General features: G+C 42.7%; 47 protein-coding genes, 1 tRNA gene, 2 pseudogenes and 1 riboswitch (1 of these 51 running past the window's edge). Of the genes and pseudogenes, 37 read left to right on the top strand and 13 right to left on the bottom strand.

Annotation, left to right across the window (positions count from 1 at the left end; all coding sequences use genetic code 11):
- Positions 1-438, top strand: the 3' portion of a protein-coding gene (gene phnE / locus EDD57_RS04770) for a phosphonate ABC transporter, permease protein PhnE (protein WP_131848342.1). The gene continues 369 nt to the left of window position 1, outside the view; 438 of the gene's 807 nt are visible here — the last part of the coding sequence; the start codon falls outside the window, past its left edge; it ends in the stop codon at positions 436-438.
- Between the two features lie 78 nt (positions 439-516).
- Here the strand turns inward: phnE and EDD57_RS04765 are convergent, their stop codons facing one another.
- Complete coding sequence (locus EDD57_RS04765) at positions 517-2,442, bottom strand: ABC transporter permease (protein ID WP_131848341.1); 1,926 nt, start codon at positions 2,440-2,442, stop codon at positions 517-519.
- The gene (locus tag EDD57_RS04760) at positions 2,417-3,181 is read right to left on the bottom strand and encodes an ABC transporter ATP-binding protein (RefSeq protein WP_131848340.1); all 765 of its coding nucleotides are present in this window, start codon (positions 3,179-3,181) and stop codon (positions 2,417-2,419) included. The genes EDD57_RS04765 and EDD57_RS04760 overlap by 26 nt, the downstream gene beginning before the upstream one ends.
- A gap of 227 nt (positions 3,182-3,408) precedes the next feature.
- Between EDD57_RS04760 and EDD57_RS04755 the strand changes: the two genes are divergently transcribed.
- Positions 3,409-3,948 (top strand): hypothetical protein, encoded by a 540-nt coding sequence (locus tag EDD57_RS04755; RefSeq protein WP_131848339.1) that lies wholly within the window; start codon positions 3,409-3,411, stop codon positions 3,946-3,948.
- A 47-nt stretch (positions 3,949-3,995) separates the two neighbouring features.
- On the opposite strand, the gene EDD57_RS04750 is transcribed toward EDD57_RS04755, so the two are convergent.
- Together EDD57_RS04750 and EDD57_RS04745 are read right to left on the bottom strand one after the other, a co-directional pair.
- On the bottom strand, positions 3,996-4,985 hold the full coding sequence (locus EDD57_RS04750; RefSeq protein WP_131848338.1) for a sensor histidine kinase: 990 nt from the start codon (positions 4,983-4,985) through the stop codon (positions 3,996-3,998).
- Complete coding sequence (locus EDD57_RS04745; RefSeq protein ID WP_131848337.1) at positions 4,982-5,683, bottom strand: response regulator transcription factor; 702 nt, start codon at positions 5,681-5,683, stop codon at positions 4,982-4,984. The genes EDD57_RS04750 and EDD57_RS04745 overlap by 4 nt, the downstream gene beginning before the upstream one ends.
- A 150-nt stretch (positions 5,684-5,833) precedes the next feature.
- Here EDD57_RS04745 and EDD57_RS04740 point away from each other — a divergent pair, with 150 nt between their 5' ends.
- The gene (locus EDD57_RS04740; RefSeq protein WP_243649437.1) at positions 5,834-6,649 is read left to right on the top strand and encodes a squalene/phytoene synthase family protein; all 816 of its coding nucleotides are present in this window, start codon (positions 5,834-5,836) and stop codon (positions 6,647-6,649) included.
- A 231-nt stretch (positions 6,650-6,880) separates the two neighbouring features.
- A complete protein-coding gene (locus EDD57_RS04735; RefSeq protein WP_131848336.1) occupies positions 6,881-9,700 on the top strand; it encodes a DUF7948 domain-containing protein in 2,820 nt (939 codons plus the stop codon).
- A 59-nt stretch (positions 9,701-9,759) separates the two neighbouring features.
- Here the strand turns inward: EDD57_RS04735 and EDD57_RS04730 are convergent, their stop codons facing one another.
- Both EDD57_RS04730 and metH read right to left on the bottom strand, forming a co-directional pair.
- Positions 9,760-11,616 (bottom strand): bifunctional homocysteine S-methyltransferase/methylenetetrahydrofolate reductase, encoded by a 1,857-nt coding sequence (locus EDD57_RS04730; RefSeq protein ID WP_131848335.1) that lies wholly within the window; start codon positions 11,614-11,616, stop codon positions 9,760-9,762.
- Between the two features lie 15 nt (positions 11,617-11,631).
- The gene (gene metH / locus EDD57_RS04725) at positions 11,632-15,087 is read right to left on the bottom strand and encodes a methionine synthase (protein ID WP_279388934.1); all 3,456 of its coding nucleotides are present in this window, start codon (positions 15,085-15,087) and stop codon (positions 11,632-11,634) included.
- An 89-nt stretch (positions 15,088-15,176) separates the two neighbouring features.
- A riboswitch (SAM riboswitch) is annotated at positions 15,177-15,344 on the bottom strand.
- 168 nt (positions 15,345-15,512) lie between these two features.
- On the opposite strand from metH, the gene EDD57_RS04720 reads away from it, so the two are divergent.
- The 15 genes from EDD57_RS04720 (at position 15,513) to cshA (ending at position 35,278) form a co-directional block, all read left to right on the top strand.
- Positions 15,513-17,303 (top strand): M3 family oligoendopeptidase, encoded by a 1,791-nt coding sequence (locus EDD57_RS04720; RefSeq protein WP_131848333.1) that lies wholly within the window; start codon positions 15,513-15,515, stop codon positions 17,301-17,303.
- Between the two features lie 640 nt (positions 17,304-17,943).
- Positions 17,944-18,780, top strand: a complete 837-nt coding sequence (thyA, locus tag EDD57_RS04715; RefSeq protein ID WP_131848332.1) for a thymidylate synthase — start codon at positions 17,944-17,946, stop codon at positions 18,778-18,780.
- Positions 18,780-19,262 (top strand): dihydrofolate reductase, encoded by a 483-nt coding sequence (locus EDD57_RS04710; RefSeq protein ID WP_131848331.1) that lies wholly within the window; start codon positions 18,780-18,782, stop codon positions 19,260-19,262. The genes thyA and EDD57_RS04710 overlap by 1 nt, the downstream gene beginning before the upstream one ends.
- A gap of 185 nt (positions 19,263-19,447) precedes the next feature.
- Positions 19,448-20,221 carry an ABC transporter ATP-binding protein gene (locus tag EDD57_RS04705; protein ID WP_131848330.1) on the top strand — a complete coding sequence of 258 codons (774 nt, stop codon included), beginning with the start codon at positions 19,448-19,450 and terminating at the stop codon, positions 20,219-20,221.
- Positions 20,193-22,130: an ABC transporter permease gene (locus EDD57_RS04700; protein ID WP_131848329.1), complete on the top strand. Its 1,938-nt coding sequence runs from the start codon at positions 20,193-20,195 to the stop codon at positions 22,128-22,130. The genes EDD57_RS04705 and EDD57_RS04700 overlap by 29 nt, the downstream gene beginning before the upstream one ends.
- A gap of 30 nt (positions 22,131-22,160) precedes the next feature.
- On the top strand, positions 22,161-22,766 hold the full coding sequence (locus EDD57_RS04695) for a lipoprotein BA_5634 family protein (RefSeq protein WP_131848328.1): 606 nt from the start codon (positions 22,161-22,163) through the stop codon (positions 22,764-22,766).
- Positions 22,767-22,992: 226 nt separating this feature from the next.
- Complete coding sequence (locus tag EDD57_RS04690) at positions 22,993-23,646, top strand: DUF4309 domain-containing protein (RefSeq protein ID WP_131848327.1); 654 nt, start codon at positions 22,993-22,995, stop codon at positions 23,644-23,646.
- A gap of 213 nt (positions 23,647-23,859) precedes the next feature.
- Positions 23,860-24,552, top strand: a complete 693-nt coding sequence (locus EDD57_RS04685) for a response regulator transcription factor (protein WP_131848326.1) — start codon at positions 23,860-23,862, stop codon at positions 24,550-24,552.
- Positions 24,549-26,039, top strand: a complete 1,491-nt coding sequence (locus EDD57_RS04680; protein WP_131848325.1) for a sensor histidine kinase — start codon at positions 24,549-24,551, stop codon at positions 26,037-26,039. Before EDD57_RS04685 ends, EDD57_RS04680 begins: the two co-directional genes overlap by 4 nt.
- Entirely contained in the window at positions 26,029-27,021 is a 993-nt protein-coding gene (locus tag EDD57_RS04675) for a DUF4309 domain-containing protein (protein WP_165873670.1), read from the top strand. Before EDD57_RS04680 ends, EDD57_RS04675 begins: the two co-directional genes overlap by 11 nt.
- Before the next feature lie 195 nt (positions 27,022-27,216).
- A complete protein-coding gene (gene helD / locus EDD57_RS04670; RefSeq protein WP_131848323.1) occupies positions 27,217-29,553 on the top strand; it encodes an RNA polymerase recycling motor HelD in 2,337 nt (778 codons plus the stop codon).
- Between the two features lie 201 nt (positions 29,554-29,754).
- A complete protein-coding gene (locus tag EDD57_RS04665; RefSeq protein ID WP_131848322.1) occupies positions 29,755-31,509 on the top strand; it encodes a hypothetical protein in 1,755 nt (584 codons plus the stop codon).
- Positions 31,502-32,071, top strand: coding sequence for a hypothetical protein (locus EDD57_RS04660; RefSeq protein WP_131848321.1), 570 nt, complete (start codon positions 31,502-31,504; stop codon positions 32,069-32,071). The genes EDD57_RS04665 and EDD57_RS04660 overlap by 8 nt, the downstream gene beginning before the upstream one ends.
- Positions 32,038-33,438 (top strand): peptidoglycan DD-metalloendopeptidase family protein, encoded by a 1,401-nt coding sequence (locus EDD57_RS15110; RefSeq protein ID WP_131848320.1) that lies wholly within the window; start codon positions 32,038-32,040, stop codon positions 33,436-33,438. Before EDD57_RS04660 ends, EDD57_RS15110 begins: the two co-directional genes overlap by 34 nt.
- A gap of 196 nt (positions 33,439-33,634) precedes the next feature.
- Positions 33,635-35,278 (top strand): degradosome RNA helicase CshA, encoded by a 1,644-nt coding sequence (cshA, locus tag EDD57_RS04650; protein WP_131848319.1) that lies wholly within the window; start codon positions 33,635-33,637, stop codon positions 35,276-35,278.
- Between the two features lie 123 nt (positions 35,279-35,401).
- Here the strand turns inward: cshA and EDD57_RS04645 are convergent, their stop codons facing one another.
- From EDD57_RS04645 to EDD57_RS04630, 4 genes are all read right to left on the bottom strand, one after another.
- The gene (locus tag EDD57_RS04645) at positions 35,402-37,036 is read right to left on the bottom strand and encodes an MDR family MFS transporter (RefSeq protein WP_131848318.1); all 1,635 of its coding nucleotides are present in this window, start codon (positions 37,034-37,036) and stop codon (positions 35,402-35,404) included.
- Between the two features lie 30 nt (positions 37,037-37,066).
- Positions 37,067-37,498 carry a MarR family winged helix-turn-helix transcriptional regulator gene (locus tag EDD57_RS04640; protein WP_165873669.1) on the bottom strand — a complete coding sequence of 144 codons (432 nt, stop codon included), beginning with the start codon at positions 37,496-37,498 and terminating at the stop codon, positions 37,067-37,069.
- Positions 37,499-37,680: 182 nt separating this feature from the next.
- Entirely contained in the window at positions 37,681-38,394 is a 714-nt protein-coding gene (locus EDD57_RS04635) for a hypothetical protein (RefSeq protein WP_131848316.1), read from the bottom strand.
- Complete coding sequence (locus EDD57_RS04630) at positions 38,391-39,044, bottom strand: DUF4004 family protein (protein ID WP_165873668.1); 654 nt, start codon at positions 39,042-39,044, stop codon at positions 38,391-38,393. The genes EDD57_RS04635 and EDD57_RS04630 overlap by 4 nt, the downstream gene beginning before the upstream one ends.
- A 261-nt stretch (positions 39,045-39,305) precedes the next feature.
- Here EDD57_RS04630 and EDD57_RS04625 point away from each other — a divergent pair, with 261 nt between their 5' ends.
- The 4 genes from EDD57_RS04625 (at position 39,306) to pstB (ending at position 42,898) form a co-directional block, all read left to right on the top strand.
- Positions 39,306-40,241, top strand: a complete 936-nt coding sequence (locus EDD57_RS04625) for a PstS family phosphate ABC transporter substrate-binding protein (protein ID WP_131848314.1) — start codon at positions 39,306-39,308, stop codon at positions 40,239-40,241.
- 163 nt (positions 40,242-40,404) lie between these two features.
- The gene (gene pstC, locus EDD57_RS04620) at positions 40,405-41,277 is read left to right on the top strand and encodes a phosphate ABC transporter permease subunit PstC (protein WP_243649439.1); all 873 of its coding nucleotides are present in this window, start codon (positions 40,405-40,407) and stop codon (positions 41,275-41,277) included.
- Positions 41,277-42,134, top strand: coding sequence for a phosphate ABC transporter permease PstA (gene pstA / locus EDD57_RS04615; RefSeq protein WP_131848312.1), 858 nt, complete (start codon positions 41,277-41,279; stop codon positions 42,132-42,134). The genes pstC and pstA overlap by 1 nt, the downstream gene beginning before the upstream one ends.
- An 11-nt stretch (positions 42,135-42,145) precedes the next feature.
- Positions 42,146-42,898, top strand: a complete 753-nt coding sequence (gene pstB, locus EDD57_RS04610; RefSeq protein WP_131848311.1) for a phosphate ABC transporter ATP-binding protein PstB — start codon at positions 42,146-42,148, stop codon at positions 42,896-42,898.
- Between the two features lie 260 nt (positions 42,899-43,158).
- Here pstB and EDD57_RS04605 read toward each other — a convergent pair whose 3' ends face one another.
- Positions 43,159-44,475 (bottom strand): helix-turn-helix domain-containing protein, encoded by a 1,317-nt coding sequence (locus tag EDD57_RS04605; protein ID WP_131848310.1) that lies wholly within the window; start codon positions 44,473-44,475, stop codon positions 43,159-43,161.
- Between the two features lie 238 nt (positions 44,476-44,713).
- Here EDD57_RS04605 and EDD57_RS04600 point away from each other — a divergent pair, with 238 nt between their 5' ends.
- On the top strand, positions 44,714-45,016 hold the full coding sequence (locus tag EDD57_RS04600) for a hypothetical protein (protein ID WP_131848309.1): 303 nt from the start codon (positions 44,714-44,716) through the stop codon (positions 45,014-45,016).
- 205 nt (positions 45,017-45,221) lie between these two features.
- Here EDD57_RS04600 and pabB read toward each other — a convergent pair whose 3' ends face one another.
- Entirely contained in the window at positions 45,222-46,982 is a 1,761-nt protein-coding gene (gene pabB, locus EDD57_RS04595) for an aminodeoxychorismate synthase component I (protein WP_131848308.1), read from the bottom strand.
- A gap of 232 nt (positions 46,983-47,214) precedes the next feature.
- On the opposite strand from pabB, the gene EDD57_RS04590 reads away from it, so the two are divergent.
- The 13 genes and pseudogenes from EDD57_RS04590 to EDD57_RS14715 form a co-directional block, all read left to right on the top strand.
- A complete protein-coding gene (locus EDD57_RS04590) occupies positions 47,215-48,288 on the top strand; it encodes an undecaprenyldiphospho-muramoylpentapeptide beta-N-acetylglucosaminyltransferase (protein ID WP_131848307.1) in 1,074 nt (357 codons plus the stop codon).
- 40 nt (positions 48,289-48,328) lie between these two features.
- Entirely contained in the window at positions 48,329-49,072 is a 744-nt protein-coding gene (locus tag EDD57_RS04585) for a DUF3153 domain-containing protein (protein WP_131848306.1), read from the top strand.
- Positions 49,069-50,073, top strand: a complete 1,005-nt coding sequence (locus tag EDD57_RS04580) for an agmatinase family protein (RefSeq protein WP_131848305.1) — start codon at positions 49,069-49,071, stop codon at positions 50,071-50,073. Before EDD57_RS04585 ends, EDD57_RS04580 begins: the two co-directional genes overlap by 4 nt.
- Positions 50,074-50,177: 104 nt before the next feature.
- Positions 50,178-50,474 carry a DUF2642 domain-containing protein gene (locus tag EDD57_RS04575; protein ID WP_131848304.1) on the top strand — a complete coding sequence of 99 codons (297 nt, stop codon included), beginning with the start codon at positions 50,178-50,180 and terminating at the stop codon, positions 50,472-50,474.
- A gap of 179 nt (positions 50,475-50,653) precedes the next feature.
- Entirely contained in the window at positions 50,654-51,097 is a 444-nt protein-coding gene (locus EDD57_RS04570) for a MarR family winged helix-turn-helix transcriptional regulator (RefSeq protein WP_131848303.1), read from the top strand.
- 103 nt (positions 51,098-51,200) lie between these two features.
- Positions 51,201-52,034 carry a glutamate racemase gene (racE, locus tag EDD57_RS04565; RefSeq protein WP_131848302.1) on the top strand — a complete coding sequence of 278 codons (834 nt, stop codon included), beginning with the start codon at positions 51,201-51,203 and terminating at the stop codon, positions 52,032-52,034.
- A 114-nt stretch (positions 52,035-52,148) separates the two neighbouring features.
- Positions 52,149-53,219 (top strand): GerMN domain-containing protein, encoded by a 1,071-nt coding sequence (locus EDD57_RS04560; RefSeq protein ID WP_131848301.1) that lies wholly within the window; start codon positions 52,149-52,151, stop codon positions 53,217-53,219.
- Between the two features lie 128 nt (positions 53,220-53,347).
- Positions 53,348-54,091 (top strand): ribonuclease PH, encoded by a 744-nt coding sequence (gene rph, locus EDD57_RS04555; protein ID WP_131848300.1) that lies wholly within the window; start codon positions 53,348-53,350, stop codon positions 54,089-54,091.
- A gap of 1 nt (position 54,092) precedes the next feature.
- On the top strand, positions 54,093-54,728 hold the full coding sequence (locus tag EDD57_RS04550) for an XTP/dITP diphosphatase (protein WP_131848299.1): 636 nt from the start codon (positions 54,093-54,095) through the stop codon (positions 54,726-54,728).
- A gap of 142 nt (positions 54,729-54,870) precedes the next feature.
- Positions 54,871-55,380, top strand: coding sequence for a metallophosphoesterase family protein (locus tag EDD57_RS04545; RefSeq protein ID WP_131848298.1), 510 nt, complete (start codon positions 54,871-54,873; stop codon positions 55,378-55,380).
- 90 nt (positions 55,381-55,470) lie between these two features.
- Positions 55,471-55,547, top strand: a tRNA-Arg gene (locus tag EDD57_RS04540).
- A gap of 128 nt (positions 55,548-55,675) precedes the next feature.
- Positions 55,676-56,080 (top strand): annotated as a pseudogene (locus EDD57_RS15040) (tyrosine-type recombinase/integrase); the annotation flags it as partial.
- A gap of 190 nt (positions 56,081-56,270) precedes the next feature.
- A pseudogene (locus tag EDD57_RS14715) lies at positions 56,271-56,504 on the top strand (tyrosine-type recombinase/integrase); the annotation flags it as partial.
- Between the two features lie 246 nt (positions 56,505-56,750).
- Here the strand turns inward: EDD57_RS14715 and EDD57_RS14920 are convergent.
- Positions 56,751-57,671: collagen-like domain-containing protein (locus tag EDD57_RS14920; RefSeq protein WP_481170252.1), on the bottom strand; the 921-nt coding region annotated here is incomplete at its 5' end.

The raw sequence follows: 57,671 nt of genomic DNA, 5'->3' as shown, positions 1-57,671 counted from the left end.
CGTACCATCCCAGAGTTAGTAATGGCGCTCTTATTTGTAAAAGTGGTTGGACCGGGTGCATTTTGTGGAGTACTCGCACTAGGACTACACTCTATTGGGATGTTAGGGAAACTAAACTCGGAAGAGATTGAGAAGATTGACATGGGACCTGTAGAAGCGATGTCGGCGGCGGGTTCTAATCGGATGAAATCATTCTGGTTTGCTGTGGTTCCGCAAGTTGTTCCGCAATTCCTTTCTCTCGCTCTCTACCGCTTTGAGATTAATGTTCGTTCGGCTACGATTCTCGGTATAGCAGGTGCTGGTGGAATCGGTGCTCCGATGATCTTTGCGATGCATGGCCGTGATTGGGATCGAGTGGGGATTATCTTACTTGGCATCATTATCATGGTAACGTTGATCGATTTTATTTCCGGACGTATTCGTAGAAAATTAGTGTAGTGAGTTAGAATGAATAAGAAAAGAAGCATTGTTCCCTTCTCCATGTAGGGAAACAGTGCTTCTTTTTGTGAATGTAATTTATAACATCGCACGCTTTAATTGCAAGATGTAGCGATAACGCACGATGAGGAAGAAGATTACTTGTGCGATGAAAAAGGCGGTGACTCCGAATAAAGAGGGGACAAACATATGCTTATATAGAAAGTGTTTGTTTAAGACAATGAGGCCGATTACCGTTTCTAATGCGGCCACGAACATAGGTAGGAAGAACAAGATCGCAATTTGAATCGTTGCTGATTTGTTCATCTCTTTAGCACTAACCCCGATCTTCGATAGACTGTTGTAGATACGCTGGTCCTGTTTTAATTCAGTATACAGCTTAAAGTAGATGAAGCTAGCAGAAGAGACTGCGAAGATGGCTGCGATGAAGACTAAGATAAATAAGGATACATTTGAGTCTGTCCTATCTCGTAGGTATGCGAGCCCACGGGCATCTAGGTAGCCCTCTTTGATATCCGTATTTCGTAGCTGTTTGGCTACTTGAATTTCAGATGAATTTTTTAATAGAAGATCAATGGGTTGGGAATTGTTTTTCTTGTAGTCCCATTCAGGGATATAGTATTGAACGAATGTAATTTGAGATTGATTATATGTTTTTAGTAATCGTTGGTAGGTTGCATCAGAGACGATCATATCAGCATGATCCGTTATGCCTACGATATTTAACTTAATATCATCTTTCTCTAGACTGAGCGTCTTTACGTTTTTGCGTTCTTCTAGATAATGTTTATTTATCATTACTTCATTAGACTTTAAGGATTTTATTTCCTCCCACTTCTCCCGCTTTGCCCATTGATTATATTCGGATAGGCTCATAATGGAACTTTCATTTAAATCCATTAGTTCACGAAATGGAATCTGATTTTGTGAGGTAATCACTTTATCAAACTTTAGATGTGCCTTCGTAAGCTCGTGATCGATTTTTTCGATGTCACTGTACCAACTACGCTCTTGATAAGGACGAGAGTCCCCCAGTGTTTTTTCTGGGCTATATTGGAGATAGCTAGGCATTTTGACAAACCGTTCGACTGATTCTTGACTACGAGCCACAAAAAAGCCTATGGATGAGCTAGCCATCGCCATCATAATGGTAATCATGAAAAACATGCGTGCATTATCTTTTACTTTATAGGCCATTTCAGAAATCCAGAGGAGATGGGTGTTACGCCAAAAAAAGGAACGATTTTTTTTCAGCTGGCGAATCGCTAATCCAGTAAATTGTGTATAGAAAAAATAGGTTCCGATGATTCCTAAAGCCAGAAACGATAACATCATGGATTCCGAAAAGTCCTTAGGTAGATAGATAACAAGCAGACCTCCGACCATGCAGACCAAGGAAAGGAGAGCCAGTAGCGTGGATATCTGTGGCTCTGTCTTCGGTTTGCTTGATCCGATTAATAATTCCTGAGCACGATTTGAACGAATCAACCATAAGGCAATGAGTGAAACGATGAAAAAGAGTGCTAAAAAGGCGATGATCGTGAGTCCAAATGCCTTTGCAGGGAAGTAGAGAGATAGTTCTTTTATATCTATGACTTTTGACCCTAATAAGATGAAAAGCTTCGCAAGCAGGATTCCGCTTGCAATTCCAGCTAAAATGGAGACGGAGCCGATGATCATATTTTCGAAGAAGATCAGATAATTTAACTGTTTCTTCTGCGCTCCTAAGATGGTTAAGATCCCAAATTCTTTGTTTCTCACTTTCAAAAAGGAGCTAATCGAATAGAGCACAAATAAGAAAGCGAAGATAAATACCACAAATTCTGCGGCTTGCAGTAGGATTTTCGCGTTTCTACCTAGACCATGTTTAGCTAAGTCAGGATGAAATAGAAACATCGCATAAGTAAAGAAAATCATAACCGCAAACGAACTACTTAAGAAGTAAGCCGAATAGGCTCTAGCATTTCGCTTTACGTTGTTAAATGCGAACTGACGAAAGTTCATTACTAGTTCCTCCTAAAAACGAAAGCATATCGATGATCTCTTGGAAGAATTGTTGTCTATTATCCCCACGATGGATTTCGTTATAAAGCTCACCATCTTTGATGAATACGACACGATGGCAGAAGCTTGCGGCTAAAGGATCATGCGTAACGAGCATCGTAGTGGTGCATTCTGTTTCGTTGATCATCTCTAGCATCTCCATAACGGTACGAGATGATTTAGAGTCAAGGGATCCTGTTGGTTCATCGGCTAGTAGGAGGGAAGGAGAATGAATCATCGCCCGGGCGATTGCGGCACGTTGTTTCTGACCACCAGAAATTTCGTAGGTACGTTTCTTTAAAATGTCTTCGATACCGAGTTTCTTGGCTACTGTTTTTAATTTTTGATCCATTTCCCGTAGGCCTTTTTTATCGAGTGTAAGGGGTAGTACGATATTTTCTGCGATGGTGAGGGTATCTAGTAAATTGAAATCTTGGAACACGAAACCGAGATGTCTTCGTCTAAAACGAGCCAGATCATTTGCTTTTAGCACATGAGGGCTTTTGCCGTTGATGTAGATCTCGCCAGAACTAGGAGTGTCAATCGTCGAAACCATGTTTAGTAATGTCGTTTTCCCACTTCCAGATGGACCCATAATTCCGACAAATTCACCTTGCTCGATAGTAAGATCGATGTCGACGAGCGCTTTCGTTGCTACTTTTCCGCTATAGATTTTGTTTAGTTGTTTTACTTGTAACATGTACATCTCTCCGTTTGTTTGTGATGGGATGATTCATACTTTATCGGAGAATGGGATTTGTTTCTAATGAATTAGCTTACTGAACCTTACTATTTTGTAAGATTTGCTTTATTTTAGTTCTAACAACATAAAGAAATGCAAAAAGATGTATATGTTTTTTATATACAGCATGTTAGAGTTACATTTGAACTTAGCCAACCTACTAAATCTTAGGAGATGATGTACAAATGAAATTCAAAGGCGTTTTAACAGGTGCTTTAGCATGCGGTATGTTATTGACCACAGGGCTTACAACAACCCCTACATATGCGGCAACAGGTGAGCCAAACAACTGCCCAAGAGTAACTTGCATATCTAAAGATAATACCGTTGTTTCTCATGTCGTGACTGAAAATTACACACTTACACCTGAGATTGGATTTGGAGCTTATGCTGAATTTGTAGCTACAGGGGATGCAGTCCGTATTCAAGCTACATCCAACTTTATTAAAGGTAAACCTGAATCTTTTCACCCTATTGCATGGAAGCTAATAGAGCGTATCGAAAATGGGGACAACACATATTGGGTAGATGTAGTTGCTAACATAAACATAGCAAACGGAGGCACCTATGATTACACATGGGCGGTAGTACCGGGTAAAACCTATAAATTAGCTGCTGTGAATACCACAGTTGTTGGAGATGAAGGTCATGTTGTGACAGGAACCATCAACATTGATCATGTGAAAAGTCAAGATCCAGAGCCAAGCAATCCTAAAAACAACTGACTACTACTTACATAAGGAGGGTAATGGCCCTCCTTTACCTTATTTTCTTACACACCCTCCACGACTTGCAAATATAACCGCACCGTTGTCCCCTTATCTACTTGAGACTCCAACTCTACTTGATGATCCAACCGCTTACAGATTTCCTTTACCAGATAAAGTCCCATACCTGTCGACTCGCGGTACTCCCTCCCGTGTTGCCCTGTGAAGAAAGGTTCAAACACACGACGGATGTCTTTCTTGGGAATTCCGATCCCGTGATCCGTTATCTCGAGTAAAACTCGATTTTCTTTCATATAAGCGGATACGACAACTTCTTCCCCAGAACCAGCCGAATAGCGAACAGCATTCGTAAGCAACTGGATCAAGATAAACTCCAGCCATTTTTCATCAGAGTACACTCGTATCTCTGGGGCAATTTGGACGACGGGGTACACTTGGTTGCGGATAAACAAGCGTTTGTGACTAGAGATCACTTCCCTCACAAGCGGTTGCAGTGAAATGGATTCAACATGGAGATCATGCTCAAATTCATCTAGACGAGAAGCATACAAAACCATCTCAAGTCCTTCTCGCAAGCGGTCTAATTCCTCGTGGATGCTGGAAAAGATAGGGGCGTCTTCCTCTTGAATGGTAAGCTCGATCACGGAGATGGGCGTTTTCATCTGGTGAACCCATTGGTTGATAAAGGTGATATGGTCACTTAATTTTTGTTTGTAATGGATATAGCCATCTTGGTAATGATGAAATTGGATGTTTAATAATTGATCTAGTTTCTCTGCCATCGGGGCATAGCCGACTGTTTGTACCGATTCATTTAACGTCTCGATTGGATTGGACAGGCGCTGATAGAAGGAGCGTAGACTGATAAAACGATAGATTAGGTATGTAAGTAGAATAGAGCTGTTCAAGATAATGGGATAGAGCAAGAGAGATAGCTTCCCCACATCTTCGAGCCAAAAGATAAAAAAGGTGAGCGATATTTGAATGATGGTCAGAATCCCGAGGGGGAGATGATCCCGTAGAAAGAGTCTCATCCCGCCTTCCCCCAGGTTACCTTTAACATATAGCCTGCTCCCCTTACAGTCTCGATCGCATCTGCAATACCGAGTTCTTGAAGTTTTTTACGAGTACGTGTCATGTATACATTTAGGGTATTGGCGTCGATAAATGTTTCTCCGTCCCACAGTTTCTCAAGCAGACGGTCCCTGCTTACGATCCGGGTGGGACGTTCCATTAACGTTTGAAGTAAAATCGTTTCTTTATGGCTTAATTCTATTTTTGTATCATGGAAGCTTAGTTCCAGTCTTTCTGGTTGGAGTACGAGCCCAGAGAGTTCGACGACTCGCTCTCCTTGTTTATGAGCATAGGTGCCATAGTTTCGTCTGAGATGGCTGCCGATTTTCGCCATCACTACCTCGAAGTGAAAGGGCTTGGTGATATAATCGTCGGCTCCATTTTCTAGTGCCATCACTTGCTCCATCTTCCCAGAGCGGGCTGATATAAAGAGAATCGGACATGTGGAGAGCGCTCGAATCTGACGACACCAGTAGTATCCATCGTATTTAGGTAAATTGACATCTAGCAGAACTAGATCGGGGTTCATTTCTTTAAACTGGGTTAGGACATGATCAAAGTCAGTGGTGATAACAGCTTCATAACCATACTTCTCGACATAGGACTGTAGCAATTCCGTGATCTTAATGTCGTCTTCTACGATCATAATTTTATACATCTATATCCCCCGTTTACTGGTACAGAATTGGATTGTCGCGAATCGTTCTAACTTCGTTTTGTAGTGAATCTAATATTTTATTATACTAAATACGCAAGAAATCGATCGTTTTGGTAAAATATAAATATGATTAATCGGAGGTGTCAAGGTATGGGCCAGGAAATGGACAAGGCATTAGAGGTATTACAGTTAACGAGTCGGACGTTTTTTATTCCAATTACTAGATTACCAGATGGTTTGAAGGAAGCAGTTACATCTGCTTATCTCGCTATGCGTGCGATTGATGAGATCGAAGACCATCCGGATTTAAACAAAGAGATTAAGATTCAATTACTGCGTGGTGTTAGTCTGATTCTACGTGAACCTTTTCATGCGGATGATATTAGACGCTTATTTGAGCCATGGAGTACTATTTTACCCGAAGTAACGCTTCTCCTGCCTGAGTGGCTTGAGCTATGCCCAGAGGCGTTACATATAGAAGTGTACCGTGCCACTGCTGTGATGGCAGATGGAATGGCGAAGTGGTGTGATCGTCACTGGGATATTCGTGATGTAGCCGATTTGAATGAGTATACTTTTTATGTAGCCGGATTAGTGGGTCTTCTCTTAAACGAGATATGGAAGTGGCATGATGGTACGCAGTGTGATACGAATCTGGCTGTTGCCTTTGGCCGCGGACTGCAAACGGTTAATATTATTCGTAACCGCGATGAGGATTTAGCGCGGGAAGTGGATTATTTGCCTGAGGGCTGGAAGATGGATGATTTATATGACTATGCGAGGAAGCAGTTAGAATTAGCTGACTACTATATCCAAAGCATCCAAACTCGCGAGATTTGGGAGTTTTGCCGGATTCCGTATGTGCTGGCTCTAGGTACGCTGCGGGCTATGGAGCTCGGAAATCAGAAGCTAACGAGAGAAGCAGTAGTGGAGTTAGTGGAAAGTGCGATTGTTTCTTCGAAGTAAGTCCTGTTTATTGGTTAAGCTTCCACATTAATAAAATGAATCTCCTTGATCTGGTTGAAACGAGATCAAGGAGATTTTTTTATATTGAAAGTGAAAGCCCATTTTTCGGGATAAGGGCTTTTTATATGGGCGAATGACGATAGACGAACTCACGAAACCGATGTCCCAAACATAATCTTCTACAAGCGAGAGTTTGTTTATCGATACGGCTTATAAAGGAGGAAGACGAAATTGGTTGTAGCGAATCCAAGAAGGGTCGAAACGTATGGGAAACTGCCACTCTATTTTATCCCAAATCAAGGTCAAGTGGACTCGCATGCGTTGTTTTATGGGGCCCATAAGGGCTTTCGTTATTCGTTTACTCCAGAAGGAGTATGCTTATCTTGGATAGAGACTGGAAAACGTGACTCGATCGAAGAAGAGCGACGTGGTTATGCACTTGCTCTTCGCTTTTTAGATGCTAATCACGAGGCTAAGTTATACGCCAGAGGATTAGAAGAAGGGAAAGTAAACTATTTTATTGGCAATGATCCAAGAGAGTGGATCACAGATTTACCTACGTACCGGGAAGTCGTGTACGAAAAGGTATGGGGCCAAATTGATGCTGTATTCCATGGGGATTCAGACCAATTTAAGTATGACTTCCTCGTTCATCCGGGCGGTGATGTATCGCAGGTTCAGTGGATATATGAAGGAGCAGATGATCTCACGACGGATGAGGAAGGGAATCTGCATATTCATACCTGCTATGGAACGATTATGGAGAAAAAGCCTTATAGTTATCAGGAGATAGAGGGCAAGAGAAGGGAAGTAGAGAGCCGTTTTATTCTTTCTACTAATGATGCAGGGCAGAAAGTCATAGGCCTTCACATAGAAAAATATAATCCGCGTGTTCGGCTCGTCATAGATCCTACGTTGGCGTATTCTACGTATCTAGGTGGAAGTGGAAACGATCAGGGACAGGGGATAGCCGTTGATGATGTAGGAAATGCATATGTAGTAGGTTTTACCGATTCTACGAATTACCCTATTACTCCGGGTGTTTTGCAATCTGCCAATGCAGGGGGGCAAGATCTCTTTATCACGAAACTAAATTCAAGTGGAAGTAGCCTGATCTACTCTACCTATTTGGGTGGAAGTGGAAATGATACGTTGGATAACAATTCGCATCCGATTGCCATCGATGCTGCGGGTAATGTATATGTGACAGGTACTACTGCATCCACAGACTTTCCCGTTACGGCAGGGGCTTTTCAACCGGCTTATGGAGGTGGGGCGAGTGATGCCTTTGTCGCCAAAATAAATGCACTGGGAAGCGGTCTTATTTACTCTACGTATCTAGGTGGAAGTGGTGCTGATGTCGGTACTTCGATTGATGTGGATTCTGGCAATGCGTATGTGACGGGTTATACAACATCGACGGACTTCCCCACAGCTGGAGCTTTTCAACCTGCAAATGCAGGAGGACAGGATGCATTTGTGACAAAATTAAATGCGAGTGGAAGTGGACTTGTTTACTCCACGTACCTAGGTGGAAGTGCGAGTGATATAGCAAATGAGATTGTGGTGGATGGAGCAGGAAATGCGTATATAACAGGTGGCACGAATTCACCTAATTTTCCTACTACAGCGGGGGTCTTCCAACCTACTCTTGGAGGAGACCAAGATGTGTTTGTGACCAAGCTGAATCCAAGTGGAAATAATCTGGTATTCTCTACGTACCTAGGGGTCGCGAATCATAATGAGATAGGAAATGGAATTGCGATTGATGGGGATCGAAATGTATATGTGACTGGATTGACTCGATCGCCCGATTTTCCAGTTACCCTAGGAGGCTTTCAGACAACGGTTCCCCCTGGTACGGTTTTATCTGCCTTTGTCTCCAAGTTCAATTCAAGTGGAAGTACTTTGATTTACTCTACCTTTCTAGGTACTTCTCCTACCATAGGGTATAGCGTAAAGGTGAATAGAGCAGGAAATGCGATTATATGTGGAAATACGGGTCAAAGTGACTTCCCGGTTACGCCTGATGCTTTTCAATCGACTCTCGCAGGAGGGAGAGATGGATTTGTCACAGCGTTTACTCCGAATGGAAGTAACCTCGTTTACTCCACGTATCTAGGTGGAAGCGGTGGTGATAATCTAAGTGATCTTGCTTTGGATGTAGCTGGAAATATCTATGTAGCAGGGAAAACGGCATCGACTAATTTCCCTGTCACGTCAGGAGTTGTTCAGCCCAATTATGCGGGTGGGGTGAATGACGCGGTTGTTGCCAAGTTTACAGTCGTATCCATTTTATCTATTACAAAAAGCGAAGAAGCACACCAGGTGGTCACGGGAGGTAGAATTACCTATACCATTACGGTAAAGAATAATGGTCCAGATCATAATTTAGCTGCTGTGCTAAGGGATTCGATTCCTGAACACACCACATTTATTCGCTTTAAACAAGATGATGGTCCCCCTGCGAAAATCTCCACACCGAGAGAAGGGAAAAGAGGGGTTGTAACCGCTATTTGGAATAATTTCCCTGTCGGGGAAACGGCTCGGTTTACGCTCGATGTTCGGATTGATGCCCGCACTCCTCATAATACGGTTGTTACCAATACAGCCACGATTTCCACACAGGGCTTAGAAGAGGGTGCCTCCGCCTCCACTACGGTGCATGCTACACCCGCTAATATCTCCATTCAGGAAAGCGTAACGAAACCGTTTCCGAGGCGGGCTAGGGTGGGGCAAATCATCTCAGGCACCTTTACGGTTACGAATGAGGGGCCTCTCGATGCACCGCATGTGAAGTTCCACATTCAGGTCCCGCCACATGTGCGAATACTCTCCACTCATGTGACCAAAGGGGCCTCGATCGAAACGGCTGATGTAAAAAGAGTGAATCTTGGAAACATCCCTGTCGGAGAATCTCGCTCTGTTCGGGTACGGCTGATTCCTCAGAGAGTAGGTCCGATGCGGGTTAAAACAGATGTCACGTCCCCACTCGATCCCTTTGTAGAGAAAGTATCTGTGTTGATTCGAGTATTTCCGTCCCTGAAATAATCAGGAAGAAGGCTGATCTCCTTTGAGAGGGATCAGCCTTTTTTCTGTTCTATAACCAATCATGCAGAATCTTGAGCGGCACGTGTATCTTTTTCACGAATATATCGGGTTAGCTCGACTGTCATAGGCCAATAGGAGAATGGAGTAATGAGATAGATTCCGGGGAAGTATGTCATGGCAGTATCAAGCAGGTCTTTCGCTATTTCTACCCCAACTTGCCTAGCTACAGTAGGATCTTTGATCGATTCAAAACGGCGGATCACATCATCTGCGATTTTAATGCCCGGGACTTCGTTGTGTAGGAAGAGGGCATTTCGATATCCAGTGAGCGGCATGATGCCCACGAAGATCGGAATCTCTAGATGACGAGTCGCTTCATACAGTTTGATGATGCCTTGTTTATCATAGATGGGCTGAGTCATGGCATAGTCGGCGCCTGCTTGAATTTTCTTTTCTAGACGGGTGACAGCCGATTCAATTTGCCGCACGTGAGGATTAAAGGCGCTTCCGACAATGAACTGGGCTTGTTGTTTGAGTGGACGACCTGTGAAGGCAAGGCCTTGATTCATCTGTTTAATCATGCTGATGAGTTCGAAAGAGGTAACATCGTAGACGGAGCTAGCTCCCGGGAGATCCCCGATTCGAGTAGGGTCTCCTGTGATGACGAGTATTTGATCGATTCCTAAGGCATGTAAGCCCATCAGATGGGATTGTTGACCGAGTAGGTTTCGATCTCGGCAGGATACATGGATGAGTGGTTCAATTCCTAGTTGAGATTTGAGGAGTGCGCCTAAGGCTAGATTGCTCATGCGTGCGGAGGCAAGGGAGTTATCAGCGAGTGTGACGGCATCGACACCGGATTTATAAAGCTCTTGGGAACCAAGTAAGAAACTTTGGACGTCTAAGTCTTTGGGAGGGTCAAATTCACAGATGATGGTTCTTTCTCGGGCAACCTTTTCTAAAACCGTTGACTCGGTCCGCTTGGGCGGCTGCGAAAGGACTTCACAAGCTTCCGGTACTACGGGTGGATTGATTCGAGTGACCGGGGTTTGATTTTGTGCGATTTGAGCAATTTCACGAATGTGTTCAGGTGTCGTTCCACAGCAACCACCAATCATGGAAACCCCTTGATTAATCAGGAGTTGAGCGGTTTCACCGAAATAGGATGGAGCCGATTTATAACGAAGTTCACCGTCACTTTCACCAAGTCGCCCGGCATTAGGGAAGGCGCTGATGAGGAGATCTGGCGGGATGATGGTTTTTTCTAGAGCACGGATGATTTCAAGTGGACCCATCCGACAATTTAATCCAACACCCGAAACGCCATGCTTTTGTAATTGGGCAAAAGCATCCGTAAGGGAATGCCCATCCCGAGTCCGAGAGACTTCCAGAAGCGAGAGCTGTGCGACGATAGGGGTATCTGTTAGCGGACGAATCGCGTTAATGGCGACCAGTAGCTCTTGTAGGTCCATAAACGTTTCCAGTAAGATGATATCCACCCCTGCATGGAGTAAGGCTGTCGCTTGTTCCTCGTATAGATCGTGATATTCATCCGAGTCATATTGGGTCACGCGTCCTGCGACGATGGAGCCAATGGATCCTGCGATATACGTATCGGACTGGATGGATTCGCGTGCGATTTTAATCGCCTCTCGATTGATTCGTGTCACTTTATGCCCGTATCCGTAGCGCTCAAGGCGTTCGCGATTTGCGCCGTACGTGTTGGTTGTGATGAGCTTAGAACCAGCTTGTTCATAGGCTTGGTGGACATCGGCGATCATTTTAGGGTGTGTGAGGTTGTAGAGCTCATAGCAGGTTCCAACAGGTGCTCCTTCTTGGTAGAGGTACGTAGCCATAGCTCCGTCCCCTACTACAAGATGGTTTTTCAGATATTCGATGATTCCCATTCTGTTCATCTCATTTCCTCCTGTCTAGATTGCATTAAAGTAACGAGCTTGTGGATGGGAGAAGACGATGGCTGTGACGGATGCTTCTGGTTCCATCATGAATCCATCCGTTAACTGTAGGCCAAGTTCCTCCGGTTTCAGTAACGTAAATAATTTTTGTTGATCTTCTAAATCAGGACACGCAGGATAGCCAAACGAAACACGAATTCCGCGATAACGTGCTCCAAAACGTTGTTTCATCGTAAAATCAACTGGATCTGGGAAACCCCATCTGGCGCGAATCATCTCATGGATTCGTTCGGCACATGCTTCCGCGATTTCCAAAGCGGTCGCTTGCAAAAGATGAGAGCGCAGGTATTCGCCTTGCTCTTTCCATTCCTGAGCGAGCTGTCTTACACCTAAGCCGGCCGTAACGGCAAAAGCGGCCATAGAGTCCATTTCCCCAGTCGAGACATCGCGGACGAAATCGGATAGGCAGAGATATGGATCTTTGGTTTGTCTAGGGAAGAGGAAACGCTCTCGAACCGGAGAATCGAGTTGGTTGTTTTCATAGAGGAAAACTTGGTTCTCGGTGCTTTGGACAGGGAAAAATTGATACACCCCTTTTGGCTGAAGCCAGTTGTTCTTCACGATGTCCGTCCATAACTCTTCCCAGATGGTTTTCAATTCCACCGCTTTTTCGTTGCCTTCTGCGAGTAGCTTCTCTACATTTCCTTTTAGACCTAGATGATGTCCAAATAGCATTTGTTCATTTAGATAGAGTCGTAATTCGGAAAGCGGAAGCTCGCGATAGATATGGCGATCCCAATCAGGAGGGGAAAACAATTCCGGACGTGGCTCTACTGTACTTCTTATAGGTGTAGACACAATGGGAGCAGCAGTAGGCTTTTGCTCTGTCTTTTGTTCGCTTCCTTGCTTCAGTCTCTGTTGCTCTAGCTGATCTCGCCCAGTGGGATTCACGAGCTGGTTACAGAGATCCAATCCGTTCATCGCATCTTTCGAATAAAGAACCAATCCTTGATACTGAGGAGCAATCCGCGTTTCGGTAAATTTGCGAGTGAGAGCCGCTCCGCCTACCAGAATCGGGATATCGATCCCTGCATCTTGGAGATCCTGCGCCGTTGTCACCATCTGTTGAGCTGATTTTACAAGTAGGCCAGACAGTCCAATCGCATCTGGTTTTTCACGACGGGCCGCTTCGATGATTTGATCGGGTGGGACTTTGATTCCTAAGTTAATGATTTCAAAGCCATTATTGGCTAGGATGATCTCCACGAGGTTTTTTCCGATATCATGAACATCCCCTTTGACCGTAGCGAGGATGATTTTACCTTTCCTCACAGAATCCGTTCGATCCATAAAAGGCTCTAGAAAAGCGACCGATGCCTTCATTACTTCTGCGCTTTGCAACACTTCTGCAACGATTAATTGATTGTCATTAAACAATCTCCCCACTTCATCCATTCCAGCCATGAGGGGACCGTTAATAATTTCTAAAGGCTCCCACTGAGCTAAAGCGAGCTCCAGATCGGGTAGAAGTCCGTCTTTGCTGCCTTCGATGACGTATCGAGCTAGCCGTTCTTCTAAAGGCAACTGTTCCATATCCGGTTTTTTGTCTGTCACCACTTTCACCCGATAAAAGGCGGTAAACTCGGCCAATACGGCTTCGTAATTATCATGATTCGTGCGGAGGAGAAGCTCTTCTGCTAGTTTTTTCTCGTTATCAGGGATCGAGGCATATCGCTCTAACTTTTCCGTGTTGACAATGGCGTAGTCTAAGCCAGCTTTGGTACATTCGTATAAAAAGACAGCATTTAGCACTTCACGTCCTGCAGGAGGAAGACCAAAGGAAACGTTGGAGACTCCTAAGATCGTGGAGCATTCAGGGAGCTCCTTCTTAATCAAACGAATGCCTTCGATCGTCTCAAGTGCAGAGCCGATATACTGTTCATCTCCCGTTCCCACAGGGAAGACAAGCGGATCAAAAATAATGTCCTGACCTGATATTCCTTCTTGGTCTACTAAAATTTGATAGGAACGCTTTGCTACTTCCAATTTCCGTTCTCTCGTAACACCCATTCCCTGTTCATCAATCGTTCCGACGACCACAGCCGCTCCAAAGTTTTTGATCAACGGGATTGTTTCCCGGAAACGGGTTTCGCCGTCTTCTAAGTTGATCGAATTTAAAATGGACTTTCCTTGGATAAACGTAAGTGCCCGGCTCATGACTTCTAGACTGGTCGAGTCAACCATGAGTGGCGTTTTCACTTTCTTGGTTACAAAGGGTAAAAATTGTTCCATATCGGATACTTCGTCGCGATCGGGGTCAGCCAGGCAGATATCGATGACGTGGGCACCTGCTTTTACTTGCCGGCGTGCAATGTCCGATGCCTCATCAAATTTCTCTTCAGTAATTAACCGCTTAAACTTTCGAGAGCCGATTGAGTTGGTTCTTTCGCCGACTAGTAAAGGGCGGTTATCCGCTTCGATAAACACAGGATCGATGCCAGAGATAGCAGGACCGTGCGGGGGAGAGAGGACTCTCGGCTTCTTGCCTTTCATCTTCTCAGCGATCTCTCTGATGTGATCAGGTGTCGTTCCACAGCACCCCCCGACAATATTCAACCAACCCGCATCCGCGAAATCTTCTAACTTCTGGGCGAGGGAGAGAGGTGTTTCGAGATATCGTCCTTCTTCGTCCGGAAGTCCTGCATTCGGATAACAGCTTACGGAACTGGTCGTTAAAGCAGATAATGTGCGCAGATGATCTTTCATAAACTCCGGTCCCGTCGCACAGTTTAATCCAATTGAAAGAGGCTTCAGATGCTCGAGCGAAAGGGTAAACGCTTCGATGTTTTGCCCTGCCAGTGTCGTACCCATTGGTTCAATGGTGCCTGAAATCATGATCGGGATCTCTTTTCCTAACTCCGCAAAGGCACGGCGCACTCCGATTCCGGCCGCTTTAACATTACAAGTATCTTGTGAGGTCTCGATCAAAAGGGTGTCGACTCCTGCTTCGATCAACACTTTTGCTTGTTCATAATAGGAGTCAGCCAGCTCTTCAAAGGTAATGCCTCCTGTAACCGACAATGTTTTCGTAGTCGGACCAATCGCCCCCGCTACATAGCGCGGCCAATCTGGAGTTGACCATTTATCTCGTGCCTCTACAGCGACTCGCACCGCTTCCCGATTGATCTCGACTGTCTTATCTTGTAAATCATATTCAGCTAAAACGACTGAGGTAGCCCCAAATGTATTAGTCTCTACGATGTCTGCGCCCGCTTCAAAATAGGAATCATGTACCCAATGAATCAGGTCGGGTCGAGTCAGATTTAACATTTCATTACACCCGTCATAACTCTCTCCCCCAAAATCAGCTGCGGTCAAATTAGCCTGTTGCAGTACCGTGCCCATGGCACCATCTAAAATCAAGATTTTATGCTGTAACTGTTCGGATAAAGTAGGTCGTTCATTTTTCACCATCGTTAGCTCCTCTCTAGAATCGATCGCATTATAAAACGCCTCTCATCTCTGATCGATGAAAGGCGTTGAGTTGGCAACATCCTCGGATCTCATCTCTCAGAGAATTTCTCTGCAGGAATTAGCACCTCATCAAAGCTTACTTCTCTGATCGAGTTGTCGATAATCGGATTTGTCGACAAGTTAGATCAAAGAATAAGCATTCAATTGGTTGCCGGGCATCATCGGGCCAGTCCCTCCGCCGCTCTGGATAAGAAATATTCGGTTTTTAATTTTAAGAAAACTTCGCCTTTTTAGTATATGTAGTTTTGAAATAGATGTCAACATATTAGGCATAGATAGTAGTGCACTTTCTTAATGAAAGGTTTACAATGGATTTAAGATGTTTCTATATCAAAAATATTCGAGTGGGGGTTGTTTTATTCATGACACAAAAATATGAAATGAATTGGGATTTGGATGTGTTCTTTGAAGGTGGCAGTTCTTCGTCTGCATTTGCGGAACTATTGGAACAATTAAAAAGTGAAATTCCAGCGCTAAAAAAAGAGTTGGAATTGATGAAAGAAGATGCAGGTGTAGAGATCTGGCACGATCTGTTAGTCCGTTATCAAAAGCTGATGAGCTTAACCCTTCAATCCTATTCGTTTGTCGATTGTTTAACCTCTGCTAATGTAAAAGATGATAAAGCGAAAAACTTGGGAGGTCACGTTCAAGCGATTCACGCTGATCTATTGGCTGCTTCCACTGTTTTAGAAGCAGGCCTAGCCAAGCTATCTGATGAAAGCTTTAACGCTTTGATCAGTGATGCGAAAATAGAGAGGATCGCCTTTAACTTAGCAGAAAAGCGCAAAGCTTCTCTAGATAAATTAGCTCCCGCGGCGGAAGAATTAGTGGGCGACTTAAGCGTAAGTGGCTATCATGCATGGAGCGATGTTTATAGCTCAGTAGTAGGTCGTATGGAGATTCCATTTGAAGAAGATGGAGAGGAGAAGAAGCTATCTGTCGGACAGATGTTTACACGCTTCCAGAGTCCAGATCGTGAAGTTCGTAAAGACGTTTTCGCGAGATGGCAAGCAGCATGGGAAAATGAAGCAGAATTGATCGCTCTCGCTTTAAATAACCTAGCTGGATATCGTCTTGCGTTATACAAACACCGTAAATGGGATAGTGTTCTAAAAGAACCTCTCGAGATGAACCGTATGTCAGAAGAAACCCTTACTACCATGTGGGAAACCATTAGCCAAAACAAGCATCGTTTGACCCCGTTTTTTGAGCGGAAGGCAAAGATGATTGGTGTAGAAAAGTTAAGTTGGTACGATGTAGACGCACCTCTACCAGCTGGAAGTAGCAAAGTAAGCTTTGATGAAGCGGCTACTTTTATTACTGAGCAGTTCGAGCAGTTTAACCCTCAGATGGCTGAGTTTGCCAAGATGAACTTTGAAGATCGCTGGATCGAGGCAGAAGATCGTCCAGGCAAACGTCCAGGTGGCTTCATGACCGATTTCCCAGTAAATAATAAAGGTGAATCTCGTATTTTTATGACATTTGCCGGGACACCTGGATGTGTGTCCACATTAGCCCATGAATTAGGCCATGGATATCATACATATGTAATAAGAGACTTACCAATGCTAGCCCAACGATACGCGATGAATGTAGCGGAGACGGCTTCTACCTTTGCTGAAATGATCGTCATCGATGCAGCGATCACAAAAGCGACTGATAAAGAGGAAAAAGTAGCTCTCTTAGCTGAGAAAATTCAATCAGCTATCGCTTTCTGTATGAATATCCATGCACGCTTCTTGTTTGAAACGAAGTTCTACGCAGCTCGTAAAAATGGCCCAGTAAGCAAAGATTCCCTAAACGAGCTAATGGAGCAGGCACAGAAAGATGCTTTTATCAATCTATTAGATGAGTACCTCCCAACTTTCTGGGCTTCTAAGCTACATTTCTACGGAACCGATGTACCTTTCTACAACTTCCCATATACATTTGGGTACCTATTCTCTACCGGAATCTATGCCCGTGCATTAGCAGAAGGCCCGTCATTTGCTGATAAATACGATGCCCTCTTGAAAGATACCGCTAGCATGAGCGTAGAAGAACTAGCCTCGCGCCATCTCGGGGTTGACCTCACGAAGCCTGACTTCTGGCAAGATGCGCTTGATTTAGTAGCCGCGGATGTGGAAGAGTTCTTAGCATTGACGAATGAGTAAGAGGAAATAGTTAACAGATAAGCTCGCTCTTTTTTCTAGTACTGTCAGAGAGTATGATAGTGATAGAAAAGGGGCGAGTTTGTTGATTAAGCGCTTATTGGGTATTGGGAGCCGGAGAGTCTGTTCGGTTACTGCTCAATACCGATCCTGCGAAGAAGTAGGGGTGTCCGCTTCGCCATCCTCGTTAGGGTAGGTGCAAAACTCGCAAAGAACGCTCAAACATGTTGCACCAAAAGCGCCCTACACTACGGATTGCTACGCTAAGTAGGATCGCTAACATCGCCGTAATCGAACAGACTCTCCCTCCTCCATCCGAATAATCGCTTAATCAAGAGTTGGTAGTGAGAAGGCCTTTTGATTAAATAGTAAATGAGGGTGGAATAGGGGCATATGTGTCTACTCTCAGCGATGTTAGTGAAACCTACCTAGCGCAGTCATTTGGAGCTAGGGCGTTTTGTGGCAAATGTTTGAGCGTACTTTGCGAGTTTTTGCCACTTGCCCGAAGCGGAGAATGATGGAGCGGGCTTGCTTTTTCACATCTTCGCAGGTTCACTATTTGAGCTGTGAGTAGATACATTGCCCCGAGCCAGCTACAATAGCTACTAATCAACAAGCCCGACGAACGAAAGGAAGTCTACCATTGAGTCAAGCAGATCAAATCTACAATCAACTCGTTCTAGATATCCTCACTAACGGCCTATGGGATACGGATCAAGACGTGCGGACCAAGTGGGATGATGGAGAATCCGCCTACAGCAAAAGTGTGATGAACCGGAGTCTACTCTTTGGGAATCAGGAAGTCCCGATTCTCACGACGAAAAAAGTAGCATGGAAAACGGCTATCCGTGAACTACTCTGGATTTGGAAGGATAAAGACAATAACGTCGAAAATCTCGAAAAACAAAGGGTAGGGATCTGGTCGAAGTGGAAGCGGGAAGATGGAACGATTGGAAAAGCGTATGGCTATCAATTAGGGAAAAAATGTCGTGAGGTAAACGGTACCCTCGTTGACCAAGTAGATTACTTGTTACATACCCTGCGCCATAACCCAAGTTCTCGGCGGATTATGACCACGTTATGGGATGTCCAAGACCTAGATGATATGGCCCTGCAACCGTGCGTGTGGTCTACGCATTGGATGGTAAAAGGCGGTAAGTTGCATCTCTCTGTTAAGATTCGAAGCAATGATATTTTAGTAGGAGGACCATTTAACTATTTTCAATACTATGTCCTCCAACGGATGGTGGCTCAAGTGACCGGAATCGAGATCGGAAATACCCATTTCCACATCGATGATGCTCATTTGTACGACCGCCATATCGAATCAGCTAAGGAACAGCTTTCCCTTCCGGAGTACCCGGCCCCTACTTTATGGCTAAACCCAGAAATCAAGAATTTCTATGACTTTACCATCAATGATTTCCAATTAATCGATTACCAACATGGCCCAACCATGAAGTTGGAGGTAGCTGAATAATGTTTTATCTAATCGCTGCTAGAAGCTTAAATGGAGTCATTGGAAATAATGGAGAAATGCCTTGGGGACGAACGATGCCGATTGATCTTCGCAATGTCAAAGAATTAACCACAGGCCATCCCGTTCTCATGGGAAGAAAAACATACGACTCAATCGGACGAGCCCTGCCTAATCGGCGGAATATCATCCTATCAAGAGAGACAGACCTTGTTATCAAGGGCTGTGAAGTGATGACATTTGAAGAGGTTCTAAATACGTCGTTTGATAAGCCCGCATTTGTGTTCGGCGGGGAGCAAATCTATCGATTATTTGCTCCGTATATTTCAAGAGCTTATATTACGGTGATTGAGCATGAGTTTGAAGGGGATACCTACTTACCCGATTTGCCTGGGGAATGGAGAGAGATTGCTAGAAACCATCATGCGAAAGATGATAAAAATGCATACGATTGTACTTTCTATATCTATGAAAAGGGTAAATAGAAAGCCGAGAGAGTCTTATCCAGATGAGGATAGGGCTCTTTTGGTTCTCATAAACATTCCCCTATTTCATATTCGAAAAGAAACCTTACAAAATTGTAAGACAGTGTAAGCTAAAACATTAGATTCAATTTATCCCATTTGCTAAAGTAATCCATTATATAGTCACTAAGAGGGGTCGTTAGCAAATGGATATGTTAAAAGTAGATGGTCTAACCAAAGTTTATAATGGAAAAGTGACCTACGAAGCTTTGTCTAATATTAATCTTACCGTGGAAAAGGGCGAGTTTGTTGGGGTTATGGGGCCGTCGGGAAGTGGGAAGACGACTCTGCTTAATATGGTCTCCACGATCGATGCTCCGACATCAGGAGAGGTTTATATTAATGGAAAACAACCCTTTCGTTTAAATAAAAATGATCTAGCTGTGTTTCGTCGTCGGGAGTTAGGTTTTGTCTTCCAAGACTTTAATTTGCTCGATACGCTAACGATCGGTGAAAATATTGTTCTACCGCTTACCTTAGATACCAGAGGCATGCGGGAAATGAAGCGGAAATTAGAAGTGGTAGCGGAGAAGCTTGGCATTACGGATATCTTACAGAAGAGAACGTATGAGATATCTGGAGGGCAACGCCAACGCGCAGCTATCGCTCGTGCTATTATCCATTCACCTTCGTTATTACTTGCTGATGAACCAACCGGAAACTTAGACTCGAAGTCAGCACGTGCTGTGATGGAAATGATGGCGGAAATCAATCAAACGGATCAAACGACTACGATGCTCGTTACCCATGATGCACTAGCTGCGAGCTACTGTCACCGCGTCGTTTTTATTAAAGATGGGGAGCTAGTGAATCAGATTGTTCGGGGAAAGAATCGGCAAGCGTTTTTCCAAGAGATTATTGATATGTTGTCATCGCTAGGGGGAATTGCCCATGAACTTTCGTCAGTTCGCGTTTCGTAATGTCAAACGAAATGCACGTGCTTACTCTGCTTATTTCTTAAGCAGTACCTTCGCCGTAACGATTTTCTTTGTTTACGCTATGTTTATTTTTCATCCTGATATGACAAGCGGAGTAGGAAAAACAACAGCACTTGCCATGGAAGCAGCTGAATATATCATCTTCTTCCTTGCTTTTCTCTTTGTCCTTTATTCGATTAGTTCTTTTTTAAAAGCACGGAAAAAAGAGTTTGGCATCTTAACGATGCATGGTGCGAAAGCGAGTCAAATTAATAAGCTGATCATCTGGGAGAATATGATCATCGGCACGGCATCTCTTTTAGCGGGAATAGGGAGTGGCAGTCTACTTGCCAAAGGATTTTTTCTTCTATCTGCCAAAATGCTAGAGATGAAGAGACTTCCGCTCTATCTACCATGGAAGGCAATCGGTCTTACGAGTGTCGCTTTCCTCGGACTATTTATCGTCATTTCTTTTTTGTCTTTACTCATGGTGCGGAAAAAAAGAGTGCTAGAGTTATTACTCGGCACGAATCAACCTAAGTCTGAGCCAACTACCTCGATTTTCTTATCGCTTTTATCGGTTTTCTGCCTCGCAGGTGTGATCTATTTTATGAAACAAGAAATGGATCGATTAAAGTTAATCATCATTCTCCTTTTGGGAGTGATTGGGACCTATTTCTTATTTTCACAGCTAAGTGTACTAGTCATTCGCTTGCTTAAGAAAAATCGTCTTTTCTTCTGGCGAAAAACAAACCTCATTTGGTTATCTGAAATGGCTTATAAAATGAAAGATAATGCCCGCATGTTCTTTATGGTTACGATCTTAACCACATTTGCGTGTACTTTTGCTGGAGTCGTGCTTGCTTATGAACAACAAAATGCAGAGAGCTTTACGAACAATCCATTTGCATTTAAGTATTACGCAAATGGTGGTCCAGAGGATAAATGGAAGGCAGAGGTCGCCAAGATTGACAAAGAACTGAATCAAGTGGGTTTAAAGTTTGAAAAAATCATGATTAGCAATGTAAGTGTAGGGTTTAAAGATTCATATCACACCGTCTTGAAGGAATCTGACTACAATCAATTGATGCGTGTGGACAAATCAGAAAAAATAAGGAGTTTAAAAAACGACGAAGCCGTTATAGTCACTTCTCCTGAAAAAGATATGGAAGTGATGAGCAAAAAACTGAAACAACTGAAGCAACTTTCATTAAAAGAAGGAAATCTCCAGCTTTCTGTAGTGGAACAAAAGGAGAGTAGACTTGTCTTTCCGACAGGAGTACTTGTGGTTTCGGATGCTACTTATCAAACATTAAAAAAGGTCGCTCTAAAAGCAAATCCCGAAGATCATGAAGGGCTTGAAGTGAATTATTTCGTTCCAGATTGGCCTCGTGAACGTCTTCCAAATGCTAGTTCAGCTGAAGTGAAAATGGGCTTGAAATTCAAAGAAGAAATGGAAAGCAAGAGAGAGTCTGGGGAATGGACGGGAGCTTTACTTGCCAGAGCGCCAGAGTATTTCTTATCCAAGCAAGCTACGCAAATGTACATGTTTATCGGGATTTTTATTGCCGCTGTCTTCGCTGTTTCCATTGCAAGCTTTTTACACTTTAAGTTTTATACGGATTTAAATCAAGATCAGCGTATTTATCACGGATTATCAAAAATCGGGTTAAGCCCTAAAGAAATGATAAGAGCATCCACGATCCAGATTGCGAGTCTATTCTTTATCCCTATCGTGGTGGCTGGACTACAGTCCGTAGTTGGCTTGTCCACGTTAAATCATATATTACAGTTTACAACGCTATATACACCTGTGCTTACGGCTATCGGCTTTTTCTTTGCGCTACAATTTATCTTCTTTTTAATCGTTAGAATGCTTTATTTACGCCAGCTGAAACGAGTCATGGTGTAAATCTAAATTTATGAATCAAGGAGCCGGACCATGAAAAAAGTAACCATAATCGGTAGCATATCGTTTGTTGTCATCGTTTTATGTGGCTATTTCTTCTTTAAAGCACCCCTTCAACATGTGTTTGGGATTGAAAATGCCGCTGTTGTGATAGGGGATCAGACACAAGTAGAGGCAGATATAAAGCAGTTCAAGTCTGATTTAGTCTCAAGTGAAACGTTCAAAGTAAAAATAGCAACAGTGAATGAGAAGAAAGTATTGGTCATGGATAAGGCGAGTGCCGACAAATTACTCAAACGAGGTGCGTGGGAGAAGGTAGAAGCAGATAATGTTACGACAAACCCGATTGCTTCCCTGCCTGCCGTTTCCAGTGAAACAGGCAGCCTCTTTGCCAAAACAAAGGTAGATAATCTTCAGCTTAAAAGTAGCTCGAAAGGGAATGTCTCCTATCAAGGAAATGTGATTATCGGTGGGAGTCGGCAATTTGCCGATATGTTCGCTATCGTTGATCCGTCCGTGTGGGTAAGCGTCGAAGGAGACGAAAAAACCATGGGGATTTTTCACTTTAGTGAGCTGGAATGGCCGAAGAGAAGTGAAGTTGCGAACATTACATCCGCTTCTACTTTCTCTACAAAATAGAGATCCGGGATTAGCTAAAGTCCCTGATAACACACAAAAGAGTCCTACCCTTCATGGGGACAGGACTCTTTTGTGCTGAATCTCCATTCTTTCGATTGTTTACAACTCTGAAATAAGTCGTTTGTTACTTGGAAATAACCTCCCCCTATACTGATCCTTGTCACCAAGAGAAATCACACCATCCTATGAGTTTTGGTTGATTTACTATATTTAGGGGGAACAAAAAATGAAGAAGCCTGTCTTTATTTTAGCGAGTGCGGTCTTATCTATCGCATTACTAAGTGTGTGTAATCCACAAGTTGATGCAAAAAACCTTCCGAATCAGGGTCAGCAAGTAGCGATTCAAGAGACTACACAACCGGTTACCGACAAAGCAACGCCAGCAGTACTTTCTTCAAAAGAAGAATTAAAGCAAGGATCAAAGCCCTATACTCAAACAGGTTTAGCCACAAGCATACTCAAATCAGCTAAAAAGGGAACCCTCCCTTATTTACCAAAAGATCTAGGGATTGGAACAAGCAATGAATTAATCTTTCAATTATGGGGAAAAGACGATGATGGTTCTTCCGGTCCATATCTAATATATGGAAAATATCACACAGAAATTGAGTTAGATTCCACTGATAAAGTAGTGCAGATTACGTCTTACCGTCCTGATTACAAGAAGTTAAAAATCGATCAGGTGATGAAAGAAATTGGAAAACCGACTAAAATCCAAGACACTTCGAAAGATGCTCCAAATACAGCTGAAGCCACCTATACCATCAAAGATCAGTTTGGAGATGAAAATCATCTCATTTTCTTGCACAATACGAAAAGCAAACAAGTGATTTATGTAAGATTATACGTTGAATCCAAAGCAGATCAAATCAAGAAATAAAGAAGAAAAACGTAGTATGCCTGCCACCTATCCAATACAGGTGGCAGGTGATTTTATTTTGTCTGGTCAGATAGCCAAGCGATCGACGATTTGGCTTCGTGTGTAAAAAGTATGATCAAAACAAAAAATAGACTATGCTGTAGAAAGAATATATGAGAATATCGAGAGATTGTAACTTAATATGAGGTCTTATCAATAAAGAGGGATTAGAATATGCAGGCAAAAATATTGGTAGCAGATGATGAAAAGAACATTACAAAAGCAATTGCGTATGCTCTTGAACGAGAGGGATATACGGTGGAGACTGCCTTTGATGGAGAAGAGGCATTACAAAAAATCTCCTTGTTCCATCCTCAACTAGTTATTTTAGATGTGATGATGCCGAAAAAGAATGGCTTCGATGTTTGTAAAGAACTACAGGGTTATAACGATTTAGGAATTATTTTGTTAACCGCAAAGAATGATCTGGTTGATAAAATATTGGGGTTGGAGCTAGGAGCAGATGACTATGTCACTAAACCTTTTCATATCAAGGAGTTATTATCACGAGTTAGGGTCATCTTAAGAAGACTAGATAAAAGTAGATCACTTATGAAAGACGAGGAAGAAATACAGGTCCATGATCTAAGGATTCATACCAAGCAGAGAAAGGCTATTCTTTGTGGAAAGCCGTTAGATCTGACTTTAAAAGAGTTTGATTTGTTATTATTGCTATTTTCTAACTTAGAACGAGTATATACGAGAGAACAATTATTGAATGTAGTATGGGCGATGGATTATGCGGGAGGAACTCGAACGGTGGATATTCATATTCAACGATTGCGAAAAAAACTGGGTGACCCTTACCAAAAGCTTATCCACACAGTATACAAAGTCGGATATAAGGCTTCTGGAGATCTAACATGAGAGTAAGTATCAAGATTAAGCTTAGTCTATTTCTTGCTATGCTTTTACTACTAACGGTAAGTGTATTAAGTATATTGATTCTGCATGGGATGCGAACCGATCAACAAAAGCAGTATGAACAAGAATTACGTCGGCAGGGTAAAGCTGCTAATCTATATATACGACAAGCTACTTTTACAGATCCTCGAGAGTCTAAACAGTATCTTACTGAGAGAGGAAAGGAACTAGCAAGACAACTAGGATTAACAAGTGGAATGCATGTGATTTTATACGATCAAAATGGAAAAGAGATAGGTAATTCCCTACCCACTGCTAGTAAAATCAATCTAACAAACATTCTACCTTACGCGTTAAAGGGGCAAACGGTTTATCAAATAGATGGAGATACTCTTTCTTTTTTTACGCCTCTACATGATATAAAGGAACAAATCGGTGTCATTCAGTTTCATTATTCATTAAAAGAGAGTTTGGATTATTACAACAGAACCGAATCCCTTTTCTATCGTATAGGAGGCGGTGTTCTGATCTTTAGCTTTCTAGTAGGTTATGTTTATTTTAATCGTCTAGCTGTTGGGATCTTGAAGCTGGAAAAAACAACAGAACAAATTAAGATCGGTCAGTACATCTCGAAACCACCGCTTCAAAGGAAAGATGAATTAGGAACACTAAGTCAAGGGATTTATTATATGAGTAGCGAAATTGAAAAAAATATCTCTACCATGGAGGAAGAGCAAGAAAAACTGGAGTTAGCTGTAAACAAATTAAGAGGGTTGGATGAGCAACAAAAGCAGTTCATCGGTAATGTTACACATGAATTTAAAACACCTCTTACCGTGATCATGGCTTATTTAGAATTAATTGAAATGTATTCAGATGATCCGGAGTTATGGGAAGACGCTAAAGAGAACATTCAAAAAGAGACAAATCGTTTAGTTAAGATGGTAGAAAAAATCCTTCACCTAGCTACCATAGAAAAATATGATTTTGAATCACAAATGGAGCAGGTAGAGGTAAAAAAAATCCTCGAAGAGTTATGTGAACGAATTCGTATCAAAGCACAAAAGTATGGATTACGTTTGGACACAGACCTAGAGTCAGCCGTTATCTGGGCAGATCAAGAAAATCTCACTCATATTTTTATTAACTTATTAGATAATGCCATTAAATATAATGAGCCTCATGGGAAAATTGTTGTGAAAAGCTATGTAGATCATCAGAGGGTATGGATACAGGTAAGCGATACTGGAATCGGTATTCCCTTAGAGATGAAAGAAAAGGTGTTCGAGCCCTTTTATACAGTCAACAAGGATCGATCTAAGGAATTTGGGGGAACTGGGCTTGGATTGGCCTTAGTGAAAAAATTAGTAGAAAATCAAGCAGGAACGATTCACTTGATCGAAACGGAGGGAAAAGGAACGACGATTTGTGTTTCATTTCCTCTTTATACAGATGAGCACGTACAAGGGAGTATCCACGATGAATCTTAAAAAAAGATGGCCCTATCTGATCCTTTTAGTGAGCGCATTCGCCTTTGCTGGTTGTGATATAGGAACAGCACCATCTGAGAATCAAATCAAAGTGATCGATTCTCCAGTAGATGAAAGCTCAACATCTATAAAAACTGTAAAAGAGATCGTTCAGCTAGCACGAGTGGGAAAAGTAATCAATAGCGATTTTAGCATTCGTACAGAGAAAGCAACGATTATTCAGAAGTGGGGACAGCCCGTTGAAGATCCTAATTATCCAGATGTTCTATTTTACACAAAAAGAAAGATCGAGTTTTCAGTTAACGATCAAAAGAAGGTAAACCGGATCAGTTGCGATGATCCTCGCTTAGAACAGATTCCCTTGACAGATGTGATTCAAACGATGGGCAATCCTATGGATGAATATACAGAAGACGGAAAGCATGTCGTATATTATCAGGCAGGGAACTATCAGATTTATTTCGGCTTTGAAGTCCCGGACAAAAAGGATTCAAATAATCTTCGAATGACCTATTATTATATCGTTCCCATGTACGATATCAATACTCAAACAGATTTAGCGACAACGATACTCAGATCAGCTAAAAAGGGAACCCTCCCTTATTTACCTAAAGATCTAGGGATTGGAACAAGTAAAAAATTACTCTTTGAATTATGGGGAGAACCGAAGGATGATTCGTCTGGTCCAGTTCTAATGTATGAAAAATATCACACAGATATTTCGTTAGGTTCCGTTGATAAAGTAGTGGAGATTACTTCTTACCGTCCTGATTACAAGAAGTTAAAAATCGATCAGGTGATAAAAGAAATTGGGAAACCGACTGAAATCAATGACACTTCTAAAGATGCTCCAAATACAGCTGCAGCCACCTATACCATCAAAGATCAGTATGGACAAGAAAATCATCTCTTTTTCTTGCACAATACGAAAACCAAACAAGTGATTTATGTAAGGTTATATCGTGAATCAAAAGAAGATTAAATCATGAAGTCCTACCCTTCATAGGGCAGGACTCTTCGTGATAAATAAAATCTTGATTCGCAACTAAAACCATAGTAAAATGAGAAATGCCAATAAATTGGATTCATCATTTTACTATGGTTTTACTCTATTATATCTTATCAGTTAAAAATGGAGTTGTCAACTGTTTATCACAAACTTTTTTGGAGGGATGTTATGAATAGGAATCATCCTGAATGGAATCAAGAACAAGATAGAGTAGAGCAAGTGACGGAGGAAGTGAGAAAGAAGGAGCAATCTCTTGGAGAAGAGGCTGGTGGAGTACGCTCTGAGATTGTGGATATTCGAAACCGATTTTGGGAAGATGTTTCGGTTAACTTGGAAGATCCAGATGATGCGATTGAAACAGCGGCTAGTATGAAACAGCAAGCAGAGGTTTTGTCTGAGCGGGAGAGATCGCATCGTCTCATGCATAAGCAAGGAAAAATTCTTCGTCGTCTTCAGGATAATCCCTATTTTGGACGGATTGATTTTCGCGAAGAAGAGGGTGGTGCGGCGCAAGAGACAGAGGCAATCTATATCGGGATCGCTTCTTTTTATGATGATGAAACGGATGAATTTCTCATCTATGATTGGCGAGCCCCGATCTCTAGTATGTATTATGATTGCACGCCAGGATCAGCATGCTATCAGACCTTGGATGGACGGATTTCAGGGGAGATGGAGCTTAAGAGGCAATTTCTCATTCGCCGTGGACAAATTCAAAGTATGTTTGATACAGGAGTTACGATTGGAGACGAACTGCTTCAAGAAGTGCTAGGGCAAAATTCTGACTCACAAATGAAGAGCATCGTGGGGACGATTCAGCGAGAGCAAAACCAGATTATTCGAGATGAAAAAAGTAAGCTTCTCATCGTTCAAGGTGCGGCAGGCAGTGGGAAAACGTCTGCAGCCTTACAACGAGTTGCCTATTTACTGTATCGGCATCGAGACACCTTGAGTGCGGATCAAATTCTTCTATTCTCTCCAAATGCGATGTTTAATAGCTACATTGCGACGGTGTTACCTGATTTGGGAGAAGAAAACATGCAACAAACCACATTCCAAGAGTATTTAGAGCATCAAGTTGGAGCGGACTTGGAGGTGGAAGATCCGTTTAGCTTAATGGAGTACACTTTATCGCAAACGGATCAAGATGGCTATCACACCCGGATGGCGGGGATTCGCTGGAAAGCGGGTATGTCATTTTTAGAGCTGATTGAGCAATATATTGAGCAACTAGGTCAAGAAGATTTGCGGTTCCAAGACCTAGCGTTCCGAGATCGAATCATTGTATCCAAGCAGGAGATAGAAAAGCATTTTTATGACTATGATCGGAAGTTACCGATTCCGAATCGATTGAAATTGACTGCGGAGTGGATTCTAAAGCAGTTGCGCCAGTTTGAAGTAAGTGAGCGTAAAGCGGATTGGGTGGATGAAGAAATCGAACTACTCGATAACGAGGCGTACTATCGGGTCCATCAGCGCTTACAGAAGGAGAAAGGCTTTACGGACTCTACGTTTGATGACTTTGATCGGGAAAGAGCATTGCTTGCCCAGTTGTTGCTGAGAGATCTGACGAAACCGCTTCGCAAAGGGATTGAGAACTTCACTTTTGTGGATGTGCTTGGGACATATCGACAACTATTTACCCAGCAAGAGCTGATCTCGGGATTTCAGACTGTTGCGAAGCAAACAGTGGAACATTTAGATAGCAGAACACTACCTTATGAAGATGCAACTCCGTATGTCTATTTTAAAGCACTGCTACAAGGCTTCCAAATGAACACGAAGATTCGTCATGTCTTTATTGATGAATCGCAGGATTATTCCCCGTTCCAATACGCCTTTCTTCGCCGACTATTCCCCCGGAGCAAGATGACGGTTCTAGGTGACTTGAATCAATCTATCTACGCACATACAGTGGATGGAGTAGGTGTTGAGCTGATTTGTGCCTTATTTGAAGGGGAATACATCGAGAAATTCGTTTTAACCAAAAGCTATCGTTCGACGAAGCAGATTGGGGAGTTTACTCAGCAGTTATTAATAGGTGGGGAGAAGATAGAGCCATTTGATCGATCTGGTAAACTACCTGTTTTAGCACAAGTTTCAGATGAACAGGAGCATCATCAGCAAATTTACCAATGGATTTCGGAACTTCAGGAGCGGGGACATAAATCCATCGCGATTATTTGTAAGGATCATCAAGAATGTGAACATGTATATGAGAAGTTTCAAGATGAGATTCCGGTCTCATTCATTAAGAAAGCTACGCTATCCTTTGCACAAGGAATTATTATCATCCCAACGTATTTATCAAAGGGAATCGAGTTTGATGCCGTTATTTTATATGACGCTTCCGATCGGTGCTATCATCGAGACGAGGAAAGGAAGCTTTTTTACACAGCTTGTACAAGGGCAATGCATGAGCTGTATCTCTGTAGTAGAGGCGAAGTAAGTCGATTCTTGGCTGGTGTGGACGAAGGCTTATATAAAGAGACTCATATTAGTTAAATGGAATAAAATGGTACGAAATGATAAAAAAGCACTGTTTACAAGCAGTGTTTTTTTATTTTCCCATTTTCGACTCTTTTTTTTCCATTTCTTTAGTGATATTGTAAAAATATCTCCAATTCGTACAAGTGTTTATGGTTCCTATTTTAATCATAGTATTTACATGAATAAGATAGTTCGAAGTATCTGAGAGGTGATCCAGTGAAGCAAAAACGAAAGTTCGTAGGTTTGGGAATCCTCTTACTTCTCCCGATTTTGATGTTATTTGCAGTTTCTTTTTTGGATGTAGGGTATGGTTTTGCACAGACGGACAAGCCGGTGACTCCAACGAGTCCATCAACTCCAACGAGTCCATCAACTCCAGCGAGTTCGACGACCCCAGCAACTCCAACAAATCAACCACCAACAACAACCCAAACAACTCCAGGTGCATCAATATCAACACCAACCCCTTCGACGAATATTCCCAATGTTTGTAAGGAACCTACGGGTGAATTTGCAGAATGTCCGTCCACGTATTTCAAATTCGACTACATAGGAAAAAAAGTAAGTGCTAGTGATACAAGTAGCTTGTTTCAAGAAGGATTCCAACAGGGCTTCACTTTTTTTCTCAATTTAGTCTGGTACGGATATACGATCTTCATCTATGCCGTTATCTATATATTAACGTTTAGCTATCGATTAGAGCTTATGACGAATATGACGGGTTCGATGAAGGATGTATTGGGCAAATCTGATTCCTTCTTATGGGGAGGACTTTTTCCGTGGTTAGTAGGTCTCGTGGTCCTAGTAGCATTATGGAAGTTTCTTCGTCGTCGTAATCAAGAAGGAGTGTCGTTACTCTTTCGAAACCTACTCATTTTGACGTGTGCTTCTTACTTTTTCACTCAGATTCCAACGGTTGTATCTCAAGTAAGTAATATTACAGGTAAAGCGAGTGATTATACATTAGCTGGCTTCTTGTCCCTCACTCCAGAGAAAGACAAAAGTGCCTCAAAGCCGACAAAGGAACAAGTAGAAAAGACGAAGAGAGATGCGATTCAAAAAGTCTCCTCTGCCTTATGGGCTGAATTTTATTACAAACCGTATCTCGTCCTTCAGTTTGGGTCAGTAGAAGCGGGTCAGAAAAATATAGGACAGTTGTTTAGTTATGGCGGAGATGTTGATTCCAAACGAAAAGAATGGTTTACAGGCTATAACGAAGATACCAATCAACAGACGGGTACGAAATATGTAGATGTTGAAAAAGGGATTGCCCAGTCCGAGGAATTTAAAATGGTGACGAGCGCAGGGGTTATGAAGCGCTTCGGATACAGCTTTTTTATCTTGTTAGTAGGGATCAGCTTTGCCGTTTTATTATTCTTGTTTAGCTGGAAGCTTCTCCACTGGTTTTTCTTGGCCATTGGTAGGGTGCTGTTGTTAATAGTACCAGTTGTGTTTTCTACCATCCCGGGAAGAAGCTTACGTGATGTGACCAGATGGTTGTGGCAGATCTTATATGCACTCTTCATGAGAGTCTTATTTGCCGCCCTTTTGGGAATTGCGATTACCTTGTTTATTGTAATCCAAGGAATTCCTATTACAGATGATGGTGAATTTTCTTACCTAGTAACCTTCTTGATGCGTAATGTTCTGATTTTAGCTAGCTTTTTAGCTGTTTGGAAGATCATGAAAGAGATCCAAGTACAACTTCAAAGTCTGGTTGGTCTTGAGATTTCGCAGCCAAATTGGATCACTCTTTGGAAAAATGTACGAGCCTATTGGAATCGTGGTACGAGAGAAGAGAAGATTAATCTATCTCTCATGACTAGTGAAGGAACTTCTGTCATTGCTTTAGGGAGTGCCCAAAAACGCTTCAGCATAGGTGCTCGAATCAAGCAGTGGAAAAAGAAAAGGGCCATTCGCAAGCAAGATTCTTTATCTGAGGCACCTCCACAGAGTTGTATAGATGAATGAGCTCGGGATGAAGAGTGAACGACAAAAAGGAGCTTCAAAAAGGGCTCCTTTTGTCTTGGTGCTAACTGCTCTTATCCTATTAATCAGTGTCGCGGCTATGGTGAGAGGTTGGTGGTTAAACCAACAAACTTCTGCTCCCGCTCCTTCAAAAGAACAATCCAAAGCAGCGTCCAAGCTTCTGATCGATTCTCCATTTGAACTAGGTGTAGTGATTGATTTGAGTCAGGATCACAATGTGCAGAAAGAAGCTGGAAAAGTAGCAGGCCAGGTTTTTTCGATCCTTCATCAACCAATGAAGTCAAATGAAGAACGCTTAAAGAAGCTTTCAGAATGGGTAACAACACCTGTTTACCAATCGATGCATGGAAATTTAGACTTACCACTCGAGCCTGTCTCTTGGAAAAAGATCAAGGTGGTATCGATTCGCCCTTTGGGTCCGGATCATTGGAGTTTTTTAGTTGCAGGTGTGCTTCGGGATGAGAAAGTAGAAGGCATCGTTCAGATTCAGGTGAGAAAGGTGGAAGGAATATGGAAAGTAGTATCCATCGACGAATCGCCTTGATCAAGAAACCATCATGGAAATGGATCATCATTTGCTCCCTCATCGTAATTCCTTTCATCACGTTTGTAACGATTACAAGTGTTACCATCTATTCGGTTATCGCTCGAATGAAAGAAACAGAAACAGCCCAATCATTTGGAATTGATCCTGCTCTAATGCTTTTATATAAAGAAATCGCCGATCAACATCAGCTTCCTTGGGCTTTTTTAGCCGCTTTAGATCAAAACCTCCCTAAGGCGAAAGCAGTGATGCTTCCACGAGCCAGTAAGTTTGAGATGGAGATTGAATCAGCTGCTCAAAAATTCTCCGTAGATCCAGCGCTCATTCGCGCCATTATCCAGCAGGAGAGTAATTGGAATCCCAAAGCAAAATCATCTGCTGGAGCTCGCGGTCTCATGCAGCTCATGCCGGTAAACTGTAAAGCTTTTAACCTCGATCCTGATACAACTTGTCTCGATCCCCTTTCCAATGTGATGGCGGGTACGGAGATGATCTCTCGTCTATTAACAAAGTACAATGGGAATCTGGAATTAGCATTAGCCGCGTATAATGCAGGCGAAGGAAATGTGGAAAAACATAAAGGAGTTCCACCCTTCAAGGAAACCCAAAATTATGTAAAAAAAATTCCTGTATTGTATAAGGAGTATGGGGGAAAGGGAACCTTATCTAAGGAAGAGGCTCAAAAGAAGGAGATTGAGGAGTTAGCAAATCGATTAAAAGAAGCACGCGTTAAGGTGGATCAAGCGGGTGACTCAAATAAGTGTATGAAAGAGTTAACAAGGCATACTCCGAATCGGGGTTCGTTAACCTGTGCAGCCTATTCGCTTCAATCCAATTGGGTTTTTGTTGAAAGAGTAGAGAATCAAGCAAGGGCTTATGAACAAGAGGTTTGGAAGATTACTTCGAATTCAAATGGAACTGAAGCAGCGAAAGAGACGAGTCCAGCGAATCCTTCGATGGAGACGAGTAAGAATCAACCATCGGTGGGGATGATCTGGCCGTGTGAAGGAACGGTAACATCTCGATTTGGCCCACGTTGGGGAAGATCGCATAAAGGGATTGATATTGCGAATCGAAAAGGAACTCCTATTTATAGTGTGCTAGATGGAAAGGTTACATCTGTAAAATCAGATCCAGGCGGATATGGGCATTATTTGATCATCGATCATGGAAAAGGGCTTTCTTCTCTCTATGCGCATATGTATGCTGGCGATATTCATGTGAAAGTAGGAGATCAGGTGAAGAAAGGTCAGCGCATAGCAAGTATGGGAAGCGATGGGAATTCGACGGGGCCGCATTTGCATTTTGAAATTCATATAAATGGGGTTTCAATGGATCCAATGCAGTATATTGGTAAGAAAATATAAGGTAGTGGGGCTCTGATTTGTGGAAAAAATAAGTAGTTCTACATCTTTCTTTTCCATTCAGTACTGTAGTTGTGTTATTATGATACATTGTATACAACTTCTTAGCTTCTAGGAAGTATAAGATCGGGACGATATCTAAAACTAGAAACTAATAAGCTCGTATGAATATATGGAAGTGAAAGGGGATTATTAATCCTTGGCGAAATTTAGTGAACTCGGCCTTAGTGCTGAGCTATTGCAAGCGGTGCATCAGATGGGATTTGAAGAAGCAACTCCTATCCAATCAGAAACGATTCCAGTCTCTCTCGCTGGGCGAGATGTTTTAGGCCAAGCACAGACAGGAACAGGGAAGACTGCGGCATTTGGGATTCCAATCGTAGAGAAAATGGACCTTGAGTCTGGGCATGTACAAGCCTTGATTCTGACTCCTACTCGTGAGTTGGCGATCCAAGTAGCGGAAGAGTTAAACAGAGTAGGTCAATCGAAAAAAGTGCGTGCGCTGCCGATTTACGGTGGTCAAGAGATCGATCGTCAAATTCGTTCTCTTAAGAAGCATCCACACATTATCGTGGCTACACCAGGTCGTATGCAAGACCATATGCGACGTCGTACAATTCGTCTGCAAAACCTAGCTATGGTTGTATTGGACGAGGCAGATGAAATGTTACAAATGGGTTTTGTGGAAGAGATTGAGGCGATTCTTTCGGAATGTCCATCTGAACGTCAGACCCTTCTATTCTCTGCAACGATGCCTCCACGCATTCGTAATTTGGCATCTAAATTTATGATTGATCCGGTAGAGATCAAGATTAAAGCAAAAGAAGTAACCATGCCTAGTATCGAGCAGTACTATATCGAACTAGCACCGAAACAAAAGTTTGATTCATTGTGTAATCTGCTTGATATTCAATCTCCAGAGTTAGCGATTATCTTTGGACGCACTAAGAAGCGTGTAGACGAAATTACAGAGGGATTAACCAAACGTGGCTACTCCGCCGAAGGCATCCATGGGGATCTCTCTCAAGCACGTCGTGATACAGTGATTCGTCGTTTCAAAGAAGGAACGATTGATATCATGGTTGCCACCGACGTAGCAGCACGTGGTTTGGATATCTCGGGTGTTACCCATGTATATAACTTCGATATCCCTCAAGACTCAGAAAGCTATGTTCACCGAATCGGACGTACGGGCCGTGCTGGTAAAGAAGGAATGGCCATTACGTTTGCTAGCTTCCGTGAAATGGATCATCTTCGCATGATTGAACAACAAACGAAGCGTAAGATGAATCGTTTGTCGGTTCCGACCATTCATGAAGTAGTGGAAGGCCAACAAAGATTAGCGGTACAACGCTTGCTCGAGGTTGCTGAGAAAGAGGAAGAGATTACTTCTTATATTGAATCAGCAGAAGCTCTCTTAGAGTCCAACGACTCGGTTACCTTACTATCAGCAGCTCTAAAACTGCTAACTAGAGAACCAGACAAAACACCAGTCCAAATCAGCGATGATCATTACTCAATGCGTCGTGGTGGTGGCGGTGGCCGTCGTGGTGGTGGAGATCGTCGTGGCGGTGGAGATCGTTCATTTGGTGGTAAACCAAGAAACGATCGCAATCGCTTTAGCTATAACGACGGTAGTTTCTCAGATGGTCCTTCTGGGGATCGCCGTTCTTCCTCATCGAATCGCTCTCGTGGTGAAGGCGACAAGGGTGGCTACAGAGGCGGTAGCAGTAAGGGTGGAAGCGGCAAAGGTGGCTTTAAAGGTAGTAGTAAAGGTGGCGGGAAGTTCTCTGGCGGAGGCAAACGCGGGGGATCTGATCGTGGCAAAGTGAAATCGAGATAGTCTTCGTTTGAACAGAAGCAACCAATTCCTTAATAAGAGGAACTGGTTGCTTTTTTATGTCTAGTTTCACAGTATATGAAAAAAGCCAACTTTCCTATTGGAAAGCTGACTTTTTTTGATCTGTTACTTCACAGGCTCAGGGTCTACTTGGATTGAATCCTCTTCGTGCTTTTTGCTTTGGGATTCATCAGATAGCTTGATTTTTGGCAGGAAGAACGTGATCATGCCACCGAGTACGATGAATACCAGTCCCCAGAGGAAGACGGAATGTAATGATTCGACCATAGAGCTTTTCATGATTGGAACAATCGAATCTAGGATCGGTTTTGGAATCTTGCTTAATGCATCTGGATTAAACAGCATAGAGTAAACGCTCTGAGCGTCTTTGGAGATCATAGATTCCATGTTTGTTACAAAATCATGAGCCGTAGCAGGTAGTTTTTCTAAAGTGGGAACTAGGTTAGATTTAAGTAAATCAGAGGTTCTCGCATTCATCACAGCACCTAAGATGGTCATCCCGAATGTACCCCCGATTTGGCGAAAGAACTGACTTGAGGAGGTAACGACACCTAACTCGTCTTTGGAGAAGCTTTCTTGTAGTCCGAGTGTTAATAAAGGCATCACAAGACCAATCCCGAGACCAATGATCATCATATAACCGGTAGCAATTAATTTCGTCGTTTCTAGATTCATGGTCATCAATAGGCTAAACCCGATGGCCATGATAATCATACCTGCATAAATTTGAGGCTTCATACCGACTTTTTGAACCAATTGGCCCCCGATAATACTAGTAATAATCATGGTGATCATCATAGGAGTCATGATCGTGCCGGAATCGGTGGCGCTTACACCCACTACTCCTTGCATGAAGAGAGGAACGAACATAATGGCTCCAAACATGCCCACTGCCATGAAGAAACCAATTCCATTTAAGGTGACAAATGCACGATTTCGGAAATAGCGAACGGGTAAAATAGGGTCTTTTGAACGTAATTCAATAAAGACAAAGGAAACGAGCGAGACGAGAGCGAGTGCAAATAAGCTTAGCGTCTGCCATGATCCCCAGGCATAATCTTTTCCACCAAATGTAAGGGCTAATAGTAAGCTGACAACCCCAATAATCATCGTAAGCATCCCAGGGATATCAAAGTAAATCGGTCCTGAGACTTTATGTTTTTTCAAGCCGAGAGCGATGAAAATAGTGGCTAAAATGCCGACTGGAAGGTTAATGTAGAAAACCCATTCCCATGACATGTAGTCTACAATCCATCCACCTACTTGAGGTCCGAGGATAGAGGATAGACCATACAATCCACCAAAAATCCCTTGCCACTTGGCCCGCTCCTTACCTGAAAATAAATCACCGATGATAATCATAGCCATCGGCATCATCACGCCACCGCCAATCCCTTGGATCGCACGGAAAATAATTAATTGCTCCATCGTCTGAGATAAACCTGATAGAGCAGATCCGACCATGAAAACAACTAATCCTGTTACATAGATCGCACGACGCCCTAGTAAGTCTGCCAGTTTACCTGCAATAGGCACAACGGCGGTCGATGTTAGCATATAGGCGGTGGTCAACCAGGTCATTAAGCTAAGGCCACCTAGCTCACCAACGATGCGGGGCATAGCCGTCCCTACGATCGTTCCGTCTAATGCTGCAAATAGCATGGCAATAATTAATCCAGCGATTAATAAGCCATTCTTTCCTTGTTCGTGTGACGTTTTTTGTGTAATTTCACTATCCATAGAATAACCTCATTTCATGTGTAGTCATTTTTATTGGGTAGGAAGTTCAGAGAGCTTTTCAAATGTGTCGGCAAAGGCTTCCAGTTCTTGTTTATCAAGATGTACTAAATACCGTTGTATAGTTGCTTTATGCCTTTTTCGAATCGTTTGAAGGACCCTCTTGCCATCATCCGTTACACTTATATAAATCACTCTCCGATCAGTAGAGTCATGATGACGTACTACGTAATTATTTTGAACTAAGCGGTCGATCATAACCGTGATAGCACTCGGCTTTACATCCATTTTTTCGGCTAGCTCTTTCACCTTCGTAGGCCCCTTTGATAATAAGTATTTCAGAACGTGAAATTGGGGGGTCGTCAGGTTTAGATCTTTGAAATGGGTCATCTCGGATCGAATCTTATCCATAAAGACAGAGAGGGACTTTAAAATCCGATCCAGTTGAAGTTCCGTATGGCTCAATATTACGACCTCCATTTAATTATATATATATAACTATTCACCACCACTAATGATTAAGTTCGTTTAAATATATTATAGGCGCAACTACATTTGGTCAAGTAGTATTTTTCCATATTGCGAGATTGTTTATGTAAAAAATAAGAAGAGCCTCGATGATACATGAGACTCTTCTTCAATATGTGCTATATTTTTACAGCTTCTCCTACTTTTGAATCGGTGTGAGCGGTGTAGGAGTCCTGATATTCGATCCGATCAATGGTGCAATCTTTCCCAATGATAATCTGCTTTCCACGGACGATCTTAGCTTGTGTGTTTTCTAGTTCGATATAATCTCCTTCGATACATTCCACTTTCAGTTCAGATTGTAACCAAGGAAGGAGTTTATCCCATTTTCTACCTTTCTTAATGATGATTTTTTCTCCGCCGATCTCCTTGGCAGAGCTACCTCCGTATAAACCAATATCAATTTGATCTGCATTTAATAATCCATTGATTTGAAACTGAGCTTTTCCTGTAAACGAATCCGTATTGCAGTCACCGTCTAGCTTTAGGGAGCCATAGATGTGAATCGATTCGCTTGTTAGGTTTTGCTTGCCGACTACTTCGCCATGGATTCGCAACCTAGAAGCTTGTAAGTCACCCCATACTTTGACGAGTCCGTTTACTTGGGCCTTTTTGGCTGACAAATCCCTTTGTGTGACGAGTCTTCCATTTACCGTCATCAATTCGGCGGCGATATCTCCGAGCCCCTCTAGGTGACCATTCACTGTTAACTGGATGGTATCTAAATCTTCATTGATTGTACCCTGCCCCGCAATTTTTACTTCTCGATATCTTCCGCCATCAACCGTTGCCGCTCCATTAATGGATAATCGTGGTTTTCGTTCTGTATTCATGAGATCCCTCCGTGCGTGAGTAATTGTTGTTTAAATCGTTCTTGTAACTCATCTAGAGACAAATTCATGATGATCTTACTAGCGGAGTCAAAATGAACTTCATCGTGTTGATGGAGCAAGATAGCGGTAGCCACGCCTAACTTACGAGTTACGAAAAGGACATAAGGCTTCTGAATGAAGCTCTCTTCCTGATCACGAAGCAATGTTAGAATCAATTTTGCTTCTTCTAACGAACAAGAGCCAGAAGATAAGATCTCCTCGATCACAAATAGCGTAAAAGCTTGTGAGTATGGGAGGGTATCTACATTAGTTAACTCAAGCTGGCAGAGATCTCTGGTTGCCTGTGAGATCATTTCATTTGAAAGTAAGTGAGACAAAGATATGTTTTGAAAATGAGGCTCTTCGTCTATTTTCTTTGTAAAAAGCTGTGCCAAGTTGTCTAAAGAGAGGTCATCTTTATGTTGCTTGATCTTTTCAATTCGCTCTAAAATCTTTTCTCTAGGAAAAAACGTTTCTTGCCCAGTAAAGGTAGATTTACGTATAAACCATTCTTCAGGTATAAGTTGCTTGCGTTTCCACCGATAAAGTTGTCCGTACGAGATATCGGCTTCGTGTAATAAGTCTTTCTTAGAAATTAGCTCTTGATCCATGCTATTCCCCTCCTGACAAAAATGTAACATAACACTGTTACGTTATGCAAGTTTTTCTGGAATGATACTGAAAGTTATGTAGGACGTCGATAGGAGTAACAAAACATTATATATGCCATGCATACAAAGGGGCTGTTCCATTTTACTGGGACATCTCCTTTGTAGTTCTTAATAAACATTTACAATTCCATAATAATGTATCAAAAGTGGCCTGTTAGGATGTGCTTGTGAAATAATTAATCATTTTTAGGAGGCTCATCCATGAGTTTGAAGAAAATAGGCTTGGCTTTAGTTGCGGTAGCATTAACTGCTTCCACATTGACAGGTTGTGGTCAGGGAGCAAGTAAAGACGCAGGTGCAACGAAAGCGTCAGGTAGTATCAAGATAGATGGATCGAGTACAGTGTTTCCGATCACTGAAGCGGTTGCTGAAGAGTTTCAAAAAGCGAATCCAAATGTAAAGGTAACCGTGGGGGTATCCGGTACGGGTGGTGGCTTTAAGAAGTTTGTAGCGGGTGATCTTGATATTAGCAATGCATCACGCAAGATTAAAGATGCAGAAAAGACACAGGCTACTACGAATAAAGTGGATTACCTAGAGCTTCCGATTGCTTATGATGGAATTTCACTAGTGGTAAACAAAGCAAATACATGGGTAGACAAATTAACAGTAGCTGAATTGAAGAAAATCTGGGAACCAGGCAGCAAAGTGAAGACATGGAAAGATGTTCGACCTAGCTGGCCAGCGGAACCCATTAAATTATATGGTCCTGGAACGGATTCCGGTACGTTTGAGTATTTCACCGAAGCGATTGTAGGGGAAGCGAAGAAGAGCCGAGCCGATTATAACCAGAGCGAGGACGATAATGTTTTAGTAACAGGAGTAAAAGGAGACAAAAATAGCTTAGGTTATTTTGGATTTTCATACTATGAGGAAAACGCCAAGGATTTAAAACTCGTTCCGATCGAATCAGGTGGGAAGACCGTAACACCTTCGATGGAAACGATTAAGGATGGTACTTACAAGCCTCTTTCCCGGCCATTATTTATCTATGTAAGTAAAAATTCACTCCAAAAACCAGAAGTGAAATCGTTTGTGAAGTACTACATGGAAAATGCAGAAGAGATGACAAAGGCTGTCTATTATGTACCACTGAAGAAAGAAGAATACCAAGCTGGATTAAGTAAAGTAAATTAATCAAAAAGCGAGGAAGAATGTGGCGTCAATCCGTGGCGTCACATTTCTATTCCTAAAGGAGGTGGGTACGAAGATGAATGAAGTGGTGTTAAAAGATACAAGGAATCGTTCGGCTGGGAATCATTCACAGAAAGAAACTCCAGGGATTGTCCAAAAGAAACGAATGAATCGAGAAGATTTAATCGTTAAGTCCATTTTATTCCTTTGTGCCATGGTTTCAATTTTAACGACGATTGGGATTGTGGCTGTTTTATTAGTAGAAACGCTCTCCTTTTTTAAAGACGTTTCATTATTTTCCTTTTTGACAGATACGAAATGGACCCCGCTTTTTAAACCAGAGCACTTTGGAATCTTATCACTTTTAAGTGGATCTCTCCTGATTACGGTAGGTGCGTCGCTTGTGGCATTGCCATTAGGATTGATGGCAGCTATTTATCTGAGTGAATATGCAGACGATCGAGTTAGAAGAGTGATCAAGCCTATTTTAGAAGTATTAGCGGGAATTCCCACGATCGTTTACGGGTATTTTGCGTTAACCTTTGTTACTCCGCTTCTTCGAGTGATCTTTCCAGACATGGGAGTCTTTAATGCCTTAAGTGCCAGTATCGTGGTAGGGATTATGATTTTGCCGATGGTGGCATCGCTTAGTGAAGATGCGATGGTGTCCGTTCCGAAATCATTGCGAAATGGAGCTTACGCTCTAGGAGCCACCCGATTAGAGGTAGCGAGGAAAGTAGTGGTTCCTGCGGCTTTCTCTGGAATCATCTCTTCTTTTGTCCTAGCGATCTCAAGAGCGATTGGCGAGACGATGATTGTAACGATTGCGGCTGGTGCAACTCCGAAATTAACGTTGAACCCGCTGGAAAGTGTGCAAACGATGACCGCCTATATCGTCCAAGTGAGCTTAGGTGATATCCAACATGGCTCGATTGAATATAAAACCATTTTTGCGGTTGGAATGACTTTATTTGTTTTAACTTTCCTCATTAATTTAATTGCCCAGTGGTTGAAGAGACGATTTAAGGAGGAGTATTGATGGATCAAGGGAACTGGAGAATTCGAAAAATAATGGACCATTTTGCAAAAATTACATTCCTCTCCGCTACCTTTTTTGGAATTGCTTTTTTAGGCATACTCCTCTACCAGATCGTGTCAGACGGAGCAGGGTGGTTAACTTGGGATTTCTTTACTAACTTTTCTTCACGGTTCCCAGCAAAGGCAGGAGTGGCGGCGGCTTTGGTTGGGAGCATCTGGATTATCATGCTCACGGGTCCAATTGCCTTTTTTCTAGGAGTCGGGACAGCTCTTTATTTAGAGGAATATACGAAGAAGAGCTGGTTTACCCGTCTCATTCAAGTAAACATTCATAATCTTGCTGGGGTTCCATCAATCGTATACGGGATTTTAGGGTTAGCCGTATTTGTCCAGGGGCTCATGTTAGGACAGGCCGTACTTGCAGGCGTGTTTACAATGTCATTACTCGTTTTACCGATTATAGTCGTATCCTCACAAGAAGCGATTCGCAGTGTTCCACAACATATGAGAAATGCTTCTTATGCACTAGGCGCTTCCAAATGGCAAACAATTAGCCGTGTGGTAATCCCAACTGCTTTGCCTAATATCTTAACAGGTGTCATTTTAGCTTTATCACGTGCAATCGGCGAAACAGCCCCCCTTGTCGTAGTGGGCGCCCTTACATTTGTCTCCTTTGTTCCGGCATCTCCAATGGATCCATTTACCGTGTTGCCGATTCAAATCTTTAACTGGACTTCTCGCCCACAAGATGATTTTAGAGCCGTTGCGGCCGCTGGGATTATTGTTCTTTTAGTTGTCCTTCTTACCATGAATCTGTTAGCGGTTTACTTGCGAAATAAATACCAGAAGCGATACTAGGAGGCTTGTCTATGTCTATTATTCAAATGAAAAACGTTGATCTATACTATGATAAACATCACGCTTTAAAAAATATTTCGGGTGAGATAAAAGAGCGGTCGATTACAGCCTTAATTGGTCCATCAGGTTGCGGAAAGTCTACCTTTTTACGATCATTAAATCGAATGAATGATATGATCCAAGGCGTACGTATTGAGGGAGAAATTTTAGTAGCGGACCAAAACATCTACCATGCAGATGTAAATGTAGAAAATCTGCGTAAAAACATCGGAATGGTTTTTCAACAGCCAAATCCATTTCCAAAAAGTATCTATGATAATGTCGCATTTGGTATGAGGATTCATGGGATGCGGGATCGGAAAGAGTTAGATGAAGTCGTCGAACAGAGTCTGAAAGCAGCGGCCCTTTGGGATGAGGTAAAGGATATTCTAAAAAAGCCAGCTTATGGATTATCAGGTGGACAACAACAGCGCCTTTGTATCGCGCGGGCTTTGGCAGTACATCCACAAATTTTGCTGATGGATGAACCGACTTCAGCGCTGGATCCTATTTCAACGGCTAAGATTGAAGAGTTAATCGGAGAGCTACGTAAACAATATACGATTGTCATCGTAACGCATAACATGCAACAAGCGGCTAGAATTTCAGATGATACGGCCTTTTTTTTACAAGGAGAAATCATTGAATTTGATACGACGGAAAAGATATTTCATGCGCCTTCTGATCAAAGAACAGAGGATTATATCGCAGGTCGATTTGGCTAAAAGAGAAATAAGGATTTGCTTGTCCCATAGATGAGGAGATAAGCAAATCCTTTTTTTAAAAGACCTATTTAACATAGATCTGAATATTCTACTCTAATGGTGGATCACCGAAAGTGAACAACATGTCCATCAACTCCTATTGGTAAAATAGATGATAGAAACAGAATTTGGCGAAAAATCAGTGCGGGATTGCCATGATTTGTCAAGCAAATTCCTTCTTTGACATAAACAGCATTTTGTACAACTGGAAAATTTTATACTTACTGTTTACTTGTCTCTAATTGTACGGAGATTCGTAAGAATTTGTCAATATAAAATTGATATTTTTTTTTGTCATAATTTGCGCATACATTTGCGAGTTGCATTAGGATTCTTCGTTTATGCTTAGATAAGGCTTTATCTTCCGCTATCTTTAAGGCTTTTTCCCACCATTCAATTGCTTTTAGGCACTTTTTTTGAACGTACTGACATTCTCCATATATGATAAGGGCCTCGACATAATCCATAGCGTCTGTTGTCGAAGAAGCGAGGGACACCGCTCTTTTTAGGACTTCCTCAGCTTCCGTGATATTCCCTTGCTTTAAATGGAGTAGGCCCAGTTTGGTATTGGCTACCACAATGGGCTGTTTTTTCTTTAATTTGCTTTCCAATTGAAGAGAGCAACCGTATGCATATTCTGCATCTGACCACATACTTTTTTTCGTCAGACCATCGCCAAGTACGGTCCATAACTCACAAAGGCGATCATAGGCATAGTTGTACTTGGCTTTTTCAATGCCGACTAACGCACACTCAATAGCCTTATCGTAATGTTCCATTCGGTTAAAGAGACGAGCTCGTACCTCGTACAAATTTAACAATACCTCGCTACTATCAATCTGCTCTTTCTGTTCCCATAATTCATTGATAATCACGTAGGCTTCTTCTGTGACATTGAGTCGCTCTAAATAGATGGCTTTTGCGATTTGAAAGAAATGGATCATATGTGCTTTGTCACCGCTGGGATGGAAGCATTGTTCGGCGGCTATGGTATGTTGTAGCGCCTCTTCTACTTGATTATCCAGATAGTACGTTCTACCCAATGCATAGTAGCAGATGGAAGCTAGATTGGTCGAATGCAGCTCTTTGTGTTGATCGAGAAGAGCGATACACTGCTGGTAGTTTAGCCGAGCGTAGTCCCACTTTTTCTTATACTCATAATATCTTCCGCGTAGATAGGTAACATTGCAGATTCGATGATCATCTTTCGTATACTTTAGCGTGCGAATCTCTTCCCAGCTAAGTTCTGGATCGATGGTGCCTTTCATTTCGATGCCCATCATTACGATCTGATCGTTTAATTGCTGTTGTTCATGTTGTTCGTCTGTATGTAGGAGAGAGTCGAAGCCGATCTCTAGTTTATCGCACAGATATCGAAGTTTTTCCTTGCCTATATGATGAGAGCCACACTCAATTTTACTGATGGTTCCAGTGGAAATTAAGTCGTCTGCTAGATCTTCTTGTCGTAAGTTCTTCTTTTTACGTGCTAAGCGGATCTGTTTGCCTAGCTCTGCATGAATGTATATATACTCTTTCATGTCAGTTCCTCCCGAAAAAATTTCTTGCCATATTTTATGGTTTTAATGATCAAAAGGTTAAGTTTCATCTAATTGCTTCATTTTCACTCTGAAAGACTTTTTTAGGTAGTGTAAGAGTGAGGAAATCTTCCTAACCTATATTTCTTACAGAATTTTCATTATTGGTCAAAATAATTATACTATGGCATGATGGACTTGTCGCTACGAAATATAACAAATTCTGAAAGGAGATCGAATTGTGGTAGAAGTGAAGATTAAAGGAAAAGCGAGTGAAGTAGAACCGATTTTGTATGGTTTGAAACGTTGGGCTCAAGTGGAGGTACTGAAGGCCGAATATGTCTACCCATCGATCCACAAGGATGAGGATGAAATGACACTTACGTGTTCGATCGACAATCCTGTTAATACAAGAGCGAGAAGACTGAAGATGCATTTGGGCAATGGACAAGAAGTAGAGTTTACGTTCCTTGATTTTATGCAAGTTGATCTAGATGATGGAATTCACATTTATTCGGGAAGATTCTACGATATTTTTGCTTAAGTCATGTTTTATCACAAAAAGAATGAAGAAACTGAAGAACTGAAAATACCTTTGGGAAACCCGCTATACATTTTTCATTTTATTCTGAGTTTTATTACGGAGTATGAAATGTTTTGTACATGGTGAGAAGGTTTTCCAAGTTACGATAAATATGAGCAAAGCCAACTTTCATGTGATCATGAGCAGTTGGCTTTGTTTAGCTACATCAGGGTGATTTCTCTACCAAATGAACAGGAACCCAGCTACGGACACTATTAATGAGCCAGATTTGGGTAGTGTGAACGAGATCCTCTTTATACAAAATTTTCTCTACCACTTTTTCTGTTTGGATAAGTTGTTGCCGGAAAGTGCCGTTTAAGAGACCGGAAGAGATGGGGGGAGTGTAGTGAATACCATCTATTTCCAGAACGAGATTGCCAGTCGTGAATTCGGTTAGCTCACCTTGCTCATTCCATAGCAGTACATCATATAAATCGGGTTTTGTTTGTTTATGTAACTGATAGACGCCTCTCTCGGTTGTCTTGTGATAGAGATAGGGATGATTTCGAGAGACGGGAGTAGTAGCCAGTCCGATTAATTGTGACTCTCTGGCGCGCTGGATCCGTTCTCCGATAATATCCCAATGACCGAGATGATCTAGAGTGATTCTAACCTTCCAGCTATCATGGGGATGATGAAGAGCAAACTGTGCTAAATGGGTTTGATAGATAGATAGATCACACGGAAAACCTAAGGCTTTAGCAGAATGAGAGATTCGTTTTTCATGTAAATCAACTAGCCAATAGTGCCCTTCTTTTAATAGGATGCTTTCGATTAATTGAAAGGTAGGAGTTGCTTTCTGGAGAATGGCTGTTTTCATGAGGACTTCTTCATACTCTTCTTCGGCAGTAGAATCCCACGTAATCCCCCCGCCAACTCCATAGGTAGCAAGCTGTTTTTCTTGATCGATTTGAACCGTACGAATGGGAACGTTAAAGGCTGCATCTCCCTCAGGAGTCCAGAATCCGATGGCTCCACAGTATACATTTCGCGGGGCTTCTTCGATCCTATCGATAATCTGCATCGTACTTCTTTTAGGAGCCCCTGTGATAGAGCCACATGGAAATAGGGCTTGGAAAATCTCTAGAGGTGTAGCCCCTTTGTCTAGTTGGGCTATAATGGTAGATGTCATTTGAAACAGGGTTGGATAGGTTTCAATGGAAAATAGCTCTGGGACTTCAACGGTACCTTGTAGGGCTACTTTTCCAAGGTCGTTACGAAGAAGATCGACAATCATGACATTCTCTGCTCGGTTTTTTTCGGACTGTGAAAGCCATTCTTTGTTTTGACGGTCTTCCTCTGGATTGCTCCCGCGAGCCATCGTTCCTTTCATCGGCCTTGTTGTGATCGTGGATTGATCGATTCGAAAGAACAACTCTGGAGATGCGGAGAGAACTTGAAAACGTCCTGTATCGATATAGGATGTATAAGATGCTTGTTGGACATCTGTTAACTGTCGATAGAAAGCAAGTGGATCTTGATGGTTCCATGGACTTTCTACTCGAAGGGTATAGTTCACTTGGTAGGTATTGCCCTTTGCAATCTCTTCTTTAATCGTCTGAATCCCTTGTTGGTACTGCTCTCTTGAAATGAGGGATTGCCAAGAGAGATGATGAACGGGATGAAGCGGTCGATGTAAGAAATCTCCTTTGATCGGCTTTTCATATACACCGAACCACAGATAAGGAACTTCACTCGACGTATTGCAGATATCGCTTGATACAAAGATGGCTCCAGACTCATAAGATAGCCATCCTGCTACATAAAATCCCGCTTGCAGATATTCTTGAAGCTGCTGAAGGGAAGGGATGATCTCTTCTAATGAATAGGCCGTTACGATGTGAATCGGATTTAAAAATGTGAGAGGATTGCTTCTTCCTTGCAAGTCAGGAAATTCGAATAAAAGTTGTGGGGATGAATGTGTCACGATGGGTCACACCTTACATTGGTTAGGATGAGAGTAGATTTATTATGGATGAGTATATCATAAAAGAGTGTGTAGATTGCGATTGTTATGGGATACATTGCCCCTAATTTGTTCCTAATTTACTGGTTCATTAACAGCTTTTTGTGCTACAGTAGATGCATTCAAAGGACGCTTTTGCTATATGTGTTCGAGTATTCTACGTCTTACATTTACGAGAGGAATCAAAGGGGATATGAAGAAAAAAAAGGTATTGTTTACGGGTGGTGGAACGGCAGGGCATGTTACGGTCAATCTAGCTCTGATTCCGAAGTTTCAAGAAGATCAGTGGGAAGTTTCGTATATTGGTTCTCATGACGGGATTGAGCGGGAGTTAATTGGAAAGTTGGAGAATGTTCCGTATGAGCCTGTGACTACAGGGAAGCTTCGCCGTTATTTTGATTTGAAAAATATAAAAGATCCGTTTAAGGTGTTGCAAGGGATTTGGGAGGCGTACCGTAAGATACGCAAACTCAAACCAAATGTTATTTTCTCAAAAGGTGGATTTGTTTCGGTCCCAGTTGTACTAGGAGGTTGGATGAATCGTGTGCCGATTATTATTCATGAATCGGATCTAACCCCAGGGTTGGCCAATAAGATCGCGATGCCATTTGCGAGTAAAGTTTGTACGACGTTTGCCGAGACGATGAAACATATTAAAGGAAATAAGGGTGAGTATTTAGGGGCAGTTGTACGAGAGGAATTATTTAGTGGGGATCGCAAAAGAGGCCTGATTTTATGCGATTTCGTGTCGAGTAAACCTGTCTTGCTAGTGATGGGCGGAAGTATGGGCTCCCAGAAGATTAACCAAGTGGTCCGGGAGAATCTCGATGCCCTGTTACCAACGTATCAGATTGTACATATCACAGGAAAAGGTGCTATGGATCAATCATTATTAAGGAAGCCTGGATACCGGCAGTTTGAATATGTGAGCTGGGAATTGCCTGATTTGATGGCTATGGCCGATCTGGTTGTTTCTCGTGCAGGGTCTAACTCTATTTTTGAATTTGCGTCTTTACATAAACCGATGCTTTTGATTCCATTATCGCGTGCGGCGAGTCGTGGGGATCAGATTTTGAATGCAAGTCTATTCGGGAAACAGGGGATTGCTGAGGTGCTAATGGAAGAGGATTTAGCGAATGAATCATTTTTAGATGCTGTTACAAGTACTTGGGCGAACCGAGAACAGTTAATCGAAAACATGAAAGCGAAAAAATTGACCTGTACGGCTCGCGAAGTGGCTAAGATGATCCAGTCATTTGCTAAGTAGAGGCTTTGTTAAGTAGGAATAAGAAGGGGAAGGTATTTTCATGCGGCTAGGGAGACGGTCTGGTTTTCTTTTTATATTAGTTGTGATGATGTTAACGTTAGTCGGTTGTGTGGATGCGGATCTTCATGCCACCGTTAACCGTGACGGGACAGGAACATTTCAACTGAAGGTTATGACAACGGATAAACAAGTATGGGATAAATTGAAAGAAGCAGTAGGGCCTGAGGGAGATGGACCGTTTAAAGAGCTTGAGAAGAAAGGCTTTGAGAAAAAAATATCAGATCAAGCTGGCCAATATGGTTTTACTTTTACCAAGAAGATCCAAGATGTAGCCAATCCAAAAGAGTGGGACTTAATGGGAGAAGAAGCTGAGGGTGTAACTTTTGCGAAAAAGAAAAGCTTTCTATTCACTACTTATCAGCTAAATAGGCAGGAAATGGGGACGGCGTTAAGTAATGCTGGAGATCTTGCCGGGATGATCAACTCCCGATTTAAGTTAACGTTGCCTGTCAAACCAGATTCCCATAACGCGGATCGAGTTGAAGATGATGGAACGTTAGTATGGGACTTGAAAAATAAAAAGCCGATCCAAGTACAAGTTTCGGTAATCAATTTATGGGTTATCGTGACACTCGGTGTAATCGGGATGGCGTTGATAGTGGGAATCTTTTGGTTCATAAAGAAGCGAAAAAATCGCTCGAATCAAGATCCGCCCGCATGGGGACAGGGATCGGACCCTTTAAATCCAACTACGATGGGACCAAATGAGGAGAGACCGAATTGAAACATCAACTATCAGAAGTAGTCGAGTTGCCTGCCTTTCATTGGAGAGAAACAGATACAGTTGAGCGTGTGAGTGATTGGATTTGTTCCCGCAAGAATGGAGATTGGTGGGACTTATGCCAAGCGCAAAATTGGGATGTTACGTTGCTAGGAGTTCCGCTATCAAGATCTTCCATCAGTGCATCAGCTGCGAGTGAGCATCCAGAAGCATTTCGTAGGATGTGGAAGTATTTTGTACCTTATCATGTAGATTATGATCTCGACTTAACCCCTCTTCGGATCGTGGATGTGGGAGATGTGATCCAGCATACTACCGATATCGGGATTAATCACCAGCGAATTGAAGAAGCTATGACGTTGCTTCGAAAGCAGTTCCCGCGGACGTTTCCGATTACGATTGGTGGGGACCACTCCATTACAGCTCCACTCGTGAAGGGATGGAAACGGGCGCATCCTGGTGAAAGAATCGGGATCTTGCAATTAGATACCCATTTTGATCTCCGCCCTCTAACAAGCGGACCCAGTAATGGTACCGTTATTCGTAATTTAATAGAAAGCCAAGCGATCAAGGGCTCAGATGTATGGAATATTGGTTTACATGGATTTTATAATACGAAATCGTTGCGAGATTACGCTCAGTTAAAGGGAGTACGCTATATTCCGCTACGAGAAGCACGTATGGCGGGGATGGTGGAAACGATTCAGCGTGCATTACAGCAACTGGAACAAGAAGTGGATACGATTTATTTGACAGTCGATATGGACGTTTTAGACATAGCCTATGCACCAGGGGTTGCCGCTGCAACAGTGGGTGGCATGCGCACGGACGAGTTATTTTCTGCCATCTATGAAGCAAGCCAACACCCACTAGTAAAAGCAATGGATATCGTATGCGTGGATCCAAGAAAAGACGTTGCCGAGATGACGGTAAGAGCAGCGGTTCATACGATGATGACGTTTTTGAGTGGATTTTGTATGCGGAAGAAGCAAGAAATATTATAGAGCGTGTTTTAAAAAACTTTTCCATAAAATGGGCATTTATCCCAGTCCATATGCACCTTAGTCACATATCATGAATGTGATTAAACATAGGGGAGGATAAGTCCATGGAAAATAATTACGATGTAAAGCGCGAACCATACAGACCAATGCCAATGCCAATGCCGAAGAAGCCAATGGAACAAGGATATGGTTATAGCCGGATGGAGATCGTAGAGCCATACTTATATGAGGCTTTAAGATGTCTGTGTGGAAGAAAAGTATGTATCACAACGACTTGTGGAAAATACAGAGGCGAGTTACTAAAAGTAAAACGCGATCACCTTGTGATTTGCGAGGGCCAATGTGTATGCTACGTTCGTCTGCAAACGATTTGCGTCGTTATGCCTGAGCCAAAGTGCTAGTTATCGTTTGATCTAAAAACTCAGTCTCGAAAGCAAGAGCTTCCCTAATCAATAGGGGAGCTTTTGCTTGGGAACTGAAATTCCTCGTAAGTAGGATGATCTTTTGTTAAAATAGTCGTAGCTCTTGCAAGAATCAAGGACTTCAGGTAGAGCGGGAATATAATATTAAGGGGAGCCTTATGAAAGAACATTCTATTACACCCGAGACTGTCAACGAGATTGAACGTCTATTACGCGAAATTAGTGTGATTGTAAAGCGCCATGGGCGTGAAATTTTACACAATTTCCCCATTACCCCACCCCAATTAAATGCCTTGCTTTGGTTAAATGAAGAGGGGGATCTAACGATTGGGGATCTTAGTCAAAAGATGTATCTCGCTTGTAGTACGATGACCGATTTGATTGACCGGATGGAGAAGAATAAGTTGGTCGCGCGAATCCGTGATGATAAGGATCGCCGTGTGGTTCGCATTCGTCTCTTGGAATACGGGAAAGAAGTAATTAATGAGGTTTTAGCAGCGCGCAGAGCCTACTTGGCACAAGTACTAGAAAATGAGACAAATGAAAGCGCTACAATTATGAGAGATTACCTACAGGTTTTATTTGATAAAATGAAAGACTAACCCCTTGTGAAAGGGGTCCTTTTTATTACATATGTTTGAGCAGACTAGCATTATCGATCATATCATGATACTTTAAGGGAACTGTAAAGAGGAGGTGGTTACTATGGATCGTAATGTGATTGGAGTTTTGGATTCTGGCGTAGGTGGGCTTACCGTTGTCAAAGAAATCATGAGACAACTGCCGAAAGAGACGGTCTACTACTTTGGTGATACTCTTCGCTGTCCTTATGGACCCCGAACAAAAGAAGAAGTGCGCCAATTCACTTTTGAGATCATAGACTATCTTCTCCAATACCCGCTTAAAGCGATTGTCATTGCCTGTAATACAGCGACGGCTGCTGCATTAGTTGAAGTGCAGAAACATATCAAGCTCCCTGTGCTAGGAGTCATTGAGCCGGGTTCAAGAGCTGCGATTAAAGCATCTAAGCGGGGAGAAATTGGAGTGATCGGTACAGTTGGTACCATTCATAGTAAAGCTTATGAGCATGCACTTAAGCGACTTAATCCAGATCTCACCGTGCATAGCTTGGCCTGTCCCACATTAGTTCCTCTCGTCGAAAGTGGACAGCGAAACACTTCACTTGCCGATCAGATTGTGGAGCAAGCGCTTCGTCCCCTTGAGCAGAAGCAGTATGATTCCTTAATTTTAGGCTGTACGCATTATCCGTTATTAACGTCTTCTTTTAAGAAGGTGCTCCCTACACATGTCGAATTGATCAGCTCGGCTGAGGAGACAGCTGTGGAGTTAAGTACTATTTTGCAATATCAAGCGCTTCTATCGGAGCGAAAGTCATTTCATCGTTTTTTCACAACAGGAGATCCACGATCTTTCCAAGCCATTGCGCAAGATTGGTTAGGACAGATTGTTCGAGTAGAACATGTAAAACTATCATCCGACCTAGTTCATTTTCCATCAAAAGAAGTTCGATTGCCTTAAAAAGCCCATGAGATACGTTATATCGTGGGTTTTTTCTTTTTGAAAATAGTTGTCCTAAAAACGGTTTCTCCTCGTATACATATATCAATACTTGTCCTGTAGGAGGAACGAAATATGAACAAAAAAGTATGTGCCGCCCTGATCGTACCGTTTTTATTGGTTGGATGTATGGGTCAAGACAAAGATGCAGTAGCACCAGTCGATCCACCGCCAGCCGATGCGGCTAAAAAAATGGAACAAGCATCTAGTGTCGTTACCACAACACCGCCAGCGGATCCGAAATCGGGGGATAAAGAGAATAAAACCAGCCAGAAAACAGACGATAAAAAAGTTGTGAAAGGTTCTGAGCTGTATTTCTTAACTGACTCGGGTTATGTGGTGCCTTATACCCTTTCAAAAGAGCTAAAAAACAGTAATGAAGCTCTATCTTACTTGGTAGAAGATCAAGCAAAATCAATGGTTCCAAAAGGATTCCAAGGTGCACTTCCAAAAGGAACGAAGATCAAAGGCGTACAAGTGAAAGATGGAGTTGCAACGGTTGATTTTAGTAAGGAATTTACCAAGTATGATACAAAGAAAGAGGAGCACATCTTTAGTGCGATTACGTGGACTGTTACTCAATTTGGGAATGTCAAAACGGTTAACCTGAACGTGGAAGGGAAGCCATATACGGCGAAAAGCAAGATGAAGACACAAGGGCTTTCTCGTCAAGATGGGATCAACTTAGAGATTGCTAAAGGAGTTGATATGACCCAAAGCATGCCGGTTACCTTGTATTTTATGGCTCAGTCAGAGGATCGCACGGTCTACTATGTTCCGGTTACCCGAATGATCAACCGTGCGGATAATCGTGCGAAGTCGGCTCTTCAAGAACTAGTAAGAGGACCTGAGTTAGATTCCAAACTGGTTAGTGCCCTTGATAGTACGTTAACGGTCAACAATGTCGCCCTAAAAGGAGATACCGTCACAGCTGACCTCGGAGAACAGCTCTTACAGTTTAGTACGCAAAACAAGGCTTCTCAACAAGCGGTTGATATGATTGTCCTTTCTTTAACGGAAAATACAGCTGCGAAAACAGTGAAGTTTCTCGTGAATGGAAAAGATAGCATGAGTACGATGACAAAGGGTGAAAAGTTATCGGATCCTGTGTCTCGTCCACAGAAGATTAATGCAGTTTCTATGTGAGTAAACATAGGAGAATAGGGTCAGGAGGAGATGCTTGGTTCTTTGTAAGCCTAGGCATCTTCTTTTTTATGAGCGTACTATTTGATTATGCTATACTAGAGAAATCTAGGATTTGGAGGGATAGGCTGTTGAGACCAGACACACGAGAAAATAATCAACTAAGACCAGTGGAAATCATTCGTCCATACATAAAATCGGCTGAAGGTTCCGTATTGATCAGCGTGGGGGATACCCGAGTGATCTGTACGGCATCCATAGAAGAGAAAGTTCCGCCGTTTCTACGAAATTCGGGCAAGGGATGGATTACGGCCGAATATTCGATGCTACCTCGGGCCACTCAACAACGTACGATCCGTGAAGCGAGTAAAGGAAAACTAGGTGGCAGAACGATGGAGATCCAGCGCCTAATTGGGCGTACCTTGCGCTCTGTCATTGATCTAAAGGCGCTTGGTGAGCGTACGATTTGGATTGACTGTGATGTGATCCAAGCAGATGGCGGGACACGTACGGCTGCGATTACAGGAGCGTTTGTAGCGTTGGTAGATGCATTAGCCAAACTGAAACAAGCGGGTACGATTTCTAAGTTTCCTATTAAGGATTTCCTAGCTGCTACGAGTGTTGGTGTTGTGGGTAATGAAGTTCGCCTCGATCTGTGCTATGAAGAAGATTCGAGTGCTGTGGTGGATATGAATCTGATTATGACAGGGCAAGGCAAGTTTGTAGAGATTCAAGGTACAGGCGAATCCAATCCGTTTAGCAGTGAACAGCTGATGGAACTACTAGAGGTAGGAAAAGCGGGTATCGCAGAACTGATCCAACTACAGAAGAATGCCCTCGGTGAACATGCTTCTTATGTGGGAGTAGGAGTATAACATGAAAAAAGCGTGGCAGTATCCCTATGTACTGATTGCATCCCAAAATCAGCATAAACTAAAAGAGTTCCGTGATCTGTTTCAGTTAGAGCTAGGAATTGGCGTGAAAGGATTAGATGAGTTTCCAGATGCGCCTGAAATCATAGAGGATCAAGATACGTTTGAAGGAAATGCAGTGAAGAAGTCGGAAACAATCTCTCGTTGGTTAGGACAACCGGTTCTTTCCGATGACTCAGGGATTGTGGTTCCTGCTTTGGACGGAGCACCAGGTGTGTATTCGGCCCGATATGCAGGAGAAGGAAGCACCGACCAGCAAAATGTTCAAAAAATGCTTCACGAGATGGAGGCGATTCCTGCTTCGGATCGTGGGGCTTACTATGTATGTGTCATGGCACTTTCGGTACCGGATGAAGAATCCAAATTTGTGCGGGGAGAATGTCATGGGGTTGTGGCTCATGAGCCTAGAGGGGAAAATGGGTTTGGATATGATCCCGTTTTCTATATGCCAGAGCGTGAGCAAACGATGGCGGAGCTACGTAGTGAGGAAAAGAGAGCGATTAGTCATCGTTCGATTGCGACGAAGAAGTTGGTTGAGTTGTTGAAGGAGACGTATACGTTTTCTAGACATGTTGACTAACTAGGTAGATTAGATATTAGATGGCTTCGGGGCATGAATCTGACAACAGCTCAAATACATTGCCCCTATTCCATTCAATTTACTGGTTAACAATAAGTCAAATAGTTAGCTCGTAACGTTTACGAGAGGTGGGGTAGTTGGCATGAAGATCTTGATTACAAGTGACTCTCATGGGAAGAAAGATTTACTTGAGCAGATTATTGAGCGAGAGAAGCCGGATCATACGATTCATTGTGGTGATTTTTGTACGGATTTGATCGAGTTGCCAGATGTCCCGTTAACGGTGGTGCGTGGGAATTGTGATTGGGAGCGGGTTCCGGAAGAAGATACGTATGAAGTGGATGGATTACGTTTTTATGTGACACATGGACATCTATTTCGAGTGAGTCAGTCGGGGCTACCGCTTAAATATCGGGCTGAGGAAAAGGATGCGCAGATCGTTTGCTTCGGTCACTCTCATTATCCAGTATGCGATCAGGTGGATGAGCGTTTGTATATCAACCCGGGAAGCATCAAGCAGGCAAGGGGCTTTGCGTACCCTACTTATTCGGTATTGTCGATTGGCACAGATCAGCAGATTGAAGTCACCTATCACCAAGTAGACGGTACTCCGATTACCGAGCGTGGGGGAACCTATCAATTGAAAAAGTGAAGAAACAGCTTATTTTCTTCACTTTTTCGTTGACATGGTGGCTGTAAACCTTGTATAATCATACTTACTTGCGAATGAAATCGTAACTGTGTCCCAGTAGCTCAGCTGGATAGAGCAACGGCCTTCTAAGCCGTCGGTCGGGCGTTCGAATCGCTCCTGGGATGCCAATGAAAAGTGGAAAAAAAGGCGTCATATCAACCTTCTGTGTATCTAAGTGCAACGGTCAGTATCACGGTCAAAAAGTCAAAATGTACCCATTTTCGGCTTAGTGAAACTAGCTCGTGTTCTTAGAATAATGCAGGGGGTTTTTGTGTTGACGAAAAGAAAAGGTTTGTTAGATGTTAAGGTGAACGTAAATGATTTACTTTCAGAAACATCTGAAGGTGGTTTGATTCCTTTGAAAGAAAAATCTAGAAAAAAAGCGAAGAAGAAAGCTGAAACTAGGGTTTCTGATGGCATGGGTATTATTGAAGCATTAGAATTAGTAGCAAGACAAATGGAAGCCACTGGATTTCGAGATAGGACGATTAGCGATTACACATTCTACGTTAATCATTTCCAAAGGTTCACAAACGTACAGTACCTTCAGGACATTTCGGCAGACACCGTATACAATTGGCTAGAGAGCATGAACGTGAGCAATCAAACAAAATTAACACGTCTCAAATGCCTAAAGGCCTTTTTTTCACGATGTTTTGATAACCGTTGGATTGAAGCTAAGTTTTGGAAGACGATTCATGTGAAAGTTGATCAGAGAGTCAAAGAGGGCGCATCGGAGCAAAATGTAAGGGTTTTACTCTCCCTGTTAGACCTAAGTAATTTTATCCATCTAAGGGATGCGGTTGCGGTTCTTTTGATGTTCAAAACAGGTATTCGGATTAAAGGAAATAATCTACACATCCCAAGCATACAAACGGTTACAAAAGGCAGCAGACATGGCAGAAGTAGATTCAATTGGCACTCATACGATGAGGAAAACGTTCGGCTACTGGTACTACAAACAGACGAAGGATGTAGCGAAGTTACAGATGATCTTGAATCACTCGCATCCTTCGATTACTTTGAGATACATTGGAATTACGAATGAAGAGATCGAAAATGATTTATTGTCATTCAAACTATAAACGAACGAAAGACGGAACCTAGTTAAAAGGAATCCGTCTATTTTCATTACCCCCAAAAGCCCCCCTCTGGTACATGGTCCAAAAACGACAGATTCAATCTCTAGGTCCCTCTGTCTCTGAAGAAGTAAATTTCATACATAATCTCTTTAATTTGGTATCTTAGAAGCCTCTGTTTAAGAGGACTTTCTAGCTATTTTTCATTTTACTCACTTTTTTCACCAGAACCTCAGCTTTAGAACCCTAATTTTAAGGACCAACTCTTACAATCATGAGGGTACATGGATCAATTGGCGTCCCATCTATATTTCCAATTAGAGTACTAGGGGTCATACCTACATTCCGAATCGCTATTTGACTATTTGCGGCAAAACGTCTAATAGCAAATCCTGAGAACGCATGTGGTCCTGTTCCAGTATTACTTTGTCCTGATGATGATCCAGCGATTGTACCTGCGGGTGGACTTATACTAGCCAAGGCAAAATTTGAAGCTTCTCCCGTTGCTGTTATTACGGTATAAGACATTGTGTAGAATCCAGGCTGAACAATAGTTATTATCCCATTCACATCAGCAGAAAATGCTCCTGCTGGCTCGCTTACCCTAACAACGGTTGTAGGAGCGTTCCCGGCTGGAGGTACAACTACCGTATTGGGAGGAGCATTAAAGGTTCCAGCAACTGCAACAGCTGGTCCCGTAGGTCCACTTGGTCCCGTTGGTCCCTGAGGTCCGATATCCCCCGAAGGCCCACTTGGTCCCGTAGGTCCCTGAGGTCCAATATCCCCCGAAGGTCCACTTGGTCCCGTAGGTCCTTGAGGTCCAATATCCCCCGAAGGCCCACTTGGTCCCGTAGGTCCCTGAGGTCCAATATCCCCCGAAGGTCCACTTGGTCCCGTTGGTCCCTGAGGTCCAATATCCCCCGAAGGCCCACTTGGTCCCGTTGGTCCCTGAGGTCCGATATCCCCCGAAGGCCCACTTGGTCCCGTAGGTCCTTGAGGTCCGATATCCCCCGAAGGCCCACTTGGTCCCGTAGGTCCCTGAGGTCCGATATCCCCCGAAGGCCCACTTGGTCCCGTAGGTCCTTGAGGTCCGATATCCCCCGAAGGCCCACTTGGTCCCGTTGGTCCCTGAGGTCCGATATCCCCCGAAGGCCCACTTGGTCCCGTTGGTCC

The sequence above is a fragment of the Baia soyae genome, from assembly GCF_004341445.1.
Taxonomy (GTDB): Bacteria; Bacillota; Bacilli; order Thermoactinomycetales; family Thermoactinomycetaceae; genus Baia; species Baia soyae.
The sequence above is the reverse complement of the archived record's forward strand: the minus strand, read 5'-3'. Positions and strand labels throughout refer to the sequence as shown.

What these genes read in the sequence shown, in the direction of transcription:
- EDD57_RS04765 (WP_131848341.1), bottom strand. Translation starts at nt 2,442, where the DNA reads ATGAACTTTCGTCAGTTCGCATTTAACAACGTAAAGCGAAATGCTAGA.
- EDD57_RS04760 (WP_131848340.1), bottom strand. Translation starts at nt 3,181, where the DNA reads ATGTTACAAGTAAAACAACTAAACAAAATCTATAGCGGAAAAGTAGCA.
- EDD57_RS04755 (WP_131848339.1), top strand. Translation starts at nt 3,409, where the DNA reads ATGAAATTCAAAGGCGTTTTAACAGGTGCTTTAGCATGCGGTATGTTA.
- EDD57_RS04750 (WP_131848338.1), bottom strand. Translation starts at nt 4,985, where the DNA reads ATGAGACTCTTTCTACGGGATCATCTCCCCCTCGGGATTCTGACCATC.
- EDD57_RS04745 (WP_131848337.1), bottom strand. Translation starts at nt 5,683, where the DNA reads ATGTATAAAATTATGATCGTAGAAGACGACATTAAGATCACGGAATTG.
- EDD57_RS04740 (WP_243649437.1), top strand. Translation starts at nt 5,834, where the DNA reads ATGGGCCAGGAAATGGACAAGGCATTAGAGGTATTACAGTTAACGAGT.
- EDD57_RS04730 (WP_131848335.1), bottom strand. Translation starts at nt 11,616, where the DNA reads ATGAACAGAATGGGAATCATCGAATATCTGAAAAACCATCTTGTAGTA.
- EDD57_RS04720 (WP_131848333.1), top strand. Translation starts at nt 15,513, where the DNA reads ATGACACAAAAATATGAAATGAATTGGGATTTGGATGTGTTCTTTGAA.
- EDD57_RS04710 (WP_131848331.1), top strand. Translation starts at nt 18,780, where the DNA reads ATGTTTTATCTAATCGCTGCTAGAAGCTTAAATGGAGTCATTGGAAAT.
- EDD57_RS04705 (WP_131848330.1), top strand. Translation starts at nt 19,448, where the DNA reads ATGGATATGTTAAAAGTAGATGGTCTAACCAAAGTTTATAATGGAAAA.
- EDD57_RS04700 (WP_131848329.1), top strand. Translation starts at nt 20,193, where the DNA reads ATGAACTTTCGTCAGTTCGCGTTTCGTAATGTCAAACGAAATGCACGT.
- EDD57_RS04695 (WP_131848328.1), top strand. Translation starts at nt 22,161, where the DNA reads ATGAAAAAAGTAACCATAATCGGTAGCATATCGTTTGTTGTCATCGTT.
- EDD57_RS04690 (WP_131848327.1), top strand. Translation starts at nt 22,993, where the DNA reads ATGAAGAAGCCTGTCTTTATTTTAGCGAGTGCGGTCTTATCTATCGCA.
- EDD57_RS04685 (WP_131848326.1), top strand. Translation starts at nt 23,860, where the DNA reads ATGCAGGCAAAAATATTGGTAGCAGATGATGAAAAGAACATTACAAAA.
- EDD57_RS04680 (WP_131848325.1), top strand. Translation starts at nt 24,549, where the DNA reads ATGAGAGTAAGTATCAAGATTAAGCTTAGTCTATTTCTTGCTATGCTT.
- EDD57_RS04675 (WP_165873670.1), top strand. Translation starts at nt 26,029, where the DNA reads ATGAATCTTAAAAAAAGATGGCCCTATCTGATCCTTTTAGTGAGCGCA.
- helD (WP_131848323.1), top strand. Translation starts at nt 27,217, where the DNA reads ATGAATAGGAATCATCCTGAATGGAATCAAGAACAAGATAGAGTAGAG.
- EDD57_RS04660 (WP_131848321.1), top strand. Translation starts at nt 31,502, where the DNA reads ATGAATGAGCTCGGGATGAAGAGTGAACGACAAAAAGGAGCTTCAAAA.
- EDD57_RS15110 (WP_131848320.1), top strand. Translation starts at nt 32,038, where the DNA reads ATGGAAAGTAGTATCCATCGACGAATCGCCTTGATCAAGAAACCATCA.
- EDD57_RS04645 (WP_131848318.1), bottom strand. Translation starts at nt 37,036, where the DNA reads ATGGATAGTGAAATTACACAAAAAACGTCACACGAACAAGGAAAGAAT.
- EDD57_RS04635 (WP_131848316.1), bottom strand. Translation starts at nt 38,394, where the DNA reads ATGAATACAGAACGAAAACCACGATTATCCATTAATGGAGCGGCAACG.
- EDD57_RS04630 (WP_165873668.1), bottom strand. Translation starts at nt 39,044, where the DNA reads ATGGATCAAGAGCTAATTTCTAAGAAAGACTTATTACACGAAGCCGAT.
- EDD57_RS04625 (WP_131848314.1), top strand. Translation starts at nt 39,306, where the DNA reads ATGAGTTTGAAGAAAATAGGCTTGGCTTTAGTTGCGGTAGCATTAACT.
- pstC (WP_243649439.1), top strand. Translation starts at nt 40,405, where the DNA reads ATGAATCGAGAAGATTTAATCGTTAAGTCCATTTTATTCCTTTGTGCC.
- pstA (WP_131848312.1), top strand. Translation starts at nt 41,277, where the DNA reads ATGGATCAAGGGAACTGGAGAATTCGAAAAATAATGGACCATTTTGCA.
- pstB (WP_131848311.1), top strand. Translation starts at nt 42,146, where the DNA reads ATGTCTATTATTCAAATGAAAAACGTTGATCTATACTATGATAAACAT.
- EDD57_RS04605 (WP_131848310.1), bottom strand. Translation starts at nt 44,475, where the DNA reads ATGAAAGAGTATATATACATTCATGCAGAGCTAGGCAAACAGATCCGC.
- EDD57_RS04590 (WP_131848307.1), top strand. Translation starts at nt 47,215, where the DNA reads ATGAAGAAAAAAAAGGTATTGTTTACGGGTGGTGGAACGGCAGGGCAT.
- EDD57_RS04585 (WP_131848306.1), top strand. Translation starts at nt 48,329, where the DNA reads ATGCGGCTAGGGAGACGGTCTGGTTTTCTTTTTATATTAGTTGTGATG.
- EDD57_RS04575 (WP_131848304.1), top strand. Translation starts at nt 50,178, where the DNA reads ATGGAAAATAATTACGATGTAAAGCGCGAACCATACAGACCAATGCCA.
- EDD57_RS04570 (WP_131848303.1), top strand. Translation starts at nt 50,654, where the DNA reads ATGAAAGAACATTCTATTACACCCGAGACTGTCAACGAGATTGAACGT.
- racE (WP_131848302.1), top strand. Translation starts at nt 51,201, where the DNA reads ATGGATCGTAATGTGATTGGAGTTTTGGATTCTGGCGTAGGTGGGCTT.
- EDD57_RS04560 (WP_131848301.1), top strand. Translation starts at nt 52,149, where the DNA reads ATGAACAAAAAAGTATGTGCCGCCCTGATCGTACCGTTTTTATTGGTT.
- EDD57_RS04550 (WP_131848299.1), top strand. Translation starts at nt 54,093, where the DNA reads ATGAAAAAAGCGTGGCAGTATCCCTATGTACTGATTGCATCCCAAAAT.
- EDD57_RS04545 (WP_131848298.1), top strand. Translation starts at nt 54,871, where the DNA reads ATGAAGATCTTGATTACAAGTGACTCTCATGGGAAGAAAGATTTACTT.